General features: G+C 67.3%; 44 protein-coding genes (1 of these 44 only partly in view). 19 read left to right on the forward strand and 25 right to left on the reverse strand.

What is annotated here, in order from left to right; genetic code table 11:
* Both A5781_RS13450 and A5781_RS13455 read right to left on the reverse strand, forming a co-directional pair.
* Positions 1-368: the 5' end (the start) of a C39 family peptidase gene (locus A5781_RS13450; protein WP_067206441.1), read on the reverse strand. It extends 409 nt beyond the left edge of the window; 368 of the gene's 777 nt are visible here — the first part of the coding sequence; it begins with the start codon at positions 366-368; the stop codon falls past the left edge of the window.
* A gap of 267 nt (positions 369-635) precedes the next feature.
* On the reverse strand, positions 636-1,976 hold the full coding sequence (locus A5781_RS13455; RefSeq protein WP_067206444.1) for a PPE domain-containing protein: 1,341 nt from the start codon (positions 1,974-1,976) through the stop codon (positions 636-638).
* A gap of 381 nt (positions 1,977-2,357) precedes the next feature.
* Here A5781_RS13455 and A5781_RS13460 point away from each other — a divergent pair, with 381 nt between their 5' ends.
* Positions 2,358-3,530 (forward strand): glycosyltransferase, encoded by a 1,173-nt coding sequence (locus tag A5781_RS13460; RefSeq protein WP_067206447.1) that lies wholly within the window; start codon positions 2,358-2,360, stop codon positions 3,528-3,530.
* Positions 3,531-3,586: 56 nt separating this feature from the next.
* Complete coding sequence (locus A5781_RS13465) at positions 3,587-4,630, forward strand: bifunctional 2-polyprenyl-6-hydroxyphenol methylase/3-demethylubiquinol 3-O-methyltransferase UbiG (RefSeq protein WP_067206450.1); 1,044 nt, start codon at positions 3,587-3,589, stop codon at positions 4,628-4,630.
* A 76-nt stretch (positions 4,631-4,706) separates the two neighbouring features.
* Here the strand turns inward: A5781_RS13465 and A5781_RS13470 are convergent, their stop codons facing one another.
* Both A5781_RS13470 and A5781_RS13475 read right to left on the reverse strand, forming a co-directional pair.
* Positions 4,707-6,212 carry an FAD-dependent oxidoreductase gene (locus A5781_RS13470; protein ID WP_067206453.1) on the reverse strand — a complete coding sequence of 502 codons (1,506 nt, stop codon included), beginning with the start codon at positions 6,210-6,212 and terminating at the stop codon, positions 4,707-4,709.
* 59 nt (positions 6,213-6,271) lie between these two features.
* Positions 6,272-7,090 carry a hypothetical protein gene (locus A5781_RS13475; protein WP_067206456.1) on the reverse strand — a complete coding sequence of 273 codons (819 nt, stop codon included), beginning with the start codon at positions 7,088-7,090 and terminating at the stop codon, positions 6,272-6,274.
* A 131-nt stretch (positions 7,091-7,221) separates the two neighbouring features.
* Here A5781_RS13475 and A5781_RS13480 point away from each other — a divergent pair, with 131 nt between their 5' ends.
* From A5781_RS13480 to katG, 3 genes are all read left to right on the forward strand, one after another.
* A complete protein-coding gene (locus A5781_RS13480; RefSeq protein WP_067206460.1) occupies positions 7,222-8,508 on the forward strand; it encodes an Ig-like domain-containing protein in 1,287 nt (428 codons plus the stop codon).
* A gap of 95 nt (positions 8,509-8,603) precedes the next feature.
* Entirely contained in the window at positions 8,604-9,044 is a 441-nt protein-coding gene (locus A5781_RS13485; protein ID WP_067206463.1) for a Fur family transcriptional regulator, read from the forward strand.
* A 34-nt stretch (positions 9,045-9,078) separates the two neighbouring features.
* A complete protein-coding gene (gene katG, locus A5781_RS13490; RefSeq protein ID WP_067206466.1) occupies positions 9,079-11,331 on the forward strand; it encodes a catalase/peroxidase HPI in 2,253 nt (750 codons plus the stop codon).
* Positions 11,332-11,476: 145 nt separating this feature from the next.
* On the opposite strand, the gene A5781_RS13495 is transcribed toward katG, so the two are convergent.
* Positions 11,477-12,283 (reverse strand): DUF1906 domain-containing protein, encoded by an 807-nt coding sequence (locus A5781_RS13495; protein ID WP_067206470.1) that lies wholly within the window; start codon positions 12,281-12,283, stop codon positions 11,477-11,479.
* Positions 12,284-12,725: 442 nt separating this feature from the next.
* Here A5781_RS13495 and A5781_RS13500 point away from each other — a divergent pair, with 442 nt between their 5' ends.
* Genes A5781_RS13500 through A5781_RS13510 form a run of 3 tightly spaced genes read left to right on the forward strand, consistent with a single transcriptional unit; the run spans position 12,726 to position 15,806 of the window.
* Positions 12,726-13,991 (forward strand): glycosyltransferase family 4 protein, encoded by a 1,266-nt coding sequence (locus A5781_RS13500; protein WP_067206473.1) that lies wholly within the window; start codon positions 12,726-12,728, stop codon positions 13,989-13,991.
* Complete coding sequence (locus tag A5781_RS13505) at positions 13,985-14,743, forward strand: class I SAM-dependent methyltransferase (RefSeq protein ID WP_067206476.1); 759 nt, start codon at positions 13,985-13,987, stop codon at positions 14,741-14,743. Before A5781_RS13500 ends, A5781_RS13505 begins: the two co-directional genes overlap by 7 nt.
* Entirely contained in the window at positions 14,730-15,806 is a 1,077-nt protein-coding gene (locus A5781_RS13510) for a prenyltransferase (RefSeq protein ID WP_067206479.1), read from the forward strand. Before A5781_RS13505 ends, A5781_RS13510 begins: the two co-directional genes overlap by 14 nt.
* 11 nt (positions 15,807-15,817) lie before the next feature.
* Here A5781_RS13510 and A5781_RS13515 read toward each other — a convergent pair whose 3' ends face one another.
* On the reverse strand, positions 15,818-16,480 hold the full coding sequence (locus tag A5781_RS13515; protein ID WP_067206482.1) for a class I SAM-dependent methyltransferase: 663 nt from the start codon (positions 16,478-16,480) through the stop codon (positions 15,818-15,820).
* 148 nt (positions 16,481-16,628) lie between these two features.
* Between A5781_RS13515 and A5781_RS13520 the strand changes: the two genes are divergently transcribed.
* Together A5781_RS13520 and A5781_RS25600 are read left to right on the forward strand one after the other, a co-directional pair.
* Entirely contained in the window at positions 16,629-17,276 is a 648-nt protein-coding gene (locus A5781_RS13520) for a cutinase family protein (RefSeq protein ID WP_369817724.1), read from the forward strand.
* Positions 17,277-17,323: 47 nt separating this feature from the next.
* Entirely contained in the window at positions 17,324-17,569 is a 246-nt protein-coding gene (locus tag A5781_RS25600; RefSeq protein ID WP_156624615.1) for a hypothetical protein, read from the forward strand.
* A gap of 186 nt (positions 17,570-17,755) precedes the next feature.
* Here the strand turns inward: A5781_RS25600 and A5781_RS25605 are convergent, their stop codons facing one another.
* Positions 17,756-17,962 (reverse strand): hypothetical protein, encoded by a 207-nt coding sequence (locus A5781_RS25605; RefSeq protein ID WP_156624617.1) that lies wholly within the window; start codon positions 17,960-17,962, stop codon positions 17,756-17,758.
* A gap of 255 nt (positions 17,963-18,217) precedes the next feature.
* Between A5781_RS25605 and A5781_RS13525 the strand changes: the two genes are divergently transcribed.
* Positions 18,218-19,045, forward strand: a complete 828-nt coding sequence (locus A5781_RS13525; protein WP_067206489.1) for a family 16 glycosylhydrolase — start codon at positions 18,218-18,220, stop codon at positions 19,043-19,045.
* 6 nt (positions 19,046-19,051) lie between these two features.
* Here the strand turns inward: A5781_RS13525 and A5781_RS13530 are convergent, their stop codons facing one another.
* Positions 19,052-19,897, reverse strand: a complete 846-nt coding sequence (locus tag A5781_RS13530; RefSeq protein WP_067206492.1) for an SAM-dependent methyltransferase — start codon at positions 19,895-19,897, stop codon at positions 19,052-19,054.
* 30 nt (positions 19,898-19,927) lie between these two features.
* The gene (locus A5781_RS13535; RefSeq protein WP_067206495.1) at positions 19,928-20,605 is read right to left on the reverse strand and encodes a DUF4148 domain-containing protein; all 678 of its coding nucleotides are present in this window, start codon (positions 20,603-20,605) and stop codon (positions 19,928-19,930) included.
* Between the two features lie 50 nt (positions 20,606-20,655).
* On the opposite strand from A5781_RS13535, the gene A5781_RS13540 reads away from it, so the two are divergent.
* Positions 20,656-21,636: an NADP-dependent oxidoreductase gene (locus tag A5781_RS13540; RefSeq protein WP_067206499.1), complete on the forward strand. Its 981-nt coding sequence runs from the start codon at positions 20,656-20,658 to the stop codon at positions 21,634-21,636.
* Between the two features lie 2 nt (positions 21,637-21,638).
* On the opposite strand, the gene A5781_RS13545 is transcribed toward A5781_RS13540, so the two are convergent.
* Together A5781_RS13545 and A5781_RS13550 are read right to left on the reverse strand one after the other, a co-directional pair.
* A complete protein-coding gene (locus tag A5781_RS13545; RefSeq protein WP_067206502.1) occupies positions 21,639-22,475 on the reverse strand; it encodes a class I SAM-dependent methyltransferase in 837 nt (278 codons plus the stop codon).
* A 65-nt stretch (positions 22,476-22,540) separates the two neighbouring features.
* A complete protein-coding gene (locus A5781_RS13550) occupies positions 22,541-23,197 on the reverse strand; it encodes a heme-binding protein (protein WP_067206505.1) in 657 nt (218 codons plus the stop codon).
* 198 nt (positions 23,198-23,395) lie between these two features.
* Between A5781_RS13550 and A5781_RS13555 the strand changes: the two genes are divergently transcribed.
* Positions 23,396-23,650: a hypothetical protein gene (locus tag A5781_RS13555; protein ID WP_067206509.1), complete on the forward strand. Its 255-nt coding sequence runs from the start codon at positions 23,396-23,398 to the stop codon at positions 23,648-23,650.
* Between the two features lie 64 nt (positions 23,651-23,714).
* Here the strand turns inward: A5781_RS13555 and A5781_RS13560 are convergent, their stop codons facing one another.
* The 5 genes from A5781_RS13560 to A5781_RS13580 all read right to left on the reverse strand — a co-directional run bounded on the left by A5781_RS13560 (position 23,715) and on the right by A5781_RS13580 (position 28,302).
* Positions 23,715-25,169, reverse strand: a complete 1,455-nt coding sequence (locus A5781_RS13560; protein WP_067206513.1) for an aldehyde dehydrogenase — start codon at positions 25,167-25,169, stop codon at positions 23,715-23,717.
* A 154-nt stretch (positions 25,170-25,323) separates the two neighbouring features.
* On the reverse strand, positions 25,324-25,734 hold the full coding sequence (locus tag A5781_RS13565; protein ID WP_067206516.1) for a VOC family protein: 411 nt from the start codon (positions 25,732-25,734) through the stop codon (positions 25,324-25,326).
* A 4-nt stretch (positions 25,735-25,738) separates the two neighbouring features.
* Complete coding sequence (locus A5781_RS13570; RefSeq protein WP_067206521.1) at positions 25,739-26,188, reverse strand: helix-turn-helix transcriptional regulator; 450 nt, start codon at positions 26,186-26,188, stop codon at positions 25,739-25,741.
* A 9-nt stretch (positions 26,189-26,197) separates the two neighbouring features.
* Entirely contained in the window at positions 26,198-27,100 is a 903-nt protein-coding gene (locus A5781_RS13575) for an NAD(P)-dependent oxidoreductase (RefSeq protein WP_067206588.1), read from the reverse strand.
* Between the two features lie 17 nt (positions 27,101-27,117).
* Entirely contained in the window at positions 27,118-28,302 is a 1,185-nt protein-coding gene (locus tag A5781_RS13580) for an acyl-CoA dehydrogenase family protein (RefSeq protein ID WP_067206525.1), read from the reverse strand.
* Between the two features lie 140 nt (positions 28,303-28,442).
* On the opposite strand from A5781_RS13580, the gene A5781_RS13585 reads away from it, so the two are divergent.
* Positions 28,443-28,832: an NYN domain-containing protein gene (locus A5781_RS13585; RefSeq protein ID WP_067206528.1), complete on the forward strand. Its 390-nt coding sequence runs from the start codon at positions 28,443-28,445 to the stop codon at positions 28,830-28,832.
* Positions 28,829-29,803: a nitronate monooxygenase family protein gene (locus A5781_RS13590; RefSeq protein WP_067206531.1), complete on the forward strand. Its 975-nt coding sequence runs from the start codon at positions 28,829-28,831 to the stop codon at positions 29,801-29,803. The genes A5781_RS13585 and A5781_RS13590 overlap by 4 nt, the downstream gene beginning before the upstream one ends.
* On the opposite strand, the gene A5781_RS13595 is transcribed toward A5781_RS13590, so the two are convergent.
* Both A5781_RS13595 and tpx read right to left on the reverse strand, forming a co-directional pair.
* The gene (locus A5781_RS13595) at positions 29,784-30,095 is read right to left on the reverse strand and encodes a DUF4333 domain-containing protein (RefSeq protein WP_066954472.1); all 312 of its coding nucleotides are present in this window, start codon (positions 30,093-30,095) and stop codon (positions 29,784-29,786) included. The two genes, A5781_RS13590 and A5781_RS13595, sit on opposite strands and share 20 nt — an antisense overlap.
* A gap of 119 nt (positions 30,096-30,214) precedes the next feature.
* The gene (tpx, locus tag A5781_RS13600; protein WP_067206535.1) at positions 30,215-30,709 is read right to left on the reverse strand and encodes a thiol peroxidase; all 495 of its coding nucleotides are present in this window, start codon (positions 30,707-30,709) and stop codon (positions 30,215-30,217) included.
* A gap of 110 nt (positions 30,710-30,819) precedes the next feature.
* Between tpx and A5781_RS13605 the strand changes: the two genes are divergently transcribed.
* Both A5781_RS13605 and A5781_RS13610 read left to right on the forward strand, forming a co-directional pair.
* Positions 30,820-31,779, forward strand: a complete 960-nt coding sequence (locus A5781_RS13605) for a GlxA family transcriptional regulator (RefSeq protein ID WP_067206539.1) — start codon at positions 30,820-30,822, stop codon at positions 31,777-31,779.
* Between the two features lie 17 nt (positions 31,780-31,796).
* On the forward strand, positions 31,797-32,534 hold the full coding sequence (locus A5781_RS13610; RefSeq protein ID WP_067206540.1) for a DJ-1/PfpI family protein: 738 nt from the start codon (positions 31,797-31,799) through the stop codon (positions 32,532-32,534).
* Here the strand turns inward: A5781_RS13610 and A5781_RS13615 are convergent, their stop codons facing one another.
* Positions 32,535-33,011 (reverse strand): nuclear transport factor 2 family protein, encoded by a 477-nt coding sequence (locus tag A5781_RS13615; RefSeq protein ID WP_067206541.1) that lies wholly within the window; start codon positions 33,009-33,011, stop codon positions 32,535-32,537.
* Between the two features lie 58 nt (positions 33,012-33,069).
* Between A5781_RS13615 and A5781_RS13620 the strand changes: the two genes are divergently transcribed.
* Entirely contained in the window at positions 33,070-33,840 is a 771-nt protein-coding gene (locus tag A5781_RS13620; protein ID WP_067206546.1) for an SDR family oxidoreductase, read from the forward strand.
* A gap of 1 nt (position 33,841) precedes the next feature.
* Here A5781_RS13620 and A5781_RS13625 read toward each other — a convergent pair whose 3' ends face one another.
* The 5 genes from A5781_RS13625 to A5781_RS13645 form a co-directional block, all read right to left on the reverse strand.
* Positions 33,842-34,615, reverse strand: coding sequence for a YqjF family protein (locus A5781_RS13625; protein ID WP_067206549.1), 774 nt, complete (start codon positions 34,613-34,615; stop codon positions 33,842-33,844).
* A gap of 125 nt (positions 34,616-34,740) precedes the next feature.
* Positions 34,741-35,106 carry an STAS/SEC14 domain-containing protein gene (locus A5781_RS13630; RefSeq protein ID WP_067206552.1) on the reverse strand — a complete coding sequence of 122 codons (366 nt, stop codon included), beginning with the start codon at positions 35,104-35,106 and terminating at the stop codon, positions 34,741-34,743.
* Between the two features lie 109 nt (positions 35,107-35,215).
* A complete protein-coding gene (locus tag A5781_RS13635; RefSeq protein ID WP_067206555.1) occupies positions 35,216-35,872 on the reverse strand; it encodes a hypothetical protein in 657 nt (218 codons plus the stop codon).
* Between the two features lie 118 nt (positions 35,873-35,990).
* Positions 35,991-37,223 carry a serine hydrolase domain-containing protein gene (locus A5781_RS13640; RefSeq protein WP_067206591.1) on the reverse strand — a complete coding sequence of 411 codons (1,233 nt, stop codon included), beginning with the start codon at positions 37,221-37,223 and terminating at the stop codon, positions 35,991-35,993.
* A 76-nt stretch (positions 37,224-37,299) separates the two neighbouring features.
* Positions 37,300-39,135 carry a fatty acyl-AMP ligase gene (locus A5781_RS13645; protein ID WP_067206559.1) on the reverse strand — a complete coding sequence of 612 codons (1,836 nt, stop codon included), beginning with the start codon at positions 39,133-39,135 and terminating at the stop codon, positions 37,300-37,302.
* 218 nt (positions 39,136-39,353) lie between these two features.
* Between A5781_RS13645 and A5781_RS13650 the strand changes: the two genes are divergently transcribed.
* Positions 39,354-39,821: an SRPBCC family protein gene (locus tag A5781_RS13650; protein ID WP_066954445.1), complete on the forward strand. Its 468-nt coding sequence runs from the start codon at positions 39,354-39,356 to the stop codon at positions 39,819-39,821.
* 38 nt (positions 39,822-39,859) lie between these two features.
* Here the strand turns inward: A5781_RS13650 and A5781_RS13655 are convergent, their stop codons facing one another.
* Entirely contained in the window at positions 39,860-41,023 is a 1,164-nt protein-coding gene (locus tag A5781_RS13655; RefSeq protein WP_067206562.1) for an LLM class flavin-dependent oxidoreductase, read from the reverse strand.
* Positions 41,024-41,377 lie beyond the last annotated feature (354 nt).

Consider the following 41,377-nt stretch of genomic DNA (forward strand, 5'->3'; position numbering starts at 1 on the left):
GTCTGTGAGGGCGTCGACTCCGCCAGCTTGATCATCTGCTGTTCCGTCGGTGCCTGGCCGGTGATCTCGCCGACCACGTCGGCCACCGACATCAGCCCGCAGTTGTCCTCCAGCGACTGTGGCTGCCAATACTTTGCGGCCGCGGCGGGATCACCGTAGGTGCCGTCTTCGATCGACGGCTGTGCGCCGGCCGGCTGCGTCGGCGTGGGATTGCTGGGGGCGCTGCTGACGATGGCCGACGACGCGTTCGCTCGCGGCGTCGAGGGCGGCGCAGGGCGGCACGATGAAACCAGGAACACACCGGCCACGCCGACGCACGCGGCGACCACCGCGGTGCGGGCCGTGGACGCCGTCGTGAAAGTGAACATGAGCGCTCGCGAAGTTCGACGAAGAAAAGCTTGGGAGCGTGCAAACGGTAACACTTCGGCGCGCCCTTATAGGCGAATAATGCCGCGCCGGTGACGCGGCGCTTACGTGCTCAATAATTCAAAGGTTTCGGCCGATATGAACCGCGAAATGACGCCTCAACATACAAAAAGCATGCGAAACAATTGCCCGTGACATCTGTCGATATTGGACGTCTGTCTGCAGGCGGCAGTGAACGCAACGCGATCACCTATCGCCCTTTTTGACTATCAGTGTGGGAGCAGGCGTTGCTTTTGCTCGTTGAATTCGTCCTCCGTGATGATTCCCGCGTCGCGCAGGGATGCCAGCTCGCGCAGCTCTGCGGCGATGCTGGTGATCGGGCCGCCCGCCGGAACCTGCGGTGCCGCCGTGCCATCCTGCGTCGCCTTTTGCGTTGCGGCCCTGAGTCGTTCGGCACGACCCGCGACACCCGCGCCTGTCGTACCGGCCATGGCGCGCCCGGCCATGCTCGCCGCGGCCATTTCCCCGAACAGGCTTCCGGAGCTGCTGGACGAGGCCTGCGCGGCGGCGCCGACGGTGGTGGAGGGCAAGGCCAGGGCGGCGGGCCGTACCGCGGGGGCGGCCGCCGCCCAGCCCGGGGGCACCGACAAACCGCCGACCATGTTCGCCTGGCCCAGGCTCGCCGTTGCGGCCGACCCGCCCGCGAGATTGGTGATCACGGGGAAGGGCGTGGGGGGCACGGGCGCAAACCCGGGCCAGGACTGGACCCCTGCCCAGCCGCTGACGATGTCATCGGTGTGGAAACCGGTCAGGGCGCCGGAAACGTCGTAGGGCAGCGCTACTACGGCGGCGGCGAGCCCCGCCGTCCCGACTTCTGGGTCGACGAACACCGCACTCAGGTCGGCGGCCAGGCCCAGCAGGTCGCGTCCACCGAAGCCAAAGTCCAGGGGGCTTGCAAGGTTGAGCAGCGCGTCGGGCGTCGCGTTGAAGGCCTGCTGGGTCGGCGAGAGGGCGCTCTGCACCTTTCCGGCCGAGGTGCCGGCGGCCTGGTTGAGGGCGGCCGCTTGCCGCACCGACCCGCCCGAATCAGTGCTCTCTTGCGGCGAGGCGAACGGTGTCAGCCTCGCCGCCGCAGCCGCCGACGCCGCGTAGCCGTACATGGCCCCGGCATCTTGGGCCCACATCTCCGAGTACTGCGCCTCGGTGGTGGCGATCGCCGGCGTATTCTGTCCCAAGATGTTCGTCGCGATCAGGGACATCAGCAGGCTGCGGTTGGCCGCGATGACGGGCGGCGGTACCGATTCCGCGAACGCCGCTTCGTAGGCGGCGGCCGCGGCTTTGGCCTGGCCGGCGGTCTGTTCAGCCTGCGCGGCGGCGGTCCGTGTCCAGGCCACGTACTGGGCGGCCGCGGCGGACATCGCCGCCGCCGATGGCCCCAGCCAGGGCCCGCCCGTCAACGCCGTGACCTCCGCCTGATACGAGTCCGCCGCGGAATGCAACGCGACGGCGAGCGCGTCCCAGGCCATCGCGGCGGCCAGCATCGGCGCCGCCCCCGGCCCGGTATACATCCGCCCGGAGTTGATTTCCGGAGGTAGTGCTGCGAAATCCATGAGTCGTCTCCTCCGGGCGGTTCAACGGTGGCCACAGTGTTAACGGATCGTTGCTGGCCGTAGTGGGATTGCCCAACGGACAGCAAACAAATCTCGATCCTTTTAAGTAGTACAGGTACCGCGATGACGGTTGACCGAGCCCTGCCCCCTAGCCGCGGAGCCTTCGCGGCAGACGCTCGAGCATGGGCGGTGACCAGGACTTCTACGACGTTGGGGTGTCCCAGAGCACCGATAAGTTACCTCCGTGTGGCGGCGAAACCCGTCAACCGCACCGGACGCGCCACGCCTGAGTCGCCCGGCACCGGCGGGGTCCGGGTCCGGCGGCCCGACCTGGCCGGTCTGCTTGGATCGATACCGTCACCGCGAGTTAGGTCGGAGTGAATGAAATTTGTGCTGGCAGCGTACGGGAGTCGGGGCGACGTCGAACCCTGCGCCGCCCTCGGCCGCGAGCTGTCGCGTCGGGGTCACGACGTGCGCATGGCGGTACCGCCCGACAGGCTCCCCTTTGTCGAATCCGCAGGTCTTGAGGCCGTCGCCTACGGGCATGACACGCGAGAGCAGATAGATGCGGCCATGAATTTCGTTCGCCGCGTGCAGGATCCGATCAGCGCGCTACCGCATGTCGCCGAGCGGGTCACCGAGGTGTGGGCGGAGAAAACCGCGGCGCTGAAGACACTGGCAGAGGGTGCCGACCTGCTGGTCGCCGGCATGAACGAGCAACGTCTTGCCGCCAACGTCGCGGAGTTTTACGGCATGCCGTTCGCCGCGGTGCACTTTTTCCCCGCGCGGGCGCTGGAACTCGGCGGAGTCCAGGCGCACATAACGAACGTCGCCGAAGGCGCGCAACGGGAGGCGCTTGGCTTACCCGAAGCCGCCCGATCGTCCACCCGACAAGTGTTGGAGATTCAGGCCTATGACGCGCTCGGTGTGCCCGAGCTGGCGGACGAATCGGCGGAATCAGGGCATCGACGGCCTTTCGTGGGGCCGCTGACCCTGGAAACGCCGACCGATATCGACAACGAGGTGTTGTCATGGATCGCCGAAGGACCGCCGCCCATCTACTTCGGCTTCGGCAGCACGCCGGTCACATCGCCTCCCGAGACGGTCGCAGTGATCAACGGGGCCTGCGAGCAGTTAGGCGAACGGGCGTTGATTTGCAGCGGCCCAAACGATTTCACCCACCTCGCGCGGGCCGGCCATACCGAGATCGTAGATGCGGTCAACCACGCGGCGATCTTTCCGGCATGCCGCGTGATTGTGCACCATGGGGGCGCCGGTACTACCGCCGCGGCCATGCGGGCCGGCGTTCCCATGTTGGTGCTCTGGCTCTGGCTCGATCAGCCAATCTGGGCATCCGCGGTAACCCAGCTGGGAGTGGGCATCGGCAGACCCTTTTCGGAATCGACCTACGATTCACTAGTCGCGGATCTGAGCTCCCTACTCGCCGGGGACCACGTCACTCGCGCCCGCGAGGTCGCCGCCCAGATGACCAAACCCGCCGAAAGCGTCGCCAGGGCCGCCGACCTCGTGGAAGACGCTGCCCGCACGGACTGATCGACGCGCAGGTCCGATCAGTGGTGCAAAGCGGCCGGGTCGTGTAGAAGGTTCTGGTGCAAGAACCACCCCCTGGCTCTTTCGACCCGTCCGTGCTTTACGAAGCGATGGTCAGGCGGTTGTATCGCCGTTCGTCGGCCGAAGGTCACATCAGGGTGCCGGCCGTACCGAGCCTGCTCGACGAGTACGTCCAGTTATGCGGCAACCTCTGTGCCACGCTGGGCGTCTGGCACACGCCCGAACAGTCGTCTGAGCTCAGGACCACGCTGGAGGCCGAGCTGTCGAAGGGTTTCAAGGCCTCTCCCCGTTCGGACATCGTCATCTCGTTTTACGCGCCGTTCGGGATAAGCGTGAACATCCGTGCCAAAGCCGAATGGCGGACACTCGATGCCGATTACGACGAGTGGGTGGCGGTCCGTCCGCCGCCCCTGTTCGGCACCGAGCCCGATGCGCGGGTGTTGGCGCTGGCCGCCGAAGCGGCCGACCCGACGGCTTGCCGCGTGCTCGATGTCGGAGCGGGGACCGGGCGCAACGCCCTGCCCCTGGCCCGCCGCGGCCACCCGGTGGACGCGGTCGAGATGGCGGCGAAGCTCGCCGGCGTCATGCGCTCGGAGGCAGAGAGCGAATCGCTGAGCGTGCACGTGATTCAGAGCGATGTCTTCACCGCGATGGAAACCGTCCAGGAGAAATACCAGCTGATGGTCCTCTCCGAGGTGGTGCCCGACTTCCGAACGACGCACGAGTTGCGGGGTGTCTTCGAGCTCGCCGCCGAATGCCTCGCTCCCGGCGGGCGTTTGGTGTTCAACGCCTTCTTGCCCCGCGAGGGCTACGTCCCCGACGACGCGGCGGTACAACTCGGTCAGCAGTGCAACACCATGATCTACACGCGCGACCAGATGACGACCGCGGCGGCCGGGCTACCCGTCGAGCTGGTTGCCGACGACTCCGCCTACGAATACGAGAAGGTCCACCTGCCCGAGGGTGCCTGGCCGCCCACGGCCTGGTTCGAGGGATGGGCCACTGGCCTCGACGTGTTCGACGTCGACCGCGACCACTCGCCGATCGAGTTGCACTGGCTCGTTTACCGAAAGGTGGACTGAGTCCAGCGCGTCGAACGTGTATGTACTGCGAGAATTTGGCGGAATTTTCGCGCTGAGTGCACGTTCGGTGCGGGATTCACGCGGTCAAATCGCGGGTGGCCGGCCCCTCCAGCAGGGTGCCGTCCGGGGCGAAGCGCGACCCGTGCAGCGGGCATTCCCACGCCTGGTCGGCGTCGTTCCAGTTCACGATTCCCCCCAGGTGGGGGCACACCGGCGACACCCGATGCTCGGTGCCGTTAACACGGCAGCGTGCCTCCAGGCGCCACGGCGGCCCGCTGACCACACCGCCCTCGTCTGCCCCGGGGCTGCGGCGACCGGTGCGCAGCAGCGGGGTGACCCAGCCCTTGGCCAGGTCGAAGCCCACCTCCAGGTTGGCCTGCATTGCGGTCGGGATGCCGGACAACTCGTGCGGGCTCCAGCTGGCGAACGCGCGTGCCCAGTCCATCCGCCCACCCAGGATGCGGCTGGACAGCGCCAACGCTGCGGCGGCGCCGTTCGTCATGCCCCACTTGTTGAATCCCGTTGCCACGAAAATGGTTTCGGTCCGGGGCAGGATGGGCCCGACGTAGGGCAGCTTGTCGATGGGCGTGTAATCCTGCGCCGACCAGAAATGCGTCTGCTCGGCACCCGGATAGTGCTTGCGGGTCCACGACGCCAGTTCCTCGAGCGCCTTCGACGGGCTCTTCTTGCGCCCCACGGTGTGGCCCGCCCCGCCCACGATCAGCCGCTCCCCGTCCGCGACGGGCGCGTAGCGCACGGAGCGGGTCGGCGAGTCGGTCGAGATCATCATCGGTCGCGTGATGTTGCCGGGGACCTTGAACGCCATGCAGTAGGACCGGCTCGGCTTGACGCGCGCGAAATATCCGCCGCGATCCAGGATCGGGATACCGGTGGCGAGGACCAGTTGCCCGGCTTGGAGCTCCACGTCGCGCTGGGTGGCGTCGTTGACGTGCACGCGCACGCGTTCGCCGCGGCTCGACACCCGCCGGACTCGCGTGTGCTCGACCAGCCGCCCGCCGCGGTCGAGCAGCTCGGTGGCCAGCGCGTCCAGGAACGGCATGGGATCGAACTGCGCCTGGTCGGGCAGCCGCACCCCGCCGTGATACGGGAACGGCACGCCGGCGTCGTCGTCCCAGACGGCGGGCAACCCCACCGCCTGGCAGGCCTTCAGCTCCAGGCGCGCGGACGGCACCCCTTTGGCGGACTGGGCATAGGTGTAGGCGTCCTCGCGCTGCACCGGTATGCCGTGCGACTCGCAGTATTCGACCACCCAGTCCTGGCCTTCGCGATTCCCGTCGACGTAGGCGCGGGCCAATTCCCTGCCATGCCTGGGCAGGATCTTCGACAAGTGGGTGCTCTGCAGCAGGCTGATCTTCGCGGTGGTGTTCCCGGTGGCGCAGGCTCCCACCGTGCGCGCTTCGAGCACCAGCACGTCCTTGCCGGCGCGAGCCAGCAGAACCGCGGTCATCAGCCCGGTGATGCCGGCGCCGACCACGATGACATCCGCCGGGCGGGAACCCTCGTCAAGCGTGCTTGCGGCCCAAGGCTGTTCGGCCCGATCGGCCAACCATAAAGACGTCACGCGTGGCCTAATACCCCGGCTGGACTCAGGGAAACACCGCCGCGGGCTGACGGACGCTGTCAGCCCCGCTTCAGCTGCGCTTTCGCCTCCTTGACTGATTCTCCCGCGGCGCGGCTGGCTTGCTTGGCCCGCTCGTAGTGCGCTTCGGCGCGTTCGAGTTCGCGCTCGGCGGTTCGCACAGCCGCGAGCGCCTCTTCACGGCGCTGCCGGGCCGCAGTGCGCTCCGCCCGGCGCTCCGAGAGCCTGGCCTCGGCGTCGGCCTGCTCGCGCTCGGCGGCTGTCACGGCCGCGGTCAGCTTCTCGAGCCGGCGCTGCACCGCCGCGGCGCGCGGGGGCTGCTTCGCCGGTTGTGGCCGCGACGGCACGGACCGCTCCTTCGCCTTCCCTGTCCGCGCAGCCGTTACGGGCGCCGCGGCGCCGAAGTCGGCGAAACCCGACCACTGCTCCGGTCTGGCCAACCGGCCGAGGCGCTCCCTCACCTCGGGGTCGGCGATGGCCGCTTGCAGCGTGCTGGTGATGTCGTCGCGCACCGCCGAGGATGGGTTGCTGACGTCGGCGGCCTGCAGTGCGGCTCGAGTGAGCTCGCCGACGAGCTGGTGCTGCTCGGCGGACAAGTCCCGGATACGAGCGCCGTCCATCGCGGCGTGCGCGGCGCGTAGTCGGTCACCCAAGTCGGTCAGGCGCCGTTTGGTGTCGGCGTCGCGCAGCGCGAGCCGGTTGACGATCCATGCCGCGGACGTCGGTTTGTTGGCCGCGGAAATCCGTTTGGCGCCGGCGTCGTCCCCCCGGCGCTTGGCCGCTGCGGCTAACTTGGTGCGCTGCGCCGTGAAATCCTTCGGCGGCGCCGCGTACAGACTGTCGAGTTCGTCGTCGGCCATGACGCCATAATCCCCGCCGTTGCGCCGGTCGGTTTAAAAACCGCACGTCCGTGGCACCTGATGGACAACATCGTCCTGCTGGGCAGCGATTCGACCCGGCAACCAACAGAACGCAAGGATCCGACAGCTCAATGATGTCCAAGACGAGTGACCGGTCCGTCCACCGGATCCTCGCGGATCGCAAGGCCCGCCGATTGCTGATTGCCGCGCTGGTGGTCGTCGCGGTGGTGGGCGCCATCGTCGTCGCGGCATCGCTGGACTGCTTCGGTGGTGGCTGCGGTCACCGCAGCTCCTCGCCGAAAACCTCCGGGCCGGCGCAAATCACGATCACGCCGGGGCCCGATGCGCGCGACGTCGACCCGCTCGCGCACGTGATGGTCAAGGCCGACGCGGGAACGCTGACCGATGTCCGCATGGTCAACGAGAGCGGCAAGTCAGTGCAGGGCGTCACGACACCGGATAACACCGTATGGAAGCCCACCGTCCCCCTGGGCTATGGCCGCACCTACACCCTGACGGTCACCAGCCGGGGCCCCAATGGCGTTGCGTCGACGCAAGTTTCGTCCTTTTCGACGCTGAAGCCGTCCAACCAGACCAAGGTCTCGTTCACCACCACGTCGGAGGCCGCCCTGAAAGACGGCGGGACCTACGGCGTCGGAATGGTGGTCGTGGCCCACTTCGACGAGCAGATCGCCGACCGCGCCGAAGCCGAGCGGCATCTGGCGGTGACCACCGATCCCAAGGTGGAGGGGTCGTGGTTCTGGGTCGACGACCAAACCGCCCACTGGCGGCCGGAGCACTACTACGCGCCGGGCACGACCGTCACCGCCGAGGCCAAGATCTACGGAATTGGCTTGGGCGGCGGACTGTTCGGGCAGGATGACACCAAGGTGTCCTTCCGGATCGGCGACGCGCACGTCTCGATCGCCGACGACGCCACCCATCAGGTCAGCGTCTTCAACAACGGAGCCTTGGTCCGCACCATGCCCACCTCGATGGGGATGGGGGGCACTGAAGACGTCGGCGGCAAGAAGATTTCGTTGTGGACGCCGTCCGGTGTCTACACCGTGCTCGACAAAGGCAACCCGGTCGTCATGGACTCCTCGACGTTCGGGCTGCCCAAGAACTCCCGTCTGGGCTACCGCGAAACGATCAACTACGCCACCAAGATCAGCACCGACGGCATCTATCTGCATGAGCTCGACGCCACGGTGTGGGCCCAGGGGCATCAGGACACCTCGCACGGATGCCTGAACCTCAACGCGGACAACGCGAAATGGTTCTACGACTTCTCCGTGCCGGGTGATGTGGTCGAGGTCCGCAACAGCGGCGGCCCGCCGTTGACACTGGCGCAGAACGGCGATTGGACGGTCAGCTGGGACGACTGGCGCAAAGGCAGCGCGCTGAAGCCGACCTGACACCAGCGTGACTTAGTTCATTCGTCACCGAGAGTTGTGCCCCACTTCACAGTAAACTCTTGACTCGTTCCAGATAAGTGCGTCATATTGGTGCAGTGTCCTCGACGGCCGATTACGCGGAGCGACTGCGGATGGCCGATCTCCGGGTGACCCGGCCCAGGGTCGCCGTGCTGGAGGCGGTGGACGCTCACCCGCATTCGGACACCGAGACGATCTTCTCGGCGGTGCGCGTAGGCCTGCCCGATGTTTCCCGCCAGGCCGTGTACGACGTCCTCAACGCGCTGAGCACGGTGGGTTTGGTCCGCCGGATCCAGCCTTCCGGGTCGGTCGCCCGCTATGAGTCGCGCGTCGGCGACAATCACCACCACGTCGTGTGCCGGTCTTGCGGCGTCATCGCCGACATCGACTGTGCGGTCGGCGAGGCGCCCTGCCTCACACCGTCCGACGACAACGACGTTCTGGATGGCTTCGTCTTGGACGAGGCCGAGGTCATCTATTGGGGCGTGTGCCCCGACTGTTCGACTGCAGGTTCCTAGACCGCAGCCCAATCACCCCTAAGAAAGGAATGCTGTGCCATCCGATATCTCCGAAGGTCGGCCGCCCCATGACGACAGCAAGACGGCTAGCACCAGCGAAAGCGAAAACCCCGCAATCGCCTCCCCCAAGCCGAAATCGAATGCGCCCCTGACGAACCGGGACTGGTGGCCCGACCAGGTCGACCCGTCGATGCTGCAGCCGCACAACCCCCGGTCCAACCCGCTGGGCGACGACTTCGACTACGCCGCCGAGTTCGCCAAGCTCGACGTCAACGCGCTCAAGGCCGACGTGATCTCGGTGATGACCACCTCGCAGGACTGGTGGCCCGCCGACTACGGCCACTACGGCGGCCTGTTCATCCGGATGAGCTGGCACGCTGCCGGCACCTACCGCATCTTCGACGGCAGGGGCGGCGGCGGCCAGGGCATGCAGCGGTTCGCCCCGCTCAACAGCTGGCCGGACAACGTGAGCCTGGACAAGGCCCGCCGGCTGCTGTGGCCGGTCAAGAAGAAGTACGGCAACAAGATCTCCTGGGCGGACCTGATCATCTTCGCCGGTAACTGCGCCCTGGAATCGATGGGATTCAAGACCTTCGGCTTCGCGTTCGGCCGCGAAGACGTCTTCGAGCCCGAGGAAACCCTCTGGGGCGAGGAGGACACCTGGCTGGGCACCGACAAGCGGTACTCCGGCAAGCGCGACCTCGCCGAGCCCTACGGAGCCACGACGATGGGTCTGATCTACGTCAATCCGGAAGGGCCCGAAGGCAAGCCGGACCCCATCGCCGCGGCGATCGACATCCGCGAGACGTTCGGCCGCATGGCGATGAACGACGAGGAGACCGCCGCGCTCATCGTCGGCGGGCACAGCTTCGGCAAGACGCACGGCGCCGGCAGTGGCGATCTGGTCGGACCCGAGCCCGAGGCCGCTCCGATCGAACAGCAGGGGCTGGGCTGGAAGAGCTCGTATGGCACCGGCGTTGGCAAGGACGCCATCACCAGCGGCCTGGAGGTGGTCTGGACGCCGACCCCGACCCAGTGGGACAACACCTTCCTGGAGACGCTGTACGGCTACGAGTGGGAGCTCACCAAGAGCCCCGGCGATGCCTGGCAGTTCGTCGCCAAGGACGGCGCCGGTGCCGGGACCATTCCCGACCCGTTCGGCGGGCCGGGTCGGGCGCCGACGATGCTGGTCACCGACATCTCGATGCGTGAGTCCCCGATTTATCGCGACATCACGCGGCGCTGGCTGGACCACCCCGAGGAGCTGACCGAGGCGTTCGCCAAGGCCTGGTACAAGCTGCTGCACCGCGACATGGGACCGATCAGCCGCTACCTCGGGCCGTGGATTCCCGAGCCGCAGCTCTGGCAGGACCCGGTTCCGGCCGTCGACCACGAGCTGGTCGACGAAAAGGACGTCGCGGAGCTGAAGAGCAAGGTCCTCGGGGCGGGCCTGTCGGTTCCCCAGCTGGTCAAGGCGGCCTGGTCGGCGGCCGGGAGCTACCGCAACACCGACAAGCGCGGTGGCGCCAACGGGGCGCGGCTGCGGCTGGAGCCGCAACGGAACTGGGAGTGCAACGAGCCCTCCGAGCTCGACAAGGTGTTGCCCGTGCTGGAGAAGATCCAGCGGGACTTCAACGGCTCGGCTTCTTCCGGTGACAAGGGTGGCAAGAAGATTTCGCTGGCCGACCTGATCGTGCTGGCGGGCTCCGCGGCGGTCGAGAAGGCGGCGAAGGACGCCGGCTACGAGATCTCGGTGCACTTCGCGCCGGGGCGCACCGACGCCTCCCAGGAGAACACGGATGTGGAGTCGTTCGCGGTGCTCGAACCGCGGGCCGACGGCTTCCGCAACTACATCCGGCCCGGGGAGAAGGCTCCCCTGGAGCACCTGCTGATGGAGCGGGCATACCTACTCGGTGTGACCGCCCCGGAGACGACGGTGCTCGTCGGCGGCCTGCGTGCGCTCGGCGCCAATCACGGCGGCACCAAGCACGGGGTGTTCACCGACCGGCCCGGCGCGTTGACCAACGACTTCTTCGTCAACCTGCTCGACATGGGTACCGAGTGGAAGCCGTCGGAGACCGCGGAAAACGTCTACGAGGGCCGAGACCGGGCCTCGGGCGCGATCAAGTGGACCGCGACCGCGAATGACCTTGTGTTCGGGGCGAACTCGGTGCTGCGCGGATTGGCCGAGGTCTACGCCCAGGACGACAGCCACGGAAAGTTCGTGGAGGATTTCGTCGCGGCCTGGGTCAAGGTCATGAACAACGACCGGTTCGATCTGAAGTAACACCCGGATACCAAGCGGCGCCCCGCGGGCCATGGGCTCGCGGGGCGCCGTGCCTTAGGTCAGCGAGCGCGATCGTTCCCGCGACACATAACCTATGCAGACGACACGCCGCAAACTCGTTTATGTCTCGTGACGTCAACGGGGCTCAGCGCGCGAAATCCCACTGGCCGAAGTCGGGCGCCAGGACCTCGTCGATGTCCACGTTGATCCCGCCAAGCAGCGGGCTGGGGTTGCTCGGGCTGTTGACCACGGACTGGTAGAGCACAGCCGCGGGTTCGCGCTGTCCATGCGACCACGACTTCGTCTGCCACGCCCAGCGGTGCCCGGGCGTGGTCGAGTTTCCAATGACGCCGTCGCGGATCGCCCAGCCGCACGCGCCGGCATGGCCGTAGATGCCGGTGCGGCCCACGCCCAGGACCGAGTTGATTCCCCGAAACCATTGCACGGCAACGCTATTCCAGACGTTGACGTCGATGTCGTCGTCGATGCTGAAAAAGATCGGGGCCGAGCCTGGACCTCCGGCCGCGGCGTGCAGCCGCGAGGCGGTCTGCGCATCGGCCACGCCGCCGTCGTAGCCGCGCGTGCAGTCCGACGGGTCGGGCCACCCGGGTTTGCCGTATTGGAAGTTACTGACGATCTGGAGGCCCGCCGCGCGCAGCGAGTCCGCGTACTCGCGGGTGATGGGCTTTGCCTCGAAATTGGCCCCCGGGCGTGACTCCGACACATAATTCACCACCCCGCCATAGCCCGCCGATTTGATCTCGTCCGGGGCAATCCTGCGTTCGGCGAAATCGATCAGCCGCATGTCGGCGGCGAATGCCTTTGGATCCGCGGAGTGGGTGGCCAGCGTTCCGAGGCCGAGTAAAGCCGGCGCCGCGGCAAATTTCAGGACGTCGCGCCTCGACACCCATCGCCGCGCGCCGCGTCCGCCTGCTGCAGCCGAATCCTGCACCGCGCGATGGTAACAAACAGCGCCCGACCTGGACGAACCGCGCCGCGGGTGCACCGGCTGACCCCGGGCACGTTGACGAGGCCCTCGGCCGCCGACCCGACCGCCCGGGCTCGCCCCGCCATGGCGTAGGCGCTCTGCTCCCGCAGCGCCCGCACCTGCTCGTCACCCGCGGCTGGGTATAGCGGCAAATACCCGTGCCCCGCCGGGGCCGGCCGAAGGGTTCAATCCGGTTCGGGGCCGAGTGGCATGATCTTTGGGTGCCGGATTTCCGTCAGACCATTTACCCGGGACCCGGTGACGCCCGACCTCGTTGCGCTCGATTAGGTGATCGAACTATAGTCTGGACACATGTCCAGTTTGCTGTCACGGGGTTCGGGAGCCCGTTGACCGCGATGGATTCGGCGCCATTCCGCGGTCATTCACCAGCAAAGAAGAGTTGAGTATGCGAATTGCCCTGCTGTCCTACCGTAGTAAAACCCATTGCGGCGGACAGGGCGTCTACGTGCGCCATCTCAGCCACGGTCTGGTGGAACTGGGTCATGACGTCGAGGTGTTCTCCGGCCAGCCCTACCCTGACCTGCTCGACCCGCGGGTGCGGCTGACCAAGGTGCCGAGCCTCGACCTCTACCGCGAACCCGACCCCTTCCGCGTCCCGCGGCCCAGCGAGATTCGCGACTCGATCGACCTGTTGGAACTGCTCACCACGTGGACGGCTGGTTTTCCGGAACCGCGGACATTCACCATGCGCGCCGCCCGGTTGCTGGCGGACCGGACGGCCGACTTCGACGTCGTCCACGACAACCAGAGCCTGGGCACCGGTCTGCTCACCATCGCGGGCGCGGGACTGCCTGTGGTGGCCACCGTGCACCATCCCATCACCCGTGACCGGGTGCTTGACCTGGCGGCCGCGCGATGGTGGCGAAAACCGTTGGTGCAGCGCTGGTATGGATTCCTGGCGATGCAGCAGCAGGTGGCGCGCCAGATCCCGGACCTGCTGACGGTTTCGTCGTCGTCGGCCGCCGACATCGTGAGCGACTTCGGGGTCTCGCCGGACCAGCTGCACGTGGTGCCGCTGGGCGTGAACACCGAACTGTTCAAGCCGGGATCCGTTCCCCGGCAACCCGGGCGGGTCATCGCGATCGCCAGTGCCGACACGCCGCTGAAGGGTGTGCGCACCCTGCTGCATGCGGTCGCCCGGTTGCGTACGAGCAGGGACCTCGAGCTGCGGCTCGTCGCCAAGGTGGAACCCAACGGCCCCACCCACAAACTGATCGCCGAGCTCGGCATCTCCGACATGGTCCACATCACCAGCGGGCTTTCCGACGCCGAGCTGGCCGCGTTGTTCGCCTCGGCCGAAGTCGCCTGCATTCCCTCGCTCTACGAAGGGTTTTCGCTACCGGCGGTGGAGGCGATGGCGAGCGGCACTCCGATCGTCGCGAGTCGGGTCGGTGCGCTCCCCGAAGTCCTCGGCACCGACGGCGCGTGCGCCGAGCTGGTACCGCCCGCCGACGTCGACGCGCTCACCCGCGCGCTCGGAGACCTGCTGGACTCGCCGGAGAAGCGACGGAGCCTGGGCAAGGCGGGACGAACCCGCGCAGTCAACGTGTTCAGCTGGGAAGCCGTGGCCGCCCAAACCGTGCGGGTGTATGAGCGGGCGATCGCACGCAACGCCGCCTCGGCCACTCCCGAAGGGGAAACGCAATGCTGACAGTCGATTTCGACCGGCTACGGGTGGGACCGGCGACGAAGGTCATCGACGTCGGCTGCGGAGCCGGCCGGCATGCGTTCGAAGCGTACCGGCGCGGCGCCGACGTGGTCGCGTTCGATCGCGATGAGAGCGAATTGCGTTCGGTGGAAACCATTTTGCGCGCGATGGCCGAGGGCGGTGAGGCGCCTGCCGGCGCGTCGGCGAAGGTGGTCCTGGGTGACGCCCTGAAGTTGCCGTACGCCGATGAGACATTCGACTGCGTGATCGCGTCCGAAATCCTGGAGCACATACCGCACGACGACGCCGCCATCGCCGAATTGATCAGGGTGCTCAAGGTCGGCGGCACTCTGGCGGTCAGCGTGCCACGCTGGCTTCCGGAGCGGGTGTGTTGGCTATTGTCCGACGAATACCACAGCAACGAGGGCGGCCACGTGCGCATCTACCGGGCCAGCGATTTGCGCGCCAAGATCTCGGATGGCGGAATGCAATTGACGCATTCCCACCACGCGCACGCACTGCACTCCCCCTTCTGGTGGTTGAAATGCGCTGTGGGTGTGTCGAACACCGATCACCGAGCCGTGTCGGCGTATCACCAACTCCTGGTATGGGACCTGATGCAACGGCCGAAGATCACGCAGCTGACGGAATCGCTGCTCAATCCGCTGGTCGGCAAGAGCGTGGCGATGTATTTCGTCAAACAACCGCCGGCCGAAAGCGAAGCGACGGTGGGATATTCAGTTGCGTCGGTCTAACCCACCATCGGTCCCGGGCGTCCTTACCCCCGAGCAATGCCGTCAAACCGCGCGTTCAATCGCGGCCATGCAGGAGCCCACCGGGGCCATCCCCTGGTCTGAGGGGGGCCACACCGATCCATGGGATCACGTGGAGTGCGCGATGGCGCTCACCGCCGCCGGACTGCTGGAACCGGCGCGCGCCGCGTTCGAATGGAGCCGCCGCACGCAGCGGCCGGACGGCTCCTGGCCCATCCAGCTCCGCGCGGGCGTCGTCGAAGATGCCAACAGCGACAGCAACTTCTGCGCCTACATCGCCACCGGCGTCTGGCATCACGTGCTCGTCACCGGCGACCGGCGCTTCGCCGCTCAGATGTGGCCGGTCGTGCACAAGGCGATCGACTTCGTCATCGACTTGCAGGTCGGCTATGGCGAGATCTGTTGGGCCCGCGGTGAAGGCGGTCCCTTGGAGGAAGCGCTGCTGACCGGTTGCGCGAGCGTGTTTCACAGCATGCGGTGCGCCTTGGCGCTGGCGGCCCTGGTCGGCGAGCCTCAGCCGGAGTGGGAACTGGCGCTGGGCCGACTCGGGCACGCGATAGCCGCGCACCCCGAGGCCTTCACCGAAAAGGACCGCTACTCGATGGACTGGTACTACCCCATTCTTGGTAGCGCGCTGCGGGGGCCAGCGGCGTCCGCGCGAATTCAACAGCGTTGGGACGACTTCGTGGTCGGCGGACTGGGCATCCGCTGTGTGGTGGACCGGCCCTGGGTAACCGGCGCCGAGACATGCGAGCTGGTGATGGCGCTGGACGCCATCGGTCAGCGGTCCGCCGCCAATCGACAGTTCGGCGCCATGCAGCATCTCCGCGAGGAGGACGGCTCTTACTGGACGGGTTTGGTGTTCGCGGACGGGAAACGCTGGCCCGAGGAGCGCACCACCTGGACGGGAGCGGCGATGATCCTCGCCGCGGACGCGCTGTCGAACAGCACTGCGGGCGCCGGGATTTTCCGTGCCGAGGGATTGCCGATGGGTCTGCAGAACGACTTCGACTGCGAATGCGTCGCTACAGGATCCGGCTGGTGACGTGAGTCCGGCTAGATCTGCTCGCCCGGCTGACCGCTGACACGTTCCAGGACCCTCAGCGATCCGGTAGCCGATACCTCTCGGAACTGGCCGGAATCGATTGCGCGACGGTAGATGTAGTAAGGGGGCCGTCCGCCGTCCCTGGGGTCCGGGAAGACGTCGTGGATGGCCAGCGCGCCGCCGACGGCCACCCACTTCGCCCATCCGTCGAAGTCCTGGTTCGCGGCGGCCTCACTGTGGCCGCCGTCGATGAACAAAAACCGCAGCGGCGATCGCCACCCGGAGGCCACGATCGGCGACTTACCCACGACAGCGACGACGTGGTCGTCCAGCCCCGCCGCATCGAGCGTGCGACGGAATGTCGGCAGGGTGTCGAACAATCCCGTGACCTCGTCAACCAGCGAGGCATCGTGGTACTCCCAGCCGGCCTGGTGCTCCTCGGAGCCGTGGTGGTGGTCGATCGTGTAGAGCACGCCCGCGGTTTGTTGGGCCGCGGCGCCGAGCAACAGGGTGGATTTGCCGCAATACGTGCCGATCTCGACGGCGACGCCGCCCTCGAGATACCGCAGCGCGGCGTCGTAGAGCGCCCGTCCCTCGTCGGCGGGCAGGAACCCTTGCACCTGTTCGGCCAGCGCGAACAAGCGCTCGGGCGCACTCGCGTCGACGTGACTCATCAGCTGAACCTATCGTTCGCGCCACCGGCGCCCCCACGGTGGTCGAGGTGGCCGCCGCGCGACCGGACTGAGGCCGCTTTGCCTAAGCCCAGCGGCCGGGCCGGGACCGCTTTACCATCATGCTGTGCTTGCCCGCAGACTCTGTGACATCGGCCTGGTGGCGGTCCTCATCGTGGCCGCGGCGGCGTTGCCCGCTGCGCTCCCGTCGTCCGCAATTCCCAACGCCGCGGCCGCGAACTGCCCACAGGTGCAGGTGGTCTTCGCCCGCGGCCGGATGGAGTCGCCGGGACCGGGAGCGCTGGGCAACGCGTTCATCAGCTCGCTGCGATCCAAGGTCAACAAGAACATCGGCGTCTATGCCGTGAATTACCCCGCCGACACCGAGGTTGCTCAGGGTGCCAACGACATGAGCCACCACGTTGGGGACATGATCAACAATTGCCCGAACACCCGGCTGGTGCTCGGCGGCTACTCGCTCGGCGCGGCGGTGACCGACGTGGTCCTCGCGGCGCCCATCAGCGCATTCGGCTTCGACAGCCCCCTGCCGCCGGGCGCCGACCAGCACATCGCTGCCGTGGCCCTCTTCGGCAACGGCAGCCAGTGGGTCGGTCCGATCGCGAACTTCAACCCGACCTACAACGACCGGACCATCGAGTTGTGCCACGGCGCGGATCCCATCTGTAACCCCGCCGACCCGAACACCTGGAAGGCGAACTGGCCGCAACACCTCGCCGGTGCGTATATCGATGCGGGCATGGCCAACCAGGCGGCCGACTTCGTCGCCGGCAAGCTCTGATCGATCCGGCGCGCCGGATCGATCGCCGCCTCGCACGCCCGCGGGTGATGACGCACGACGAGCACGACGGCGATCAGCACGATGATGCCCTGGATGGTGCCGCCGACCGTGATCGACGGCGGCGATGCCGCCATTCCGCGCCGAAAATGATCGATCGCGTGCAGGGCGTAAGCGGCGGCGAACCCGATCATCGCCGTGGTGAGCGGGCGGTGCGCGGTACTCGAAAACCAATTATTCGACATCGCTTCTCCCAATCGACTTCTACTACTCACGGTAGTAAACGATGGGAATGATGTACACGGGCGCAATCCGAAAATCTCGGGGCACGACCGTGGCTCTCATGCGACGGCTCCGCTCGGCGGCGGCGCATTGCCCCGAAGAGATGGACGGAGTTATCAGAATGATTTTTCGGCTCGATTAACGCGTGCGAGCAAGCCCACGCCCTGGACGCCTTTGGCGCAATTTGCGCACGGAAAGGTTCAGGCCGGGGTGTTGGTGTTGGAGTAGAGCTTGAAGTCGCGGATCAGCGGAATGACGTCGCCACCGGCCACCGCGGCACGCTGGCTGGCGCGGAAAGCGGGATGACGGCGCATCGCCTCACGGCGTTCGCGTTCCTGGCGCCGAGCCGCAGCCCATACCGGGTGGGACTGAAGGGAAATAACCGTCGCTCCCGTTGAATTTGCCACGATCGTTAACTCCTCCCAGTGCAACCCGCAAATGCTACGCCTTGTGGTTATCGGCTTGTGATCTCAGGATGCCCGACCGATCCTGAGACCAAACCATCCACGAAGTTGAGAATTAGCCATGAATTTCGACTAATCCTTCAGCCGCTACCGCGCCGCCGTCCGTGCTGGCCCGCCGGCGATTCGAAACGTTAGCGGCGAGCACCGACAGATTTCGGAGTTCGGTCGGGACGGCGGTGGCTGCTATCGTCCCCGCGTATGCCCAAGATGGACCGCCGCCGCATGATGTTGACGACCGGGATCGGCGTGCTGGCAGCCGCGCTGCCTGCGCCGGAGGCCCTGGCCCGCCCGGGTCGTACACCCGCTCCCGCCGCTCCCAGCGGCCAAACCGGCACCTACATTTTTCACGACGAATTCGACGGACCCGCCGGCTCGGCACCGGATTCGTCGAGGTGGACGGTGGCGAAGGCCCGGGAGACCATCAAGGATCCGACGTATTGGGAGCTGCCCGAGCACATCGGGCAGTACCGCGACGATCGTCGCAACGTCTTCCTCGACGGCAACTCCAACCTGGTTCTCCGCGCCGCCAAGGACGGCCCCACCTACTACAGCGGCAAAGTCCAAAGCCTCTGGCGCGGTGGCGTCGGCCATACCTGGGAAACCCGGATCAAGCTCAACTGCCTGACGGCCGGCGCCTGGCCGGCCTACTGGCTGGGTAACGATGACCAGGGCGAGATCGACGTGATGGAGTGGTACGGCAACGGCAGTTGGCCCTCGGCCACCACCGTGCACGCGAAAGCCAACGGCGGCGAATGGAAGACCCACAACATTGCGATGGACAGCGCCTGGCACACCTGGCGCACGCAGTGGGACGAGGCCGGCATCCGGTTCTGGAAGGACTACTCCGACGGGGCCCAGCCCTATTTCGACGTGCCGGCGAGCTCACTGCCGGATTGGCCGTTCAACGGGCCGGGCTACGCGGTCTACCCGGTGTTCAATCTGGCGGTCGCAGGTTCCGGCGGCGGCGATCCAGGACCGGGCACCTATCCCGCCGACATGCTCGTCGACTGGATCCGCGTCTGGTAGGCGGGCTCAGTGGGTGAGCAGGGCGACCGCACTCGATGATTTGCCGCCCGGACGGCGCAAATCCGGCCGAGGCAGCCAGGCAAGCGGACGCATCCAGATCGGTAGGCGATGCAATCGGTGGGCGGCCACCAGTACCGACTCAGCCTCGACGGTCTGCCAACCAAGGTCTTCGAAAAAGGCCAGGCCGTTGTCGGGTGCGAATTTGAACGGCGCGTTTTCCGAGATGCCGGCGACGTTCTTGTTGATCCGCTTCTTCAGGCCCGGAAAGGCGAAATCGAGCATCCACCACGCGACCTCGGGGCGCTTGATCGCGTCTGAAAGCCCGACGACGGCGGTGGGCTCGAGGTACATCGACAGACCCTCGGTCAGCACGAAGGCCTTCGTCGCACCATCCAACGCGTCGTTGAAGAACGTGTCTCGGGCGCGCGGGTCGGCGAGGTCAACCGCTATGCGGTGGAGCCGGCAGCGCGGGGTCTGATCGCCGAGTACCTGCGTCTTTTCCTCGAGCAACTTGGGCAGATCGGCCTCGATCCAGGTGAGATCGGGTGGGAGGTCTAAGCGATAGGGCCGGGTGTCCAGACCGGCGGCCAGATTCAGCACCCGGTCGCAGCCGTTCGCGAGCGCGTCGGCAATGGCGTCGTCGATGAGCTTGGTGCGCGCGACCAACCAAAAACCGCTGCGATCGGTCCAGCGAACGTTGTCGACGATCGCGCGGCCGTGTTCACCGGCGAGGCGCTCCGCGAGCGGGTCGCTGAACAGCGCGTCGGGGCGGGCCGATTCCGTTGCCCGATGCAACGCCGTCCACCGGGCCGTATCGGAAACATGGGTGATCGTTTGGCCTGGGCGTGACATACGTTGCGTTATAGCAGCCCCGCTGCCGCTCTACTGACCGGCCCTGCCACCGGCGAGCCACGCTTCCGTCACCCCGCGGGTCTGGGGCGGTGGGTAGCCGGTGTCCGGTCGGCCGATTTGGCCGACCTTGACCGTCCACGCCGACGTTGAGCGGTCGATGCAACTCCCGGCGCCCTGGCTGGGCAACCACAGCACCGCGGTATTGCCGCCGCCGGCCGGGCCGCACCCGTAGACCGGGACATACCCGTCGGCGCGCCCGCTCCAGGCGCCGCCGTTGCGGAAAAGGCAATGCGTACCGTCGTCGAGGGTCAGCGCGAACGGGTCCGGCATAGCGGTCGGGTGCACCGGCGGCAGCGGACCGTCGTAGTTCACCCGATGCAGGCGCCGGTCCCACGGATCGTCCACGCACAGTAGCGATCCCGGGGTCGACGGCCAGCACGTGCCGGCGCCGGCCGCGGTCGGCGAGCAGTAGTACACGTTGTCGGCCACCGCCGACGGTGACGGCGTGCTGCAGTCGCTGGCTTGGCCGACGTTGCCCGGTCCGGACGCCACGTGGTAACCGTTAATCGGTTGGCCGTCGGGCCCGACCGCCACGACGGTGAGCTGCTGGGTGGGAGGCGGGTCCGCGGCGGCCGACCCGGGCAGCGAAAGGGCGGCCATCATCAGGACGGCGACGGGGACTACGACGAATCGCGACAGTGCCTTCATCGAGCAAAACCTTCCGCTCGGCCCCCATGATTGAAGGGTACGGTGCGCATATGCCCCATCGAAACCGTCGCTTCCTGCTTCGCGAACGACCTACCGGCCGCATCGGTCCGGGCACTTTCGAACTCAGCGAAGAGCCGATCCCCGAGCTCGACGACGGTGAGGCGCTGGTGCGAGTGGATTGGATCTCGCTGGACCCGACGAACCGTATGTGGATCAACGACACCCCGTCGTACCTACCGGGCGGGCTCGGTGAGGTCGTCGCATCCAAGAGTTCGACATACGCGGTCGGCCAGAAGGTGCAAGGCCTCCTCGGCTGGCAGGAGTACGCGGTCCTCTCGGACACCGCGATGGTGAACCCGGTCGACGTCGCGGAGGGCATCTCGCCGAGCGCCTACCTGGGTGCGCTCGGGATGACCGGGCTCACCGCGTGGATCGGGATCCGCGACATCGGCAAGCCGCGGCCGGGCGAGACGGTCGTCGTCTCCGCGGCGGCGGGCGCGGTCGGGTCGGTCGCCGGCCAACTCGCCAAGGCCGCCGGCGCTCGCGTCGTCGGGATCGCCGGTGGGCCCGAGAAGTGCGCGCTGCTCACCGACCAGCTCGGCTTCGACGCGGCCGTCGACCACCGCGCCGACGACTGGGCCGCCCAGCTGGCGGCGGCGACGCCCAAGGGCATCGACGTCGACTTCGAAAACGTCGGTGGCGACCTGATGGACGCGATTTTCACGCGCCTCAACATCGGCGCCCGCGTCGCGCTCTGCGGCCTGATCTCCGGCTACAACGCGGCCGATCCCCCGCCTGGCCCGCGCGCATTCGGCAATCTGCTCATTCAACGCGCCACGTTGCAGGGTTTCATCGTGCTCGATCACTTCGGGCGCGCGCCGGAAGCGATGACTGAAATCGCGGGCCTCATCGAGGCCGGAAAGCTCACGCCGCTCGAGACCGTCGTCGAGGGCTTCGAGCAGCTGCCGACGGCGATCAATATGCTCTTCGACGGCAAGAACGTCGGCAAGCTGGTGGTCAAGGTCGGCTGATCTCAGCCGAATTCGAGTAGGGCGAAGACGCCGCGATAAGGCTTCGCGGGCGGGAAGCGCCAGAACGCGGGGTATAGCCTCCCGAAGAAGAAGCCCCGCCCCGCGGGCATCGGTACATCGTGCACAGCACGGATCCCGGGCACGTTTTCCGCGAGCTTCGCCAGTTGACGCACCGAGAGGCTGAACGGCATCGGCGGTACCCGGTAGCGCTTGGACGATCGCAGCCCCCTTCGCGCGACCTTCTTGACGATCGTCGGCGGCAGGTCGAAGAACATCCGGCCGCCGGGAAACCGCTTGGCGCACTGGCTGATCAGTCCCAGCGCCTCGTTGGGCTGTAGGTACATCAGCAGCCCTTCGGCGGTGATGAACACGCCGTTGCCGGTGTCGACCTTGTCCATCCAGCTGTAGTCGAGGGCGGACTGCGCGAGATGAGTGATCCGCGTGGATTGCGGCAGCAGCCGCTGCCGAAGGTCGATGACCTGAGGCAAATCCACCGAAAGCCAACTGAATTGCGCGCCGGGTAGGGCACGGTCCAAGCGCCAGAAGGACGTCTGAAAACCTTCGGCAAGCGCGACTACGGTCGCCCTCGGATGCGTGGTCAGGTATTCGATCGCGCACCGGTCGACGGCCAACGAACGCAGCGCCATCTCCTGGCCCCTGCGCCCGAACTTCTCGAAGTCGAAGTCGAAGGAATCCACCAGCCTGATGGCCATCGGATCGTCGATGATCGGGTCAGGGCGCCCGGCCTGATATGCCCTGCCGTAGAGGGTCAGCAGCGCCGTTTCCGAAACACCGGTCAGCAGCCCGGCATCCACTTTCTGGTTGTCTCGATTCGTCATCACGCCAAACCGTAACCGGCTCAGCGCCGAATGTAGCTGCCCACGCGCCGTTGCACGCCGGGCGGCTAGGCCGGTGCGGAAGACGGATCGATCGGAATCGCGATCTCGTTGCGACGCCGCATCGGCAGCGTCCAGGGCGGATCGTAGAACCAGGCCTCGGCCTCTCCCGTGGTCTTGATTCCGTTGTCCCGCAACGTTTTCACGAGCTCATCGGTGCGAGACGCCACCGCCTTGGGGCTGCGGTCACCGCTGAATCGCAGCACGGCTATGGTCGCGGGCGGCACGGTGACGAGGCGGACTTGATCATCTTTGGGCGCGGGAAGGGTCTCCATCGTCCACTTCTCGGGCATGAAAAACCGGATCACCCAGCCACTCTCGGCGCCGGCGGACTGGACGACGGGCGCTGTCATCGCGATCTGCTGGCCACGACGGCCCGGCTGCTGGCTGACGGGTGCCGTCATCGAGATCGATTCGTTACCCCGATTGCCGCCGAATATGTACCCCGCCAGTCGTCGGAACCCCACGTCACGAGCGCGGTTTTCATCGGCGTCGACTGTCGTCTCGGCGGCAATCCGCGGACCGTAGCGGCGTATCTCGACGGTGCCGGTGAGCGGATGGCGCGTGTACTTCGGCTCCTCGAGGCCAACGCGAATCCCGCCCACCGCCAGGACCGATTCGGCGACCTGCTCGGCGAGCTTGATCGGGTTCATCATCAGGACCATTTGACCCACCAGGCCCTGGTGACGCAAGTGAGGTCACTCCCCAACGACGGTGTCACCCGGCCCTTGTCTTTCTTCGTGGGTGAGGGTAACGCGCGTCCACCCCGGTGTGGCGGGTTGGGATCGGTAGCCGATCCGGGGGTCTGTACTTGGCCCAACGACGACGCCAGTCCGGCGGCGCCCCACGAAAGGAAGTCAGAAATGAAGATCGTCCCGGCCAGCATGGAAGAGCAGATCAATCGGGTGGACCGGCAACGCAGCCTGTACATCGGGCTCAGCGCCGGCGCCGTGGCGCTGTGGAGCGCCTTCCGGCTGATCTGGGCCCTCTACATCGGGATGACATTCGGCTGGTTCTTGGGGTCGATGGTCTTCCAGTTGGTGCTGTGGGGCGTGATCGGTGCGGTCTCGGCGGTTGCGGCCGCCGGGTTCCTGACCCGCTACGCCAAGAGATCTTGAGTCGTCCATAGGGCAACGCGAAGTTCCGGACCTCATGGAGGTTCGGAACTCTTGCGTTCGAGGGCTAGAGCTGGGCCCAGACCGACTTCGTCTTCAGGTAGGCCTCGATGCCCTCGCGCCCGAACTCGTGACCCCAGCCGGACTGCTTGTAACCGCCGAACGGTACGTCGTGGTCGAACACCAACTGGCAGTTCACCTGGACGCTGCCGGCCTGCAGCCGCTTGACGATTCGGTGGGCGCGGCCGAGGTTTTCCGTCCAGGCCGTGGCCGCCAGGCCGTAGGTGGTGTCGTTGGCCATGGCCACGGCCTCGTCCTCGTCGTCGAACGGCAGGACGCTGACCACCGGTCCGAAGATCTCCTGCTGATACAGCCGCATGCCGGGGTCGACGTTGGTCAGCACCGTCGGGTGCACGAAGTAGCCCTTGCGGTCCAGGCGGTAGCCGCCGGTCACCACTTCGACACCGTCACTCTTGCCCTCGTCGATAAAACCCATGACGCGGGTCAGCTGCTTCTGGCTGATCAGCGGTCCGCTGACGCAGCCCTCTTCGCTGGGCGCGCCCAGCTTGAACGTGTCAGCCATCAGCGCAATGCCTTCCACCACGCGGTCGTACACCCCACGCTGCACGAAAATCCTTGAGCCACATACGCATCCCTGCCCGGAGTGTACGAAGATGCCCAACGACGCCATCATGATCGCCTTGTCCAGGTCGGCGTCGTCAAAGATCAGCACCGGCGACTTACCGCCGAGTTCGAGCATGACCTTCTTCAGGTTGCCGGCCGAGGCCCGCACGATCTCCTTGCCGACCTCGGTCGACCCGGTGAAGGCGACCTTCTCGACGTCGGGATGCGCGGTGATCGCCGCACCGGCGGTGTGCCCGTAACCGGTCAGCAGGTTGACCACTCCCTCGGGGACGCCGGCGTCGTGAATCAGCCTGTCCAGCAACAGCGCCGACAGCGGGGTCTCCTCGGCGGGTTTGACGAGCATGCTGCACCCGGCCGCCAGCGCGGGCGCCAGCTTTGCGCTGGCATTGAAGATCGGGCCGTTCCACGGGAAGATCAGCCCCACCACCCCGAAGGGCTCCTTGAGGGTGTAGGCGTGCATGTTGACGAAGGCGTCCGTGGCGATGCCGTCCGTCTTCACGTCGTACGCGACCCCGTTGAGTTTGGAACACCAGCCCGCGTAGTAGCGGAAGAATTCCGAGCAGGTCGACATCTGCAACTGAGCTTGCATCAACGGCATGCCGGTGTTGAGCGAGTCGAGTTGGGCGAACTCTCCGGCATGCTCGTCGATCGAATCCGCGATGCGCCACATGATCTTGGCGCGCTCGCGGCCCGGCAGCTGGGACCAGACGCCCGACTCGAAGGAAGCCCTCGCCCGCGCGGCGGCATCGTCGACCGCCGCTTCCCCGCAGTCGGTGAACTCGATGATCGTCTCCTCCGTGGCGGGGTCGATGACCGCGATGACCTCGCCCGTTCCCGGGCGCTTTCGGAGGTCGTCCAATACCGTCTGCAGCGTCATCCGATCCCTTCCGTATCGCGGGGCCGTTCGGCCGGCGCACAATGCTGAGCACTTGCTTAGCATTGTGTGTGCGACGCGGTCAAGGCCGCGTTCACGGATCAGGCCGCGGCGCCGGGCCGCGAAAACGGTTGGTATCGACTACCTAGCGCAGCACTCAGCGCAGTTCTTGGATGCGGATCAGGTTGCCCGCGGGATCGCGGACCGCGCAGTCCCGCAGTCCGTACGGTTGTTCTGTCGGCTCCTGGACGATGTCGACGTCGCCGGCCTGCAGCTGCTCGAAGGTGCGGTCGAGGTCCTTGGTCGCCAACAGCAACGTGGCGTAGCTGCCCTTGGCCATCATCTCGGCGATGGTGCGCCGCTCGTCTTCGGTGATGCCCGGGTTGGCGGCCGGCGGATTCAGGACGATCGACGTGTCGGGCTGGTTAGGGGGTCCCACGGTGATCCACCGCATCTTGCCCTTTCCGACGTCGAGGCGGACTTCGAAGCCGAGGGTGTCGCGGTAGAAGGCGAGCGAGGATTCCGGGTCGTCGTGTGGCAGGAAGCTCGAGTGAATCGTGATGTCCATGGCGTCAGGCTAAGCGCGGGACGGTGTCCGATGCTTCTCGATTCCTGATCGGTCTGGTCACCTGTTTGGCCACGCACGGCGGCATTCCGGCCAGCGCGTCCACCCCCTGGCGCCGGTAGGTGCTCGGCGGCACACCGACCAGTTCGGTGAAGCGAGTGCTGAAGGTGCCCAACGAGGAGCAACCGACGGCGAAACATACGTCGGTGACGCTCAGGTCGCCACGCCGCAGCAACGCCATCGCGCGCTCGATGCGCCGCGTCATCAGATAGGAGTACGGCGACTCGCCGTAGGCGCGGCGGAACTCGCGGCTCAGGTGGCCGGCGGACATGTGCACCTCGCGCGCGAGCGCCTCCACGTCCAACGGCCGCGCATACTCGCGATCGATCCGGTCGCGGACGCGGCGGAGCAGCGCGAGGTTGCGCAGGCGCTGCGCCGCGTCGGTTCCTTGGCGCACCGGTAATCCTTACGCGCCGACCAACTCTGGATGGAACTTGGCCGCCATCCGGCGCAGCCCGTCACGCCAGTCGACCGTCGTGCCGCCGATGAGCTCGTGCATCCGGTCGCTGTCCGTGGGATTGCCGCGCAGCGCTTGAGCGCTCACCTCGAACACCGGTTCCTTGCCCACCAGCGAGCCGAGGTAGCCACACCACTCCTGGATGCTGACCGTTTGGTCGCCGCACCAGTTGACCGTGGTCGCCGGGACCGACGCCACCTCCAGCAGCTTCGGGATCGTCGCGATGATGTCGTCCTCGTGAATCGGGTTGTAGCGCGCGGGTTCCCCGGGCGGGACCGGGATCGGGATGCCCGCCAGCATCATCTCCATGTGGTAGAACGGCCACCCGCCGTTGTCGCCGTAGGGGACGTTGAGCCGGGCGATGGTGGTGGGCACTCCGAGGGCCCGCGCCATCGAACGGGCGACGACCTCCCCGGCGATCTTGGAGATGGAGTAGGTGGGGAACAGGCACTTGTGGTTGTCGCCCAGGGCGGCGGCCTCGGTTCGCGGATTTTCGTCCGGCGGGTCATAGACGGCGGCGGACGAACAATGCAGAAAGGCCTTGGCATCGCGGCAGTGCGCCATGAGCAGACCCACCGACTCCGCATTGGCCGCGAGGTCCTTGTCCCAGTTCCCGCTCTTGGCCACTGCCAGGTTGAGGATGTACTCGAAATCGGTTGGCAGACTGGCGAAGTCACCCGCCGCCAGGTTGACCGTCTCGCAGCGGACGCCCGCCTTCTCCAGGCCCTCCCTTGCTGCCGGATCGGTGAAGCGGGCGATGCCCCACACCTCGTTGTCGGCCGCGAGCGCCCGCGCAATGGGGGTCGCGATTTGACCGGTCGGACCGGTGATCAGGATCTTTGAGCCGCGCATGCGCTGATAGTAGCGACTCACAGCCCCGGTTGGTCTTCGATGATGCCGAGCCAGATCTGCGCGACGTCGATGGCGACTTTCTCGCTGATGAAGGCGTGCTGCGTCCCGGTATAGATGTCCCGGAAAGCGCGCTCCAATCGAGTGCCCTCCCGGATCGAGCTGGTGCCCGCTACCAGGTGCGCCCACTCGGCGCAGCTTCGGGCCGTGTCGGTCGCAAAGACCGCAGCCACGCGCATGTCCGCGCGCAGCACCGGTGTGAGCTCCTCCCCCGACGCGACCGCGGCCTCGGCGGTGGTGAACGCGTCGAGCACCAGCAGACGAGCGGCCCGCCAGGCCGCGCGGTGGTGCGCCAGCCCCTTCTGGAAGGTGGGGCGGCTGGCCAGCGACGCCATGTCGCTCATCCGGAACTTCGTCGCCGCCAACTCCTGGACGTCGTCGAGCATGCTCTTGGCGACACCCAGGGCCCATGACGCGTGGCCGGCGGCGGTCACCGGCATCAGCCCCATCCGGGTGGCCGGCGACGTCCCGCGATACGGCTGGCGCACGAAGAGCTCGAAGGTGCGGCTCGCCGGTACGAACACCTCCTGGACGCTGTAATCGTAGGACCCGGTTCCCTTGAGCCCCTGGACAAACCAGCCGTCGTTGAAGCTGATCTGATCCCGGGGAATCACCGCGACCCGCATCTCGGGGAAGCCCTCACTGATCCAGCGCATTTCGCCGTTGTCCATGGGAAAGAACCCGGCCGCGACGTACTGGGAGTGCCCGATGCCCGAGCCGAAGTTCCACGACCCGCTCACGAGGTAGCCGCCATCGACGGCGGATCCCTGCCCGTTGGGGAAGAATTGGCCGCCCATCGTGACGCGGTTGTCGTGCGCAGTGAACACCTCGGCAAAACCCTCGTCGGGCAGATACGCCGCGGCGGCGAAGGAAGACGGCAGGTTGGCGATGCCAACCCACCCGAAAGAGCCGTCCTGCCAAGCCATTTCGATCCAGGTCTCGATCATTTCGGTGAAAGACGGTTCCGTACCGCCCGCCGGGGCCGGGTTGAACGCGGACATCAGCCCGCTCGCCCACATCTCGTCGACGATCGCCGGGGTAAGGGTGCGCATCCGCTCGGATTCTGCGGCCTCGGCGCGCACCAGGTCGCGCATACCGCGGGCGAGCGAGACAACCCGGTCATCGGTGTCGGCAATCGACGTCATCCACCTGTCCCAATCATCGCGACGGCATCAGCGGGAAACTGATATCGGTGACCGTACCAACCGCTTAACGTTGGAAAGAATGAATCGCGGGACACGGGGCCGGAAGCGGTGCGGCGAATTCTCGCCTTACCGTAGGGGGCGTGCGCTGGATCGTTGACGGCATGAATGTGATCGGGAGCCGCCCGGACGGGTGGTGGAAGGACCGCGGTCGCGCCATGGCCGCATTGGTCGACCGCCTCGACCGATGGGCGACCGCCCAAGGGGACCACGTGACGGTCGTGTTTGAGCGGCCGCCGTCGAGCGCCATTCCCGCAGCGGCGATCGAGATCGCTTATGCGCCCCGGGCGGCCGCCAACTCGGCCGACGACGAGATCGTCCGGCGCGTCCAGGCCGACCCCCGGCCGCACGACATTCGGGTGGTGACGTCGGACAAAGGGCTGAGCGACCGCGTGGTGAGCCTGGGCGCCTCGGTCCACCCCGCTGCAAGCTTCCGCGACCTCATCGACCCGCGGGGGCCGCGAGCCTCATGAACACCGGCCGAGGCGGCCCCACGGTCAACCGGGTCTGCGCATCCGCGGGAATCGACATCCCGATCATCCAGGCGCCGATGACCTATATCGCCGGGGCGCAGCTGGCCGCCGCGGTGTCGAACGCGGGCGGGCTGGGCGTCATCGAGACCACATCCGAGCAGGGCCGGGCCGACCTGCGGCGCGTCCGTGACCTCACCGACCGTCCGGTGGGCGCGAACATCGCGCTGATCATGAACCGCGACCCGGCCACCGTGGATCTCCTGGTGGCCAACGACATTCGCTTCGTCACCACATCGGCCGGCGATCCGGCGCTGTTCATCGGCCGGCTCCACGATGCCGGGATCACCGTGTTCCATGTGGTGGGCACCCTCGCGGCGGCCCGGAAAGCCGTCGACGCCGGAGTCGACGGGCTCGTGGTCGAGGGCGTCGAGGGCGGCGGGTTCAAGAACCGATTCGGTGCGTCGACCATGGTGCTGCTGCCGCTGGTGGCGGCGCAGGTCGACGTGCCGATCGTGGCGGCGGCAGGGATCTGCGACGCGCGCTCGATGGCGGCCGCCTTCGTTCTCGGCGCCGAGGGCGTGCAGATGGGCACGCGGCTGCTCGCCTCGGCGGATTCCCCGGTGCACGGCAACCTCAAGCGGGCGGTCGTCGCGGCCGATGAAACCTCCACCGTGCTCCTCCCCCTCGACGGCAAACGCATGATGCGGGTGATCCGGACGGCCGCCGCAGAAAGGCTGGACACCGCAATGTCTTCCGGCGACGGCGCCGCGGCGTTGCAACGGGTGCAGCGGCTGTATTTCGACGGGGACATGGACGCCAGTGTCGCCAACACCGGTCAGGTGGCCGGGCGGATCGAGGACATCCCGCCGGCCGCCGACATCATCCAGCGGATGTGGGCGGGATGCGGCGAAGCGCTGGCGGCCACCGCGGATCGGCTCGGGCCGCCGGGGCTTAGCTTGGGCGACTCTTGACGTCGAAGACGACCTGTTCGCCTTCGACTTTGGTGATGCGCATGTGCGCGGTGTAGCCCTTGCCCTCCGGGCCGGTGAAGTGACAGTCGAACTCTTGGCCCACCTTGGCTTCGACACCGGAGGGACAGCTCACGTCGGTCGGGTGGAATCCTGTTTGGCGCGAGACGACGTCGACGACGGATTGCGCCGCGCCGTCGGGTTTGACCGTCGACTTCGCGCTGCATCCGGCGACCTGCAGGGCCACCAGAGTAGCCAGCACGCCCGCGACGACCGGAAATCTGCCGCAATCCATAGCCGGTCAGGCTAACACGCTATCGGTGCGTTAGAACAGCTCACAGCGACGGACATGGTCAGCTCGCAAACGAGCGACTGGACGCCCGCGCTCGGGACAACCGCAGTCGGCGGATCGGGCTAGCCCGCCGCGGCCAGTGCCGCGTCGTAGTTGGGCTCCTGGGCGATCTCGGGGACCAACTCCGTGTAGGTGACCTTTCCGTCGGCGCCGACCACGACGATGGCCCGGGCCAGCAGACCGGCCATCGGCCCGTCGTTGATGGTGACGCCGTAGTCCTCGCCGAAGCTGCTGCGGAACGCCGAGCCCGTCTTGACGTTGTCGATGCCCTCGGCGCCACAGAATCGGGCGAACGCGAACGGCAGGTCCTTTGACACGCACACCACCGTGGCTCCGCTCGCGGCGGCGCGCTCGTTGAAGGTCCGGACGCTGGTCGCGCACACCGGCGTATCCACGGACGGGAAGATGTTGAGCACCACGGCTTTACCGCCGAGCTGGTCGCTACTGACCGCCCCCAGATCGCCGCCAGTCAGGCTGAAGGCCGGCGCCGGGGATCCGACGGCAGGCAGCTCGCCGACGGTGTTGATCGGGTTTCCACGCAACGTTATCTGTGCCATGCGGACAGTCTGCCAAGCCCGCTTCGGCCGCCATGGGCCAGGTCCCATGTCCTAATTGGTGGGTTGCAGGGCGTAGACGACATGCTGCCGCGTGCCGAACACTTGAGTCCATGACTCGCAAGGTCGTCATCGCCGGTTTCCCCGGCGTGCAGGCGCTCGACGTGGTGGGCCCGCACGATGTCTTCACCGGCGCCTCGCTGCTCACCGGGGGCGGGTACGACGTGGTGGTGGGCTCCGTCGGCGGCGGCCCCGTGGCCACCCCGACCGGGCTGGCCTTCGTCGCGTCGCCGCTGCCGGACCCGAACGACCCCAGCGAGAAGATCGACACGGTCGTGCTGCCCGGGGGCGGAGGTGTCGAGGCGGCGCGGTCGGATGCCGAACTGATCGGCTGGATCAAGGCCGTCGCCGGTACCGCCCGTCGCGTGGTCACCGTCTGCACCGGCGCGTTCCTGGCGGCCGAGGCGGGGCTGCTGGACGGGCAGCGGGTCACCACGCATTGGGCCTTCGCCGGTCGGTTGGCCCGCGAGTTCCCCGCGATCGACGTCGACGCCGATCCGATCTTCGTCCGCACCTCGGACACCGTATGGACGGCCGCCGGTGTCACCGCCGGGATAGACCTGGCGCTCTCGCTCGTCGAGGACGACCACGGCACCGAGGTTGCACAGACGGTCGCCCGCTGGCTGGTGCTGTATCTGCGCCGCCCCGGCGGGCAGACCCAATTCGCCGCGCCGGTGTGGATGCCGCGCGCCAAACGCAACGCGATCCGCGAGGTGCAGGAGGCGATCGAGGCGGAACCCGGTGGCGAGCACAGCATCGACGAGCTGGCCCGTCGCGCGGCCATGAGCCCGCGCCACTTCACCCGAGTGTTCACGGCCGAGGTCGGCGAGGCGCCCGGCCAATACGTCGAACGCGTCCGCACCGAGGCCGCTCGCCGGCAGTTGGAGGAGACCGACGACACCGTCGTCGCGATCGCCACCCGCTGCGGCTTCGGCACCGCGGAAACCATGCGGCGCAACTTCCTTCGCCGGGTCGGCATTCCGCCGGACCAATACCGCAAGGCCTTCGCCTGAACCGAAAGGACGACACCATGACCCAAATCGCGATCGTGACCTATCCGGGATTCACCGCGCTCGACATGATCGGCCCGTATGAGGTGCTGCGCAACCTGCCGGACGCCGAGGTGCGGTTCGTCTGGCACGAGGCCGGGCCGATCACCGCGGACTCCGGTGTGCTGGTCATCGGGGCCACCCACTCACTGGCCGAAACACCCTCGCCCGACGTGATTCTGGTGCCGGGCGGCCCGTCGACCCCGGTGCATGCCCGCGACGAGGCGCTGCTGGACTGGCTGCGCCGGGCGCATCGGACCGCCCGATGGACGACGTCGGTGTGCTCCGGGTCGGTGATCCTGGCGGCCGCCGGCCTCCTCGAAGGCCGGCGGGCCACGTCGCACTGGCTGACCATTCCCGCACTGAAGGCCTTCGGCGCAGTCCCGGTGGCCGACGAACGCGTCGTGCATGAAGGCGACATCGTGACGAGCGCGGGCGTCTCCGCGGGACTCGATCTCGCGTTCTGGCTGGCCGCGCAGATCGGCGGCGAAAGCCGCGCCAAGGCAATCCAACTCGCGATCGAATACGATCCGCAGCCGCCGTTCGACTCCGGCCACATGTCCAAGGCGTCGGCCACCACGAAGGCGGCCGCGACCGCACTGCTGTCCAGGGACAGTGTGAAGCCGGCCAACGTGAAGGCCGCCACGATGCTGGCGTGGGAGCAGGCGTTGGCGGCCGTGCGGTCGCGGCGGCGGGGGCGACAGCCGGTGACTAGTTAGTCAGGCGCCCGGCTGCAGGATTTCGTCGGACTCGAGCCGGCCGCCGGCCTGCAGCCAGGCGGCCACCACACCGGGCGCATCCCGGTTGGGGTTGTAGATGTCCTCCTCGCTGGAGAACAATCCGTCCCCGGCGTAGACCAGCCGGGTCCAGTTCGGAAACCAGAAGGGTTCACCCTCGGGGTCCGTCGGATGGTCGAGCAGATTCTTGATCATCACGACGACGGCGTCGTTGTCCTCGTCGTAGGCAGTCCAGTCGGACGGAAATCGCATGTGCGGGAACGGTGCCATGACGGCGACGATCCAGTCCCGGACGGCCTCGCGGCCATGGAACACCCCGTAGTGATGTTCGGTGTAGACGACATCCTCGGTGAAGAGATCGGCGAACGGTCGCCAGTCGCCCGAGGCGCTGCACCCCTCCACTACCCGCGTGTAATTCTCGACGGCTTGGTCGATTTCTGCCCTGGTGAATTTGCCCATGGCGGACACACTAGAACGTGTTTCGGTTACAGGAAGCTCGTCTGGATAGGGATATGGCATGAACGTCTTGAAGTTGTTTGATCTGCGCGGCAAGCGGGCGCTGGTAACTGGGGCATCCAGCGGCATCGGCAAGAAAGTGGCGCAGGCATATCTGCAAGCGGGCGCCGACGTGGCCATCGCGGCGCGGCGAGCCGAGGGTCTGGAACAGGTCGCCCGGGAGATCGCGGCGGACGGCGAGGGCAGGGTTGTGCCCGTCCGCTGCGACGTGACCCAACCCGATCAAGTGACCGAGATGCTGGAGCGGGTGACCGCGGAGCTGGGCGGCGTCGACATCGCGGTCTGCAACGCCGGCATCATCACGGTGAACGGGATGCTGGACATGTCGCTCGAAGAGTTCGAACGCATCCAAACCACCAATGTCACAGGCGTTTTCCTCACGGCGCAAGCGGCGGCCAGGGTGATGGTCCGGCAGGGTCAGGGCGGCGCCATCATCACCACGGCCTCCATGTCGGGCCACATCATCAACGTGCCGCAGCAAGTGGGCCACTACTGCACGTCCAAGGCGGCGGTGATTCACCTGACCAAGGCCATGGCCGTGGAGTTGGCGCCGCACAATATTCGGGTCAACAGCGTCAGCCCGGGTTACATACTGACCGAACTCGTGGAGCCGTTGACGGAGTATCACCGGCTGTGGGAGCCGAAAATTCCGCTCGGGCGGATCGGCCGGCCCGAGGAACTGACCGGCCTGTACCTCTACCTGGCGAGCGAGGCTTCCAGCTACATGACCGGTTCGGACGTCGTGATCGACGGCGGATACACCTGCCCGTAGATCATGCGACGACGATGCGGCGGCCGAAACGGGCTCGCACACCGGGCGAGAAGAGCGCGCGCAACGGCTCGCCCGCGGGCCGAACCTTGCTGGCCGCCACCAGCTCGTCGTGCAGCTCGACGATGTCGGCCGCGTGCAGCGGCCAGGTCTCGTGTTCGTTCGGTACCCACCAAGTGCGGCCGGCCGTGCGGGTGTGCGCACCCCATCGGGCGGTGAGCCAGATTTCCAGCGGTGTCGGTTTCACCGGGGCGCCGATGGCGATCTCGATCCGGCTGCGCAGGCCGCGGCGGGGCCACCGGCGCACACTGTCATATGTGACGCGGTCGCGGTGCCGGTTCGTCCGCATTTTCGCCCAGGTGTACGGAACGCCGAGGCCGACCCGGGTGACCGGCACGACCGCGAGCCGCGCCGTTTCCAGCGACCGGAACAGCACACCGTGCCGGCCGGCGTCGTCGACCGAATACAGCCGGACGTTCGTCTCCGGGAAGCTGCCGAAGTACGGAAGTCGTAGCACGGAGCCAACTTTGGTGCTGCCCATGACGAATGGAACCAACCCGACGTAGGTCATCCCGTCGGCGAAGACGTCGGGCCGGGTGCCGGGCGGGTACATCGTCTCGACGGTATCGGGCCGCACCGGCCAATGGATGAAGGTCAGTTCACGCCAGCACTGATCGAAGGTGACGGGGCCGCGAAGCGGCGCCGGGGTGACCGGGTATCCCTCGAGGCCCCGACCGCCGCCGGGTTCGGGCGCCGGTAACCCGGGAGTCGCGGTCATCGGACCATCGTGACACGCGCCGCGGCTAGGGGTGACGGGCCGGCGTAACCGGCGCGAACCGCGCGATTGTCGCCATGTCGAAGTACTCCCGGACCTCTCTCTGAGTTTAGCTCAGCCGCAACGCATTACGAGCCGTTGATCCAATCTCGCGCTTGTTGGATTTGGCCGGCGGGAAAGTGCTGGATCTTGGCCGACACAAAGTGCGAGGCCAGATGCTCGGCGACATCCCCAAGAAGCGAGTCGGTGACCACCGCGACTTTCTTGATGTGCTTTTGATGATCGTGAATGAAGCGGAAGTGATTGACCATCGCCCCGAAGCTGTCCCAGCCGGGGAAGGACGCCGCGCTGATGATGAGGCCGGCGAGGTCGCCGTTCGCCTCGATCTGAGGATCGACAGACTTTGCGAGTTCGTCGAAATCGCTCTTGTCGAGCGCGGCCTTCGGCCGCACTTCCAGGATGGAATGCTCGGTATCCAGGTCGTATTCGATCATGGTTCGCTCCTAGTGGATAGCGGGTCTGAGAGGGCGATGCCGTCATGATGCCGTTGACCGGCCACGCCGATAAGAGGCGAAGGTCATCGGCGACACGCCGCGGCTAGGCCTAACTTTCAATTTCGCCGGAGATTCCGCGTTCGAGGCTGACCCGCGTGGTGGAGGGCAAGACGACGAGCCCCTCGAGTTCCTGGCGCGCCAACTCATAGGCCTGCCGGCGTTCCTGCCCTGTCGCGGCGGAATCCGCCGCGACCCGTAGCAGGTTTTGAGCGCGCGCGATCCGCTGCTGGTCCGCTCGAGAGAAGTCGCTGCGGCGTCTGCGCATCGCCTCCGTCTCGGCGGCGTGGAAGGCGGTCACGTAATCCTCGACGGCGGCCCGGTACTGCGCGGCTGCTTCGCGGTCGTCGAGTAGGTCTTCGGCTTTGGCGGGGCGCAGGAAGTCGGCTCGGAGCTTGGCTTTGTGGAAGGCGACCGTGAGCGGGTCGCGCATGTCCGTCATGAGGGGGAAGTCGAGCAACTTGGCGACGTCGAGTTCGTACTCGAGCCAGCGCGCGTCGGTGCGGCTGTGCTCCTCGAGGACGCGGCGCAGCGACCGCCACTGGGCGACGTGGTTGTCCCCGGTGTCCGGTATTTCCGTCCGATCGATCTGCGGGGGTGGTTCGGCCGGCCGACGGTTGGCGCTGAATGCGCGCACCGCGGCGATGGTGGCCCCAGCCAGGGGCAGGATGACGATCAAGAGCTCCGCCAACCGGATGAGTAAACCCACACGGCCAGGATGCCACCCGCGCCCGGCCAAGACGCACGTCGAACGTGGGGCCTAAGGACGAATCCAGGGCCGTACCCGGACATAAGGCCCACAGTCGGCGACCCAGGGAGTGGCGATGTCACGTCTGCGGTCGCACCCCGAGGACGTCGCGAAACAACGCCTGCCGCAACGCGAGTTCACGCGGGTCACTCCACAGGTGAAAACCCAGCCGGTTCATCACGTAAGCGAAGCCGACGCCGGTGTCCGGGTCGGCGCAGCCGAAAGAGCCGCCGAAGCCGGGAGTCCCGAAGGCCCGGCCCGAAGAGCCGAATGAAAAGTGCGGCACGGGTTTACAGAAGCCGAGGGAATACGCCACGTCGACGTTCATCACCTTGTCGCGGACGCCCTGGCTCGGCGCGAGCGCCGGCGCCGCCAGAGCGTCGACGGTGTCGCCGCCGAGGCCCAGCTCGGCTCCCCCGGTTGCCGCGCTGCCGTACATGCGCGCCACCGACCGGGCGGTGCCGATGCCGTTGGCCGACGGGATCTCGACCGCCCGAACGTCCTCGCGGTTGTAGTCGCCGTTGAACGCGTTGACCCCGCGCGGGACTGCGATCGCGCGGGCGGTCAGGCCGACCGGGTTGAGCGAGGCACCCACGAATCCCCGGGGCATGACGTTCAAATGCAGCAGCGTTTCGGCGCGCACCCAGTTGTGGACGTGCGCGACCCGCTCACGGTTGACCCCATCCGGCAGGCCGATGTGCAGGTCGAGCCCCAGCGGCCGGACGATCTCGTCGGCCATGAAGCGGCCCAGCGTGCGGCCGGCCGGGTCCGTCCGGCGGATCAGCTCGGATTCGTACCAGCCCAGCGTGATCGCGTGGTAACCGTGCCGCGAACCCGGTCGCCACGCCGGCGCCTGGGCCGCCAGGATGGGCGAGAGCCTGGCGGGGTCGGCGACGTCGGCCAGCGCCGGCTTCGGTTTGAGCGCGCACAGGCCGGCCTGATGCCCCAGGAGTTGGCGGACGGTCACGTCGCCCTTGCCCGCGCGCGCGAATTCCGGCCAGTAATCGGCCACCTTGGTGTCATAGGAGATGAGTCCGCGGGACACCGCGACGGCCACGACCAGGGCGGCGACCCCTTTGGTCGTGGAGAACATGTTGACCATGGTGTCGGCCTGCCAGGGTTTTTTCGCCAACCCGTTCCTGTAGCCGCCCCACAGGTCGACGACCTTGACCCCGTCGCGGTAGACGGCGACGGCCGCGCCGACTTCCGCGCCGTCGCGGAAACTGGCGCGAAAGGCGTCGGCGACCTTTCCGTAGCCGACATCCACGTCGCCACCGATCAAGTCCGCCGACACCGCAACCTTGAGCACCATCGTCACGCCTCCGAAAGGAGACTAAGCCAGCGCCGGACGCGAGCAGCGTTTTTCGGGCGGTCTCAGCCCAGCCGGGTCAGTGGGCGCCCAAGCTGCCGCTCAGGTACTGGGCGCGGCAGGCCCGGCGCGCCAGCTTGCCGCTGGTGGTACGGGGAATGGCGCCGGCCGGCAGGAAACACACCTCGGCGACCGTCAGCCCGTGGCGGCCCAGGACCGCGGTCCCGATGGCCTCGATGGCCGGCCGCGGGTCGGCGCGGCTGGTGCCCGTCGCCCGCTCGGCGATGATCACCAGTCGCTGTTCGGCGTCCTCGCCCGGCACGGCGAAGGCGGTCACGTATCCGCGCCGCACCAGCGGGGACGCTTCGGCGACGGTCGCCTCGATGTCCTGCGGGTAGTGATTGCGGCCGCCGATGGTGACCATGTCGACGATCCGGCCGGTGACGTACAGCTCGCCGTCGAGATAGGTACCCAAGTCCCCGGTCCGCAGCCATGGGCGATCGAGCACCGAGCCCTCGGCGTGGCCGCCGTCGGCGAGCCGCGATCGCAACCGGGCGCCGAACGCTCGCCCGGTTTCGTCGGGCAGTCCCCAGTAGCCCCGGCCGACGTTGTTGCCCTGCACCCAGATCTCGCCGACCTGACCGTCGGGCAGTTCTGTCCCGGTGGCCGGGTCGACGATGATGGCCCATTCGCTGCGGCCCACCTGGCCGCAGGAGACCTGCGCCACGGCCTCGGGGTCGCCCGCCGCAACCCGCACCGCGCGGCCGGCGCCCAGTTCCTTACGGTCGAAGTAGGCGGCAGTCGCCTCGGCGGCGGGCGCGATGGTCGCAACGAACAGGGTGGCCTCCGCGATGCCGTATGACGGCTTGAACGCCGTCGGCGGCAATCCGTACGGGGAGAACGCCTTGTTGAAGGCCGTGATCGCCTCGATGCTGACGGGTTCGGACCCGATGATCAGCACCACGTTGCTCAGGTCGATATCGTCGCCCGGCGCGGGCAGTCCCCGCTGGGCGGTCCATTCGTAGGCGAAGTTCGGCGCCGCGGTGACGGCCCGGCCCGTCTGGGCCGACAAGGCCTTGATCCAGCGTTGCGGCCTGCGGACGAACGCGGCGGGCGACATCAGCGTGGAGTGGCCGCCGTATACCGCCGGGAAGCCGATCATCGATAGTCCCATGTCGTGGTAGAGCGGCAACCAGCTCACGCCGTGCGTGTTGCGGTCCAGCAGGTCAATGGAAAGGATCATCTGCACGAGGTTGGTGCCGACCGCCCGGTGCGTGATCTCGACGCCGACCGGGGGCCGCGTAGAGCCCGACGTGTACTGCAGGTGGGAGATGTCGTCGTGGCGTAACTCGGTGGGGGCGAATGAATCCCGCGCCGAGTCGGGGATCTCGTCGATCACGATGATCCGTGGCCGGTGCCGTTGCGGGAGGGTGCTCAGAAAATCCTCGACCGCGTTCCTGGCCGGCGCTGTGGTCAACACGGCCGTCGGCTGCGAATCGCGCAGGGCAGTGTCCAGGCGTTCGGCGTGGCCGGGCAACTCGGGCGCGAACAGCGGCACCGCAATGGTTCCGGCTTTGATCGCCGCATAGAACCCCATCACGTAGTCGAGGCTCTGCGGCGCCAGGACCGCGACCCGATCGCCATGGCCGGCGACTTGTTGGACGCGCGCGCCGATGGCCTCCAGCCGGACACCGAACTGGTTCCACGTCACCTCGTCGACATGCCCGTCGGCCGAACGGTTGTAATCCAGGAATCGGTACGCCACGGCGTCACCGACGTTGGCGATGTTGCGGTCGACGAGCGAGATCAGCGTGACGTCCGGCGGCACCAGGATGTTGCCCGCGGCATCCAGGCAGTCCTCGATATCGAGCAGGCCGGGGATGGCCTTGGCGTGCTGCCGGGAACCGAACTCCATGGCCCCTACTGTAGGCAAGGGGATGCGGCAACCGCCGTGCCGCGAACGTGATTGTCGGCATGCCACGCGCGAAGGACCTTCGGTGGGAATCGAATTCGCCAGTCGGCGCCGGCGCGTCGGCGACCGTTGTGCGCCCTCGTCGCGGTGCCCACGGCGTGGGCGGTAGCCTACGCGCGAGCGGCATGCAGGGTCGTCGATGATTGCACCGGGAGTTGGCCATGTCAGGCAGGACGTTTTCATTCGAGATCAACCGCACGAGCACCGCGCCCGCCGCGACGCTGTTCCGGCTCGTGACCGACGGCGCCAACTGGTCGAAGTGGGCCAAGCCCATCGTCGTTCACTCGAGCTGGGCCCGGCAGGGCGATCCCGCGCCCGGCGGAATCGGGGCCGTCCGCAAGGTGGGGATGTGGCCCGTGCTGGTGCAGGAGGAGACCGTCGAGTACGAGCAGGACCGCCGGCATGCCTACAAGCTCGTCGGCCCCCCGACTCCGGCCAAGGATTACTCGGGCGAGGTGGTCTTCACGCCTAACCCCGCGGGCGGAACCGACATCCGCTGGACCGGCTCGTTCACCGAGGGGGTGCGCGGGACGGGTCCGGTGATGCGGGCCGCCATGGGCGGAGCGGTCAGGTTCTTCGCCGGCCGGCTGGTGAAGGCTGCCGAGCGGGAATCGAACGCCGGGCGGTAGCACCGGGCGCATGACGGCCGCGGGAGGCGGCCGCGCCGCTACTTCGCGTCGACCTCGTCCTGATATTTCTTCGTCATGTGCGCGACCGCGTCCAACTGCGACTGCGCCAAGCTATCCCGGGCCTGCCCGGCGCGCGCGGCGGCGTCCAGCGTCGGCTGCGCCTGGCCCTGGAAATGCGGCATGACTTCGGCGGCAAACAATTCGGCGGACCGTTTGGTGGCGGCCGGGTTGGCCCACTCGTGGCCCATCTGCAGCATGCAGCCGAACCCGCCGGATTGATCCCACAGCCGCTGAACCTGCTCGCGCGCCCGATCGGGCGTGCCGATCACGCCCGCCCCGTTTTCGTTGATGACGTCGATCATCTCGTCCAGCTGTTCGCCGGGCATCGTCATCTGCGGGAAGGCGGCCACCTTCTGGAAGTACCGGAACCACGGCTCGATGCCGAACTTGACCTCTTCCCGGGCCTGCTTTTCCGTTTCGGCAAGGTGGAAAAGGCCGACCAGGCTCCAGTTCTTGCGGTCGACCTGCGTGCCGAAGGCCGCGGCGCGCTCCTCGACGATGCCCCAGTGATACGAAAGCGCGTTGAAACCCTCGACGGTCAGCGTCGCGCCGATGGACAGCAGGCCGATGCCATGCTTGCCGGCCAGCCGCGCGCCCGTCGGTGACGCGACCGCGGCAACCGACAGCGGGATCCCGCCGTCGGAATAGGGGGCGAGCTGCAGCTTGGCGTCGAACAGCTGGTGCGTTGCCGTCTTGGCGCTGACGGTCTCCCCCGCCAGCAGCCGCACGACGATGTCGAGATTCGTTTCGAGCAGTTCGCGGGTGTCGGTGGGCGTGAGCCCGATCATGGACGAGTCGCTGGGCAGGGAGCCCGGCCCCACACCGCCGATGATGCGGCCATGGGTGAGGTGATCCAGCAGCATCAGCCGGTCGGCGACCCACAGCGGGTTGTGGTACGAGAGCGAAATGACCCCGGTGCCAAAGCGGATGCGTTTGGCGCGCTCGGCCGCGGCGGCGATGAAGACCTCGGGCGAGCTGATGATCTCGCTGCCGGCCGAGTGGTGTTCGCCCATCCACACTTCGTCGAAGCCGAGTGCGTCGAGGTGCTCGATGAACTGCAGGTCGCGCTGCAACGCAAGCGTGGGATTGGTGCCCGCCCGATGGAACGGGGCGATGAAGTATCCAAACCTGAGCTTCGCCATCGAGGCTCCCTTGCATCCGATTGGCCTGAACCATAACTCGAATGCGGTGTTCGGCCTAGGCCGTCACGGAGGAACCCCCGGCGATCATCGGTTTTCAGCCGGCGGGGCCAGGTGATCCCGGCCCCGCCGACTACGGGAGCAAGTCTCTGTCGCGGTGCGTTACGGCGGGCTCAGCGCGTGGATGTCAATAGCCGCCGCAGACGTTGCCGACGCATCCGCCGCCGCCGCCCGGGCCGCCGCCGCCACCCCCGACGCCGGGGATGCTGCCGCCTCCGCCGCCGGGGCCGCCGCCACCCGTGGGGCCGCCGGGGACGCCGCCGCCACCGCCGCCCGGGCTGTCTCTTATACACATCT

It is taken from the genome of Mycobacterium sp. 852002-30065_SCH5024008, assembly GCF_001665645.1.
Taxonomy (GTDB): Bacteria; Actinomycetota; Actinomycetes; order Mycobacteriales; family Mycobacteriaceae; genus Mycobacterium; species Mycobacterium paraffinicum.

What these genes read in the sequence shown, in the direction of transcription:
- A5781_RS13615 (WP_067206541.1), bottom strand. Translation starts at nt 33,011, where the DNA reads ATGGGCAAATTCACCAGGGCAGAAATCGACCAAGCCGTCGAGAATTAC.
- A5781_RS13505 (WP_067206476.1), top strand. Translation starts at nt 13,985, where the DNA reads ATGCTGACAGTCGATTTCGACCGGCTACGGGTGGGACCGGCGACGAAG.
- A5781_RS13575 (WP_067206588.1), bottom strand. Translation starts at nt 27,100, where the DNA reads ATGCGCGGCTCAAAGATCCTGATCACCGGTCCGACCGGTCAAATCGCG.
- A5781_RS13540 (WP_067206499.1), top strand. Translation starts at nt 20,656, where the DNA reads ATGCCCCATCGAAACCGTCGCTTCCTGCTTCGCGAACGACCTACCGGC.
- A5781_RS13535 (WP_067206495.1), bottom strand. Translation starts at nt 20,605, where the DNA reads ATGAAGGCACTGTCGCGATTCGTCGTAGTCCCCGTCGCCGTCCTGATG.
- A5781_RS13605 (WP_067206539.1), top strand. Translation starts at nt 30,820, where the DNA reads ATGACTCGCAAGGTCGTCATCGCCGGTTTCCCCGGCGTGCAGGCGCTC.
- A5781_RS13480 (WP_067206460.1), top strand. Translation starts at nt 7,222, where the DNA reads ATGATGTCCAAGACGAGTGACCGGTCCGTCCACCGGATCCTCGCGGAT.
- A5781_RS13550 (WP_067206505.1), bottom strand. Translation starts at nt 23,197, where the DNA reads ATGGTCCTGATGATGAACCCGATCAAGCTCGCCGAGCAGGTCGCCGAA.
- A5781_RS13515 (WP_067206482.1), bottom strand. Translation starts at nt 16,480, where the DNA reads ATGAGTCACGTCGACGCGAGTGCGCCCGAGCGCTTGTTCGCGCTGGCC.
- A5781_RS13580 (WP_067206525.1), bottom strand. Translation starts at nt 28,302, where the DNA reads ATGACGTCGATTGCCGACACCGATGACCGGGTTGTCTCGCTCGCCCGC.
- A5781_RS13545 (WP_067206502.1), bottom strand. Translation starts at nt 22,475, where the DNA reads ATGACGAATCGAGACAACCAGAAAGTGGATGCCGGGCTGCTGACCGGT.
- A5781_RS13555 (WP_067206509.1), top strand. Translation starts at nt 23,396, where the DNA reads ATGAAGATCGTCCCGGCCAGCATGGAAGAGCAGATCAATCGGGTGGAC.
- A5781_RS13645 (WP_067206559.1), bottom strand. Translation starts at nt 39,135, where the DNA reads ATGGAGTTCGGTTCCCGGCAGCACGCCAAGGCCATCCCCGGCCTGCTC.
- A5781_RS13620 (WP_067206546.1), top strand. Translation starts at nt 33,070, where the DNA reads ATGAACGTCTTGAAGTTGTTTGATCTGCGCGGCAAGCGGGCGCTGGTA.
- A5781_RS13640 (WP_067206591.1), bottom strand. Translation starts at nt 37,223, where the DNA reads ATGGTGCTCAAGGTTGCGGTGTCGGCGGACTTGATCGGTGGCGACGTG.
- A5781_RS13565 (WP_067206516.1), bottom strand. Translation starts at nt 25,734, where the DNA reads ATGGACATCACGATTCACTCGAGCTTCCTGCCACACGACGACCCGGAA.
- A5781_RS13610 (WP_067206540.1), top strand. Translation starts at nt 31,797, where the DNA reads ATGACCCAAATCGCGATCGTGACCTATCCGGGATTCACCGCGCTCGAC.
- A5781_RS13630 (WP_067206552.1), bottom strand. Translation starts at nt 35,106, where the DNA reads ATGATCGAATACGACCTGGATACCGAGCATTCCATCCTGGAAGTGCGG.
- A5781_RS13560 (WP_067206513.1), bottom strand. Translation starts at nt 25,169, where the DNA reads ATGACGCTGCAGACGGTATTGGACGACCTCCGAAAGCGCCCGGGAACG.
- A5781_RS13590 (WP_067206531.1), top strand. Translation starts at nt 28,829, where the DNA reads ATGAACACCGGCCGAGGCGGCCCCACGGTCAACCGGGTCTGCGCATCC.
- A5781_RS13475 (WP_067206456.1), bottom strand. Translation starts at nt 7,090, where the DNA reads ATGGCCGACGACGAACTCGACAGTCTGTACGCGGCGCCGCCGAAGGAT.
- A5781_RS13500 (WP_067206473.1), top strand. Translation starts at nt 12,726, where the DNA reads ATGCGAATTGCCCTGCTGTCCTACCGTAGTAAAACCCATTGCGGCGGA.
- A5781_RS13650 (WP_066954445.1), top strand. Translation starts at nt 39,354, where the DNA reads ATGTCAGGCAGGACGTTTTCATTCGAGATCAACCGCACGAGCACCGCG.
- A5781_RS13455 (WP_067206444.1), bottom strand. Translation starts at nt 1,976, where the DNA reads ATGGATTTCGCAGCACTACCTCCGGAAATCAACTCCGGGCGGATGTAT.
- A5781_RS13460 (WP_067206447.1), top strand. Translation starts at nt 2,358, where the DNA reads ATGAAATTTGTGCTGGCAGCGTACGGGAGTCGGGGCGACGTCGAACCC.
- A5781_RS13530 (WP_067206492.1), bottom strand. Translation starts at nt 19,897, where the DNA reads ATGTCACGCCCAGGCCAAACGATCACCCATGTTTCCGATACGGCCCGG.
- A5781_RS25600 (WP_156624615.1), top strand. Translation starts at nt 17,324, where the DNA reads ATGACGCACGACGAGCACGACGGCGATCAGCACGATGATGCCCTGGAT.
- tpx (WP_067206535.1), bottom strand. Translation starts at nt 30,709, where the DNA reads ATGGCACAGATAACGTTGCGTGGAAACCCGATCAACACCGTCGGCGAG.
- A5781_RS13625 (WP_067206549.1), bottom strand. Translation starts at nt 34,615, where the DNA reads ATGACCGCGACTCCCGGGTTACCGGCGCCCGAACCCGGCGGCGGTCGG.
- A5781_RS13525 (WP_067206489.1), top strand. Translation starts at nt 18,218, where the DNA reads ATGCCCAAGATGGACCGCCGCCGCATGATGTTGACGACCGGGATCGGC.
- A5781_RS13595 (WP_066954472.1), bottom strand. Translation starts at nt 30,095, where the DNA reads ATGGATTGCGGCAGATTTCCGGTCGTCGCGGGCGTGCTGGCTACTCTG.
- A5781_RS13655 (WP_067206562.1), bottom strand. Translation starts at nt 41,023, where the DNA reads ATGGCGAAGCTCAGGTTTGGATACTTCATCGCCCCGTTCCATCGGGCG.